We start from the raw sequence: 56,310 nt of genomic DNA on the forward strand, positions 1-56,310 counted from the left end.
TGCGAACGCCGACCGGGACAGCGGCACCGCGAGAAGCAACTCCATGGCACCCTCCTCCTCGGGGCGGGCGATCGTGCGTGCGGCCAGCAGGACACCGCACATGATCAGCAGTAGCGGGCCGATGAGGCTGTAGACGGTCGCTTCCAGGTAGCCGGCGGGCGTGGTCATGTTCTGGATGCCGACGAAATCGGCGAAGCCCTGGGGCAGGGCGTCGTCCTTGACCGCGGCGGTGCCTTGGAACTGGGGATAGAAGCCGACGTAGATGGTGACGAAGGCGGCCACCCCGACCGCCCAGCCCAGCAGCGAGCGACGGTCGTCGCGCCAGGTCTTACGCACCAGTGCGTACTGCATCACCGGCTCCTTCGGCGTGGTAGTAGTAGCTCAGGAACGTTTCCTCCAGGTCCGGCTCGGCGGAGAGCAGGTCCACGACCTCGTGCCGGGCGGCCGCCTTGACGAGCGGGCTGAGCCGACCGTCCACCGTGCACCGCAGGACGGGTCCCTCGACGACGACGTCGCTGACACCGGGAAGGCCGGTGAACTCGTCGACCGTGACCGGGTCGTCGAAGTGGATCTCCACCACCCGCACGGCTCGCCGCCCGAGTGACTCCACGCGCTCGACCGCCGCCAGCCGCCCGTCGCGGACGATCGCGACCCGGTCCGCGACCTGCTGCACCTCGGCCAGCACGTGCGAAGACATGAACACGGTCTGACCGGCCGCGCGCGCCTCGCGGACCATCGCCAGGAACTCCTGCTGCATCAGGGGGTCGAGGCCGCTGGTGGGCTCGTCCAGCACGAGCAGGGCGGGCTCGTGCATGAAAGCCTGCACCAGGCCGACCTTCTGCTTGTTGCCCTTGGACATGGCCCGCACCGGTCGCGAAAGATCCAGTTCGAGCCGCTCCGCGAGGGCCGTCACCCGCGCCCAGCCCACGCCACCACGGGCGGCGGCGAAGAAGCGCAGCAGGTCGGCGGCCGACTCACGGCCCGGGAAGCTCAACTCGCCGGGCAGGTAGCCGATCCGCTGGTGCAGCAGTTCCTTGTCGCGTCTGGGATTCATGCCCAGCACCGTCGCGCGGCCCCTCGTCGGCCGCAGGAAGTCGAGCAGGAGCCGGATCGTGGTGGTCTTGCCGGCGCCGTTCGGCCCGAGGAAGCCCATCACCTCCCCGCTGCGTACCTCCAGATCCAGTCCTTCGATGCCTCGGCGAGAGCCGTAGAACTTCGTCAGCTCTTCGGCCCGGACCGCTACGTCCGTGTCCATGCCATACAGGATCGAGCCCCGGCGGCAGCTCGTTCCAGAGCTGAGCTCGGCCGACAACCCGGCCGAGACACTTCCGGACCCCGGCAACACGTGGCCGCCTAGACGCGCGCCGCGGAGTCCGGGACGCCGTCGGCGTCCCAGTCCTGCTCCTCTTCGGCGCAGAGGCGCCGGTAGTGGCGGTTGCGTGCGCGGAGCACCACCGAGGCGAGGACGGCCGCGATCAGCGAGCCGACCAGGACGCCGACCTTCGCGTGGTCGTCGCGCGGAGTCCCGGCGCCGAACGCGAGCTCGCCGATCAGCAGGGAGACCGTGAATCCCACGCCGCCGAGCATCGCCAGGCCGGCGACGTCCCACCAGGACAGTCCGTCGGCCAGCTCGGCCCGGGTGAACCGCTGGACCAGCCACGTGGAGCTGGTGATGCCGACGACCTTGCCGACGACGAGGCCGAGCACGACGCCCACCGCGACCGGATCGCGGAGACTGCCCGCGAGGCCGCCCGCGCCGGAGAGCGAGACGCCCGCGGCGAAGAACGCGAACAGGGGCACGGCAAGTCCGGCCGACAGCGGGCGCCAGCGGTGTTCGAAATGCTCGGCGAGGCCGGGCCCGTCGCCGGGCGACCGTCGGATGACCGGGACGGTGAAGGCGAGCAGCACGCCGGCGACGGTGGCGTGGACCCCGGAGGCGTGGACGAGGATCCAGGCGGCCGCGGCCAGTGGCAGCAGCAGCCACCAGGATCGGACCCGGCGCTGCACCAGCAGGGCGAAGCCGGCCAGCGGCACCAGGGCGAGCAGCAGTGGGCCCCAGGCCAGCGCGCTCGTGTAGAAGATCGCGATGATCGTGATCGCGATCAGGTCGTCGACGACGGCGAGGGTGAGCAGGAAGGTGCGCAGGGCTGCCGGGAGGTGGGTGCTGATCAGCCCGAGGACGGCGAGCGCGAACGCGATGTCGGTCGCGGTCGGCACCGCCCAGCCGACCGGCGCGCCGGTGCCGCCGGCGACGTTGACGGCGACGTAGATGGCTGCGGGCACGGCGACGCCGCCCACCGCGGCGGCGACCGGCAATGCGGCCCGGCGCGGGTCGCGCAGGTCGCCCGCGACGAACTCGCGTTTGAGCTCGAGCCCGGCGACGAAGAAGAAGATGGCGAGAAGCCCGTCGGCCGCCCACTGCGCCAGCGTCAGGTCGAGGTGCCAGGACGCCGGGCCGAGCTCGACCGCCGACAGCGACCGATAGCCCTCCGACCACGGTGAGTTGGCCCATACCAGTGCCGTGACCGCGGCCACGAGCAGCAGGACGCCGCCGGCGGTTTCGGTGCGAAGGATGTCGGCGATGCGGCGGGCCTCGACCCGGCTGCCCCGGCCGAACAGCCGGTTTTGCGGCGATTTTGGCATGAAACGGAAGCCCTCCGGGTCGACGACAGACGATGCCGACCAGGCTTCCCGGCGCTCCGCACGCCAGCTTACGGCATGAGAGGGCTCATCGATCGATGGCAGTGGATGCCGGCTGCCCCGAGGACGGCGGCAACGCCGATGGCGAACAGATAGGCCAGCCACTCTCGCCGTCGGTCACCCGGGTCAGGCGAACGCGAAATAGCGCAGCCAGAGGTACGGGACGCAGAGCGCCACCGTGATCGCGGTGACGACCAGCCCATACTTCGTGAACTGCCAGAACGAGATCGGCCGTCCCGCGCGTTCGGCCATGCCCAGCACGACGACGTTCGCCGACGCGCCGATCGCCGTGGCGTTGCCGCCCAGGTCCGCGCCCAGCGCGAGCGCCCACCACAGCACCTGCGGGTCCTGACCGCCGTAGTCGGCCCGGACCAACTCGGCCACGACCGGGGTCATCGTCGCCACGTAGGGGATGTTGTCGACGACCGCGGACAAGGCCGCCGACCCCCACAGCAGCGCCATCGACGCGAGCCAGAGCCGCCCTTCGACGGCGTCCGACGCCGCCTGGGCGACCTGGTCGACGACACCGGTGGAGACCAGCGAGCCGACCATGACGAAGAGACCGGCGAAGAAGACCAGCGTCGGCCACTCCACGTCCCTGGCCACCTCGCCGGCGTCGAGGCGGGACAGGGCGAGCAGCACGAGCCCGCCCACGATCGCGACCACGGACGGCTCGAGGTGCAGCACCGTGTGCAGCACGAACGCGGCCGTCACCAGCGCGAGCACGATCAGCGAGACGACGAGCAGCCGGACGTCGCGGATCGCGTCGCGCTCCCGCAGGGCCAGGACGGACGCGGCGCGCGCCGGGTCATACCGGAACGAGTCCCGGAACAGCCACCGGCACACCGCCATGAACGCGATCACGAGCAGCACGACGATCGGCGCGAGGTGCACGATGAAGTCGTTGTAGGACAGGCCCGCGCGGCTGCCGATGATGATGTTCGGCGGATCACCGACCAATGTGGACGTGCCGCCGATGTTCGACGCCAGCGCCTCGGCGATCAGGAACGGGGCGACCGGCACGGCCAGGCGGTCGCAGACCAGGAACGTCACGGGCGCCACGAGCAGCACGGTGGTCACGTTGTCGAGGAACGCGGACGCGATCGCGGTGACCGCGACCAGGATGACCATCAGCCGGTACGGCCGCCCGCCCGCCCGTTTCGCGGCCCAGATCGCGACGAACTCGAAAACGCCGGTGCGGCGCAGGACCGCGACGATGAGCATCATGCCGAGCAGCAGGAAGATGACGTTCCAGTCGATGCCGGTGTCCTCGGCGAAGAACGCGTGCTCCGCGTCGGTGGCACCGATGATCAGCATCAGTGCGGCGCCGCCCAGTGCGGCGGCCACGCGGTGGACCTTCTCGGTGGCGATCAGCGTGTACGCGGTGGCGAAGACGCCGACGGCGAGCCAGGCGGTCGTGGTCACGCGGCGACCAGCCGGTCCAGGAGCGCGTCGAGGGTGATCGCGCCCAGCAACCCCTCCTTCCGGTCGACGACGGCGACGAGCGGGCTGCGCGACCGGGCCATCAGCGCGGCGACCTCCAGGACCGTCGCGTCGGGATCGACGACGGGCAGCTCGCGCTGCCGCTCGGGGAGGCAGTCCGCAACGGTCCGGTCGCCCAGTTCCCGCAGGAACAGGTCGGCGGCCGCCTCGTCGATCACCCGGGCCAGCGCCGGGTCGTCCTGGCAGTAGGACGGGATGGCCATCCGCAGCACCTGGGTGCCCGGCAGGATCGTCGACGGGCGGCCCGATCCGTCGACGACGATCAGACCCGGCAGGTCCTGACCGGCGAGCAACCGCGCCGCTTCGATCGCCGGGGTGCCGAACTCGACCGTCGGGAACGGTGCGGCAAGGTCACGAGCTCGCATGGTCTGCCTCCGGGCGCGGTCGTATTCATCGCCGACCAGACTTCCCGGCACACCTGCGGGAACGATACCCGTCGCTGGGCCGCGGCGCCTCAGGCAATGTCAGACAGCGGGGAGCCGGACCAGGAAGCGGCAGCCGTCGGCGGTGTTCTCCACCTTGACCGTGCCGCCGTGTGCCTCGACCAGGCCGTGCACGATGGCGAGGCCGAGGCCGCCGGAGGCGGAGTCGTCGACCGGTGGCGTGCGCGCCGGCTCGCCGCGGAACGCGACGTCGAACACGTGCGGCAGGTCCGCCGGTGGGATGCCGCCGCAGGTGTCGACGACGGACAGCCAGGCGCTGTCGTCCTCCCGGCCGCCGTCGACGCGCACGGTGCCGTCGCGGGGGGTGTACCGGATCGCGTTGAGCACCAGGTTGGCGATCACGCGGGACAGCTCGGGCTCGCTGGCGGTGACCGTCGGCCAGCCCTGTTGTCCCGCCTCGAGGCGGATCCGCCGGGCCGCCGCGAGCGGTGCGGCGGTGGCCAGCGCGTCGGACACCACGTCACCGAGGGGCACCGAGGACAGCGACAGCCGCAGCGCGCCGGCGTTGATCCGGGACAGCTCGAACAGGTCGTCGACGAGCCGGGCCATCCGGTCCGACTCGATCCGGATCCGCTGGTGGTAGTCCTTGACGGTCGCGGCGTCGTCGACCACGCCGTCCTCGAGCGCCTCCGCCATCGCGCGCAGGCCGGCCAGCGGGGTGCGCAGGTCGTGCGAGACCCAGGCGACCAGGTCGCGGCGGCCCTTCTCCAGGCGCCGCTCCCGCGCCCGGGCATGGTCGGCCCAGACGGCCGCCGCCGCCAGCCGGCGCCCGAACACCACGCCGATCGCCAGGCTCACGACGGCCGCGGCGGCCACGGTGATGACGATGACCTCGAGGTCGTGCGCGGAGAGGAACATCGCCTCGGCGACGGCGGTCACCGCCGACACCACCGCGAGGACCGCGATGCCGAGCAGCACGATGACGTGCACCGTGATCGAGGAGCGCCGGAGCAGGCGCAGCGCGACCGCGCCCAGCGCACCGACGACCAGGGCCGCGCCGAACGCGAGCGCGAGGATCACCAACAGGTCAGCCACGCGCGGCTCCACCCGGCTCGTAGCGGTAGCCGACGCCCCACACCGTCACGATCCGCCGCGGCTCGGCCGGGTCCGGTTCGATCTTCTCGCGGAGCCGCCGCACGTGCACCGTCACGGTGGACTGGTCGCCGATGCTCCAGTTCCAGACCTGTTCGAGCAGTTCCGCGCGGGTGAACGCGCGCGCCGGGTGGCGCAGGAAATGCGCCAGCAGGTCGAACTCGCGCAGCGTCAGGGACAGGTCGGCGCCCGCGCGGGTCGCGGTCCGCGGACCGGTGGCGAGGACGAGGTCACCGTCGCGGAGGAGCTCCGGTTGGTCCGGCACGGGCGCCGCGTGCGCGCGGCGCAGCACGGACTGCACCCGCAGCACCAGCTCGCGCGGCGAGAACGGCTTGGTCAGGTAGTCGTCGGCGCCGAGCTGCAGGCCGACCAGCCGATCCTGTTCGGTGCCCAGCGCGCTGAGCATCACGATCGGGACCCCGTCGGGCCGGGCGCGCAGGCGCCGGCAGACCTGCAGCCCGTCGAGGCCGGGCAGCATCAGGTCGAGCACCACCAGGTGGGGCGCCTGTTCGGCCACGGCGGCGAGGGCGGAGTCACCGTCAGCGACGTGGCTGACCTGGTAGCCGGCGTGCGACAGGTATCGGCAGACGACGTCGCTGACCGTCTGGTCGTCGTCGACGACCAGCACGCGCTGCGTCATCATGTCGGCAAGGGTAGCCACCTGGCCAGCGCAGCCGGCCGCCCGAAACCTTGTGGCTTTCTTACCGGGTCGGCGCGGTGCCGGCCGCCGCGGTCCGGCGGTTCTAACGTTCCCGGCATGCGGATCCTCGTGACCGGCGCCGCCGGGTTCATCGGCTCACACGTCGCCGACCTGCTCGCAGACGACGGGCACGAGGTGGTGGCGCTCGACGCGCTGCTGCCGCAGGCGCACGGCGGCGAGCTGCCGGCCTGGTCCGCGCGTCATGACCCGGTCGTCGGCGACGTCCGCGACCAGGCACTGCTGGCACGACTGCTGCCCGGGGTCGACGCGGTCTGCCACCAGGCGGCGATGGTCGGGCACGGCGTCGATCCGGCCGACGCGCCCAGCTACGCGGCGCACAACGACCTGGCGACCGCCACCCTGCTGGCGGCGATGCACACGGCCCGGGTGCACCGGCTGGTGCTGGCCAGCTCGATGGTCGTCTACGGGGAGGGCCGCTACCGCTGCGGCCGCGACGGCGTGGTCCGGCCCGCCGGGCGGCGGCAGGAGGATCTCGCCGCGCGTCGGTACGAGCCCCGGTGCCCTCGCTGTGGCGGGTGGCTGCGCCCGGAGCTCGTGCCGGAGGACGCGCCCCTGGAGCCGCGCAGCACGTACGCGGCGACCAAGCTGGCACAGGAGCATCTCGCCGCCGCCTGGGCCCGGCAGACCGGCGGGGGAGTGTGGGCGCTGCGCTACCACAACGTGTACGGGGCTCGGATGCCGCGCGACACCCCGTACGCGGGAGTCGCTTCGATCTTCCGCTCTGCCCTGGCGGCAGGACGGCCGCCGCAGGTGTTCGAGGACGGCGACCAGCGTCGCGATTTCGTCGACGTCGGCGATGTCGCGCGCGCGAACCTGCTGGCGCTGCTCGCCGACCCGCCCGTCGGTGACCTGGTGCCGGTCAACGTCTGCTCCGGCGAGCCGCACACGGTCGGCGAGCTTGCCCACGCCCTGTCCGCCGCGATGGCCGGGCCCGATCCCGTCGTCTGCCATGGCGGTCGAGCCGCTGACGTGCGCCATGTGGTCGCCGATCCGGCTCGCGCGCGAGAGCTGCTCGGGTTCCGCGCGCACGTCGACTTCACCACGGGTGTCACGCGGTTCGCGTCGGCACCGCTGCGGGAGCCGGCGGCCGTCAGGACACCGTCCAGAGCAGGTGGTTGACCAGCAGGGCCGTCAGCGCCTGGAGGGCCAGGCAGGTCCGGTGCCAGCGCGGCGGCAACCAGGCCACGGAGACCAGCAGCCACACCGCGAACGGGAGCCAGATGCGCTCGACCTCGGCCTTGCTGAGGCCGGACAGGTCGGCCAGACACACCGCGGCCAGGGCCGCGAGCGGTAGCCAGGCGACCGAGGGCACCCGCACCCGCCCCCCGGCGCGAAGCAGGGCCGGACCGATCACCGGCCCGGCCGAGAGCAACAGCGCCCCGAAGTTGGCCCAGACCCAGTAGGCGTACGGCCGCTCGCCACCCCAGCCCTGGTAGTAGCGCTCGACCACCAACCGGTAGCCCTCCCACCAGGCGAAACCGGCCGCGGTGAAGGTCGCGACCACGCCCGCGACGCCGACGATCCCCGCGCCCAGGGCGGCCGCCCGCCTGGTCGGGCGCAGCGCCACGACGGCCAGTGCCAGCAGCCCGACCAGCGTGAAACCGTAGGACAGGTAGAGGGCGAAGCCCAAGAGCAGACCGCCGACCAGCGGCCACCACCTTCGGGCGGCGAGCAATGCGAGGCCCGCCGCGACCGTCCCGGCGAAGATGCCGTCCGCTGACGTGCCGACCCAGACGGCTCCGGGAAAGACCGCCAGATAGGGGAGCACGGCGCGGGCGGCGGGCTCGGCGCCGAGGGACCTCAGCGCGCACGGCACCGAGACGGCGACGCTGGCGCCGACCGCCACGCAGGCGAGCGCGGCCCAGGTCGGCCCGCCGAGGCCGACCCGGTCGAGCGCGACGAAGAGCAGCAGCGCGCCCGGCGGGTGCCCGGCGGTGTGCGTCGACCAGGATCCGGGCTGGAAGTCGAGGATGCGGCCGGCGAACCCGGCAAGCATGGCGCGCACGTCGACGACGCCGGCGACCTCGTGCAGATACTCGGCTTGCGGCGTCAGCCGGTCACCCAACCCCGCGGGCCAGCCGTCGACCAGAGCGAGCGCGAGCGTCCACCCGAGCGCGGTCGCGTAGCCGGCGACGAGCAGCCGACCCCAGGCGAGCCGGGCGGCCAGGGCCGGACCCCACGCCGCGGTGGCGACGGCGAGCAGCACCGCGGCCGGCGTTCCCCAACCGACGTGCGGTTGCCAGGTCGCGTACACCGGTGCGGCGTCGGCGTAGAGGCCCGCGCCGCGCCCGTTGAGGATCCAGCCGGCGACGACCGCCGCGGTCAGGACGAGCGTCTCGATGATGATCACGACAAGGTCGCTGAGGCGGATCCGCACGAGGCCCGACGGTACGGCCGGACCTGCCGGGCGGCAGAACGCGCGGCCACGACGTCACCGTCTCGTAAGAAACCGTTGCGGCGTAAGGCTTCCGTAAGCGCGCCTAGCCGGCCGGACGCCGCCCGGATGGTTAACGTCCCCAGCATGGATCCCACGATCGACGTCGTGCTGCCGTGCCTCGACGAGGCCGCGGCCCTGCCCGGCGTGCTCGCCGCGCTGCCACCGGGTTTCCGTCCACTGGTCGTCGACAACGGGTCGGTGGACGGGTCCGCCGACGTCGCTCGCCGGCTCGGTGCCCGGGTCGCCGAGGAACCCCGGCGGGGCTACGGCGCGGCTGTGCACACCGGACTGTCGCTGTCGGACGCCGAGGTCGTCTGCCAGGTCGACGCCGACGGATCGTTCGACACCGCCGATCTGCCCAGGCTGGTGGCGCCGCTGCTGGACGGCCGGGCCGACCTGGTCGTCGGTCGCCGCTGCCCGACGACCGCCACCGCCTGGCCGTGGCACGCCCGCGCCGGCAACGCCGTCGTCGCCGCGCTGTTGCGGCGCCGTGGCGTGCCGGTGCGGGACGTCAGCCCGATCCGTGCCGCGCGGCGGGCCGCGTTGGTCGAGCTCGGCGTGGCGGACCGGGCCTTCGGCTACCCGCTGGAGCTGCTGCTGCGCGCCGCGGCCGCGGGCTGGCGGATCGTCGAACTGGACGTGGCGTACGCGCCGCGGGCCGCCGGCACGCGGTCGAAGGTCTCCGGCTCCGTGCGCGGAACCCTGCGCGCGACCCGGGACTTCGGCCGGCTCCTGCACGCGGGCGTGCCGCGATGACCGCCGTGCTGGTGGTGGCCAAAGCACCGGTGCCGGGGCTGGCCAAGACCAGGTTGTGCCCGCCGGCCACGCCGCGCCAGGCCGCCGAGGTCGCCCACGCCGCGCTGGTGGGGACGGCGAACACCGTCCGCGCGGTCGCGGCGACGCCCGTTCTGGCACACACCGGCCGCTTCGCGGACGCCGTCGGCGCCCGCGCCCTCCGGCGCGCCTTCACCGGCTGGCGCCGCCTGCCACAGCGCGGCGCGGGCCTGGCCGAGCGGCTCGCCAACGCGCACGCCGACCTCGCCGCGGCGCTGCCCGGCCACGCGGTCGTGCAGATCGGCATGGACACACCTCAGGTGACCGCCGCGCTGCTCGACGAGGCGCTGCGCCGGCTCGACGACGCCGACGCGGTGCTGGGACCGGCGGCGGACGGCGGATGGTGGGCGATCGGCTTTCGCGACCCGCGCCACGCGGCGGCGTTGCGCGCCGTGCCGATGTCGACCGCCGCCACCGCCGACCACACCCGGGCCGCTCTCGTGTCGCGCGGCCTACGGATCGCGGAACTGCCGGTGCTGACGGACGTCGACGACTGGCCGGCCGCCCGCGCCGTCGCCGCGCTCATCCCGGCGAGCCGGTTCGCCCGCGTCGTCAACGAAGTCGCCGCATGACAGCGGTGGCGTTCGAGCCGGCACTGCGCCGCCGCACCGGCCATTGGCTGGTGCATGGCGACGGCCGGCGTCGCCGCCTGCCCGTCGGCCGCTGGCACGGCGACCTGGAACCCGCACTCGTCCCGGTGTTGGCCCGGTGCGCCGGCCCGACGATCGACCTGGGCTGCGGCCCGGGCCGGGTGGCGGCGGCCCTCGCCCGCCGCGGCGTGGCCACGCTCGGCGTCGACATCTCCGCGCACGCCGTCCGCCTGACTCGGTCTCGCGGAGTGGCGGCGGTGCGGGGCGACGTCCTCGACCCGCTGCCCGGTGAAGGAAACTGGGCGCACGCACTGCTGCTCGACGGCAACGTCGGCATCGGCGGCGACCCGGCAGCATTGCTGCGCCGCTGTGGCCGGCTCGTCCGCGGCGGCGGAACCGTCATCGTCGAGTGCGAGCCGCCGGGCGCCGGCGTCTGGCGCGGCGAGGCACGACTGCTGCGCGGGAAGCGGTCCGGCCCGGCATTCCGCTGGGCGCGGGTCGGCGTCGATGCCACGGCCGCGCTCGCCGCGGACGCCGGCCTGCACACCGGGCGGCCCTTGGCGGCAGGACGGCGCTGGTTCGTCGAAATGCGGCGGCCATGAGAGCGCCGGCACCGCATGCCGCGAGCCGCCTCGGACTCTGGCTGGCGGTGGCGTTCGGCGTCTGTTTCGTCACCGGCCTGCTCAGCCACGCGATCCAGCATCCGCCGGCGTGGTTCTGGTGGCCGAGCCGACCGGTCCAGCTCTATCGCGTCAACCAGGGCCTGCACGTGCTGTCCGGTGTGGCCGCCGTTCCCCTGCTGCTGGCCAAGCTGTGGACCGTCTACCCGCGACTGTTCCTCCGCCCGCCGCGCGCGTTCGGCCCGCTCGTCCGCCACGCCGCCGAGCGGGTCGCCACGCTGGTCCTCGTCTGCTCCGCGTTCTTCGAGCTGGTCACCGGGCTCTTCAACGTGGCGCAGTCGTACCCCTGGCGGTTCTTCTTCCCGGCCGCGCACTACGCCGTGGCCTGGCTGGCGGTCGGCGCCATCGGCGTTCATGTCGCCATCAAGCTTCCGGTCGCCCGGTCGGCACGCCCGGATCCGGAGCGCCGCGCGTTCCTGCGCTCGGCCGGCGTGACGGCCGCGGCGGCGCTGGTCGCCACCGCCGGTGTCACCGTGCCGTGGCTGCGGTCGGTCTCACCGCTGGCCTGGCGCGCCGGCCCCGGCCCGCAGGGCGTGCCGGTCAACCGCACGGCCGCCGCCGCGCACATCACCGTCCCCGACGACTGGCACCTCGACGTCCGCTGGGCGGGCGGCAGCGCCACGATGTCGCTGGCGACACTGCACGCGCTCCGCCAACGGACGGCCCGGTTGCCGATCGCCTGCGTCGAGGGGTGGAGCGCCGACGCCGACTGGACCGGCGTACCCCTGCGCGACCTGTTGGGCGCGGTCGGCGCGCCCACCGACCGGCCCGTCCGGGTCTCCTCTTTGGAGAAGGCCGGCCTGTACGCGAGCAGCGTCCTGCCCCGCCCGCACGCCCGTGACCCGCTCACGCTGCTCGCGCTGCGGCTCAACGGCGAGACCCTCAGCCCCGACCACGGCTTTCCCTGCCGGATCATCGCGCCGAACCGGCCCGGGGTCCTCCAGACGAAATGGGTCACGCTCATCGAGGTGCTGCCGTGATCCGGCTTGCGTTCCTGGTGGCCGGCGTCGGCGCGCTGGGCTACGGCTGCTGGCTGCTCGTGCCCCAGCTCACGACCACGGTGCCGTGGCTGATCGCCGGGCCAATCGTCCACGACCTCGTGGTGGCGCCGCTCCTCGCCGGCGTCGGACTGATCCTCACCCGCGCGCGGGTCGGCGCGGCCGTCCGGACGGCGCTCATGGTCACCGCGACCCTCGCGCTGATCGCCGTGCCGCTGGTGTGGCGCCCGTCAGCGGCGCCGGACAACCCCGGCCTGCAGAACCGCGACTACCCGCGCGACCTCGCGCTCTGGCTCACCGCTCTCTGGGCCGCGCTCGCCGTGTCCTGGCTGCTGCGACGGAGACGCCGTGTGGGACCTCCGACGGCGGGTACGCGCAACGAGTAGCCGTCATTCAGGGGAGATCGGACATGCGTAGCGATTCAGCACCAAAGGCCGTGTACGTCCAGAGCAACGAGCAGGCAGGCAACCAACTCCTGGCGTTCCGATGCGGGCCCGACGGTGCGCTGTCGAGCACCGACTCCGTGCCCACGGGTGGGTCGGGTGACGGCACCGCCCATCTCCCGTCACAAGGCTCCTTGACGGTGACCGGTGACGGGCGCGCCGTGTTGGTCACCAACGCCGGCAGCGGAGACGTGTCTGCTTTCGCCGTCGACGGCCACCGGCTGGGAACGACGGCGAGCGGGTCGATTCCCAGGAGTGTCACCGAGCACGACGGCCTCGTGTACGTGCTCAACACCGGTGACCCGTCGGTCTGCGGTTTCCGGCTGGGTGCCGGCGGCCTGGAGCCGATCGCGGGGTCGACCCGGGCGCTGGACGAGGGATCCGATCCGGCGCAGGTCGGCTTCAGCCCGGACGGGTCGGCGCTGGTCGTCACCGAGCGGATGGCGAACGCGATCGTCAGCTACCCGGTGGGCGCCGACGGGCAGCTTGGCGAGCCGCACAGCCGGTCGTCGTCCGGGCAGACGCCGTACGGGTTCGCGTTCACCGACGACGGCACGCTGATGGTCGTCGAGGCGTTCGGTGCCGCGAAGGGCAAGGCCGCCACCTCGTCGTACGCCACCGCCGGTAGCGACGTCACCCCCGTCTCGGCGTCGGTGCCGAACGGTCGCAGCGAGATCTGCTGGGCGGTCGTGTCCGCCGACAACCGGTTCCTCTACACCACGAACTTCGCCGACAGCGGCGTTTCGCGGTACGCGATCGGCGACGACGGCAGCCTGACGCTCGACGACGCCGCGGCCGGGGTCGGCATCGACGGCCACACCGGCCTGCGGGACGAGGACCTGACCGCCGACGGCCATTTCCTGTACGCGTTGGACGCGGACTCCCACCAGGTCTTCGGCTGGTCGGTGGCCGACAACGGGTCGTTGTCGGCGATCGGATCGTGGGGCCGGCTGCCCGACACCGCGGCCGGACTCGCCGCGACCTGATCGCCGGCCGGCCGCACACCGGCCGCGTCAGCCCTGCCTGGCGCCGGCCACGACGATCGCGGGATAGCGGAGGTTGTACCAGCCGGCGGCGCGGAGCACGGCGTTCTTGAGCAGCGCCACCGGGCGGCCGGTGCGGACGGTCCCGCGCGGCCTGCCGTCGAGGTCGGTGGGTTGCAGGATGCCGTCGTGCCGGCCGAGACTGATGCACAGGGCATCGCCCTTGACCCGCAACGGTTTGGGGGTGCGGCCGGAAAGCCGCGCGGTGATCGCATGGAACGCGCACGCGGCGGCGAGGCCCCCAGGCCCGCAGCCCATCCGCAGCACCTGCCCGTCCTGGGTGTGCGCGGCCGCCGCGTCGCCGATGCCGTAGACGTCCGGGTGCGACTGCGAGCGCAGGGTTCCGTCGACCAGCATGCGCCCTCGCTGGTCCACCGCGAGCCCGGCCTCGCGCGCCAGGTCCGGGACGGTGAAGCCGGCGGTCCACGCGACCGCGTCAGCGGCGATCCGGTCGCCGCCGTCGAGGAGCAGGCCGTCGGCGTCGACCTTGGCGACCTTGGCGTGCTCCCGCACCTGGATGCCCAGGCGGTCCAGGGGCGCGGTGCAGGTGGTCCCGGCCGCGGTCGGACAGCGTTTCGCCGAGGGCTCCGCCGGTGACCAGCCGGACGGTCCGGTCGGGGTAGGTCTCGGCCAGCGCGGTGGCCGTCTCCAGGCCGGTGGGTCCGGCTCCGACGACGGCGACCGCGCCGGCGGTGCGCATCTTGTCGCGGAGCCGCGCCGCCTCCTCGGCCACGGCGACGGCGTACGCGTGCGCGGTCGCCCCGGGCACCCCACCGAGGTCGGCGTGGCTGCCCAGGGCGTACACCAGGAGGTCGTATCCGATCGGTTCGGCGTCCCGGGCGAGATCCACCTGCCGTTGCCAGGGGTCGACGCGGGTGACCTGGTCGACGACCAGCCGCACGCCGGTGCGGGCGAACAGTTCGCGCAGCGTCGTGTGGCGCGGCTCGTGCCCGGTGGCCACCTGGTGGTTGCGCATCCGTTCGACGAACCGGTCACGGTTGTTGACCACCGTCACGCTGGCGTCGGTGCGTTTGGCGAGCAGTTTGGCCGCCGCGACGCCGGTGTAGCCGGCGCCGAGGACCACGATGCGTGGTGTCGCTGTCATGATCACTCTCCCTCGGTCGTTCGTCGTCGATTGAACGGCGGAGGGACGCGATTCGTGACAGCGCGGGGATCACATCCTCTGCTTGGCGAGGAAGGCGAGCTTGTCCGGGTTGGCGATGGTGTGGATGGTGCTGATGCGGTCGCCGTCGAACTCGACGACGGTGACCCCTGACAGCGCGCCGTCGAGGTGCACCAGCAGTGCGGATGCGCCGTTGACCACGTCCGGCGTCATCCGGATCCGCGGCGCGTACCTGGTGAACGCGAGCAGGTGACGCAGGACGGCCGTGCGCCCGGCCACCGGGTGCCGGACCGCGGGCGCCTTGCCGCCACCGTCGGCCCAGGCGACCACGTCGTCGGCCAGCAGCCGCTCGAGCGCCGGCACGTCGCCGGTCAGCGTGGCGTCGAGAAATCGCTCGAGGAGCTGACGGTGCTGCTCGGGCGGCGCCGTGAAACGCTTGTGTGCCGCGGCGACATGCTGCCGCGACCGGCGGTACAGCTGCCGGACGTGTGGCTCGGTCACGTCCAGGATGTCCGCGATCTCGCGGTGGCTGTGTCCGAAGGCCTCCCGGAGCACGAACACCGCGCGTTCCGGTGGCGTGAGCCGCTCGAGCAGCACGAGCATGCCCAGGGACACCGACTCGCGCTGCTGCACGGTCTCCAGCGGGTCGAGCGCGCCGGCACCGGTCGCGACGGGCTCGGGCAGCCACGGCCCGACGTAGGCCTCCCGCCGCGCGCGGGCGGAGGTGAGCCGGTCCAGGCACAGGTTGGTGACCACTTTGGTCAGCCAGGCCTCCGGCGAGACCGCCCATTCGGCGCGTTCCCAGCGCAGGTAGGCGTCCTGGACGACGTCCTCGGCCTCGGACGCCTCGCCGAGCAACCGGTAGGCCACCGAGAACAGGCGCCGACGGTTGGCTTCGAACCGCTCCAGCCGTTCATCGGTCATTCCCACGACCAGCCCCCCGGGACTCGGATCGCCGACCAGCCTACGTGCCTCAGCCCGGACGGCACGCCCCGCAGAGCATGGCGACGATCGTCGTCGGCGTGCGGACGTCGGCGGCGAGTGCGCGGGTGACGTCGAGCCAGAACGGGTTGGCCGGTGGGCGGCCGCACAGGTCGCAGCTCATCCTGGTGACCGGGGCGAGTTGGCGTGCACAGGACCCGCAGTACAAGCCGCCCGGCAGCCAGGTCAGCCAGTAGCGGGCCGGCGGCGCCGGGTTGCCGAGGTGGATGCAGCGGGCGACCCGGCCGGTGGTGCTCCGCTCACGCCAGGCGTGCAGCAGCGCCGTGCGGGCATCGGCCGATGCCGGCGCGGGCGGTCGCCGCTCCGGTGGGCCGGCAGGCAGGCGTTCTGGCAGGTCACGGGTCATTGCGTCCTCACGCGACCGGCGAGTGCGGTCTCGTGAGAAAAACTACCGCTGTTAGTCGGTCCGCCGGCATCGGCCACCCGGCTTTCTACTCGTCCGGGTCCCACGCGATGAGTCGGTCGAGGTGCCGGCGGTCGCCGTCGACCTTCATGGACTCCACCGGCAACCGGCCGTAGAAGAAGAGGACCAACTCACTTGCCGTGCCCTGTGCCGAGGCGCCGGCGGTGGTGGCGGGCTCTGAGACGCGCGCGGTCCGGGCGCCGTCGGCGGAGAGCCACAGTCGCCACGAACGACCCTCGGCGTCGTGGTAGTCGACGGTGGCGGGCTCGTGCGGCCAGGGCGTCGTCGTGGCGACGCAGGTCGACAGGAACTCGTCGACGCCGTCGAGTGCCACCTCCTCCGGCAGCGGCTGCGGGTCGCCCAGCGTGACCTGGGCGTCGTAGGTGTGCACCGCGAGCTCCTGGAGTTGGTGCCGGGCGACGGCACCGGCGGTCTGCGGCGACTGCGACGTGTCCCACCACGTCCAGCAACCGCGATCCGGCCCGGCCGACCGCAGCGCGTCCAGGAGGTGCTGCGTCGCGGCCGCCAACCAGGCCAGCAGGGCCGCGCGCTCCTGGGGTGCGACCACCTCCGGCGCGGGCGGGGGAGCGGCGGCCGGCCCTGCGGCGACGATGCGGGCCCACTTGTGGCGCCCCTCGCCCAGGTGCCGCGCCAGGTCGAACAGCGTCCACTCGGGACAGGTCGGCACCCGCGCGTCGAGGCTGGGCGCGGCGGCCACGGCGGCGCGGAAGGCGGTCGACCGTTCGTCGATCAGTCGCAACAGCTCGGAGAAGTCCACGCGGCTGTCTACCACAGCGGCCCCATGGAGATCATTTCATTAATGCGCGAGCCTGTTGACCAGGGTGAGCATCGCCTCGATGACGCGTTCGGGGTCGTAGCAGGTGCCGGCGTCCAGCGCGCCGCTGCCGTTGCGCCGGGCGAACGCGGCGCGGCCGTAGCGGCTGCCGAGGAACAGGACCGTGCGTTCCTGTGCGAGGGGGTCGGCGGTGTCGAGGGGGATGCCACGGATGCGGCCGCCGAGATTCTCGGGCACGGCGGTGCCGAGGACGAAGACGTCGATGCCCCGGTTGGTCAGGTAGGTGTGGCGGATGCGTGCCTCGTCGTCGTACTCGCCGTCACCCACGTTGACCGCGAGGATCGCCGGGTCGCTGGTCTCGGTGGCCTGGTTCTCGATGTGCCCGGCCATCGACCCGAACAGCTCCTCCGATGTGGAGTGCACGTCGGAGGTCTCGGCGAGCAGTTCGAACGGCGTGGTCCGGGAGACGTGGCGGGGTCGCACCCGAGCCAGGTGGTGCTCCGACGGGCGGACGCCGTGCGGCAGCGGCCCGGGCCGGCCGAACAGCCACCCCTGGCCAAGGCTCGCACCCAACGAGCGGGCGACCGCGATCTGTTCGCGGGTCTCGATGCCCTCCGCGAGGATCTGCGCGCCCCGCCGGTGTGCCTCGTCGAGGACCGCGTTGACGACCTGGGAGACGGCCCAGGACGACGGCGACCGGCTCTGGATGATCGACCGGTCGATCTTGATGATGTCCGGGTTGATCAGCGGCATCGCCGCCAGGCTGCCGGGGTCGGCGCCGATGTCGTCGAGAGCGATCCGCGCGGTCCGGTTGCGGGCGTCGAGGACGGCGTCGAGCAGCCGCGCGGGCTGGCGCATCACCGACTGCTCGGTGATCTCGAGGACCACCTCCCGTTCCCGGGTGATCTCCAGGTACGCCTCGACGACGTTGTCCGGCGGATCGGTCGCCAGGGTGTCCGGGTTCAGGTTGACGAACAGGGCCATGCCGGGGACGTCGGCCTCCCGGAACCGCTCGCTGGCCGTGGCGGCGCACAGCCAGTCCAACTCCGCCGACCGTCCGGCTCGGGCCGCTGCCGCGAACAGGTCGGACGCCGTGTGGAAACGGCCCTTCGGGCCCCTGGCCAGCGCCTCGTAACCGACGGGCCGCTCGTCCGCCAGCGAGACGACAGGCTGGAACACCGGCTCGATCAACCGTCCCGTGAGAACCGCGTCGAAGTCGGCATCGGCCGCGTACCGGACATCCTCTCCCAAGGCCACCCCCGTCCCGTAGGACCAGCTTTCCATTTCCGCGCAGCACAAACGCCGCTCTTTCGTGATCGGTGAGGCGCGTGGGGCTGCCGGGTCAGCGGTGGTAGCGGGCGAGCAGGTCCTGGCGCCACCGCTCGGTCTCGGCGAGCTGGTTGAAGGTGAAGATGTGCAGGCCGGTCAGACTCACGTCGGGCGACCGCAGCGCCCGCACGACGTTGCGCAGCAGGGCTTCCGGCGCGTACCCGCCCGGCACCGCAAGGCGGGCGAACCAGGACGGGTGACGGGCGAGGAACCGGGTCGACTCGCCGACTCCGATCTTCGTGGCGACGGTGAGGAGCTTCGCCCGGTCGGCCGGGCCGGCGAGCCCGAGAAACAACGGCAGCGCCACCTGACGGCGGCGGACCCGGACCGCCCAGCGCGCGACGACGCGCGGATCGAAGCAGAGATTGCTCACGATGTACGTCGCGTGCCGGCGCTTGTCCCACATCGACTGGATGGTCACGTCGTCCTCGATCGACGGGTGGCTCTCCGGATAGCCGGTGATGCCGACCCGCGGGAACGGGTTGCCCAACTCGCTGAGCTGGGCGAGCACCGGCAGCGCGGCGTCGTACGGGCCGACCGGCGGATCGGCGTCGCCGGCCGGCACGAACACGTCCTCGACGCCGGCGCGGACCAGCCGTTCCACGACCCGCGCGAGCTCCGCCTCGCCCGCGATCAGCCGGGCGGCGACGTGCGGGACGACCCGGTACCCGGCGGCGGCGAGCCGCTCCGTCAGGTCCAGCGTCGGCTCGAGTCCCTTGACGGGCGAGGCGGTCACGGTCACCGTGACGTTCCGCGGCACCGACTCCAGGACCCGGTCCTCGACCGTCGCCGTCGGGATCACCTCGTAGCGGACGGTCGACAGGAGTCGCGTCAGCGTTTCCCGGTCATCGCGCATCCGCTGCCCGGCCCACAGGTCGATGCCGATAGAAGTCCGTCACCGACGGTGGCGCCGGCGTGGCGCCGAGGACGAGGTCGGCGCTCTTCTCCGCCAGCATCATCACCGGCGCGTAGATGTTGCCGTTCGTGACGTACCGCATGGCCGACGCGTCGACCACCCGCAGCCCGGTCAGGCCGTGCACCCTCATGCTGCCCGGGTCGACCACCGAGCCCTCGTCGGTGCCCATCCGGCACGTGCACGACGGGTGCAGGGCCGTCTCGGCGTCCCGGCCCACCCAGTCCAGGATCTGCTCGTCGGTCTCGACCGCGGGGCCCGGCGAGATCTCGCCGCCGGAGAACGGCGCGAACGCCGGCTGGCCGAGGATGTTCCGAGTGACCCGGATGGCCTCGACCCACTCGCGCCGGTCCTGCTCGGTCGACAGGTAGTTGAACCGCAGCGCGGGATGAACGCGCGGGTCCGTGCTCTTGATCTTCACCGAGCCGCGCGCGTCGGAGTACATCGGTCCGATGTGGACCTGGTAGCCGTGTCCGCCGGCGGGCGCCGACCCGTCGTACCGCACGGCGATCGGCAGGAAGTGGAACATCAGGTTCGGGTACGCGACGTCCTCGTTGCTGCGGACGAAACCACCGCCCTCGAAATGGTTCGTGGCGCCCGGTCCCGTCCGGCCGAACAGCCATTTGGCCCCGATCACCGGTCGGTGCCGCCACCGCAGGTACGGCTGCACCGACACCGGCTGGGTGCACGCGTGCTGCACGTACACCTCGAGATGGTCCTGCAGGTTCTCGCCGACGCCCGGCAGGTCCGCGACCACGTCGATGCCGAGGGCGGTCAGCTCGTCGGCGCGGCCGACGCCGGACAGCTGCAGCAGTTGGGGCGAGTTGATGGCGCCGCCGCAGAGGATCACCTCACCCGCGCGGACCTGACGGACCGGTCCCGAGCCGTGCCGGTACTCGACGCCGACCGCCCTCGTGCCCTCGAAGAGCACGCGGGTGACGAGCACGCGGGTGCGCACCGACAGGTTGCGCCGTCGCATCGCCGGCCGCAGGTAGGCACGCGCCGCCGAGAGCCGCCGTCCACGGTGGATGTTGCGGTCGAACGCGGCGAAGCCCTCCTGCCGGTAGCCGTTGACGTCGTCGGTCAGCGGATAGCCGGCCTCCTGGACCGCCGCGAAGAAGGCCTGGAAGAGCGGGCTGGTCGCCGGGCCGCGCTCCAGCACGAGCGGACCGCCGTGGCCACGGAACGCGTCGTCCGCCTCGGCCGCCAGACAGTCCTCCATGCGCCGGAAGTACGGCAGGCAGTGCGCGTAGTCCCACGCCGCCATGCCCGGGTCGGCCGCCCACCGCTCGTAGTCGAGCGGGTTCCCGCGCTGGAAGATCATCCCGTTGATGCTGCTGGACCCGCCGAGCACCTTCCCCCGTGCGTGGTAGATCCGCCGGTCGTTCAGGTGTGGCTCCGGCTCGGACGAGTAACCCCAGTCGTAGAACCGGCTCCCGATGGGAAACGTCAGGGCGGCCGGCATGTGGATGAACACGTCCCACGGATAGTCCGGCCGGCCCGCCTCCAGCACCAGCACCCGGTTGGCCGGGTCCGCCGACAGCCGGTTGGCCAGCACGCTGCCCGCGGACCCGCCGCCCACGATGACAAAATCCACGTCACTCATCGATCCGCCTCACGTATTCGACGGCCGCGTCCAACAGCCACCGGGCCAGGTAGTCGGCGTACGACGCGCGGACGAAGACCCGGTAGGTCGCGGTCGCGGTCTGGTGCAGGATCACCTGCGCCTTGGCCAGGTGCGTCTGTGCGCACGAGCCCGGCCCGAAGGCGCGCGGGTGCAGGTCGATCGCGCATCCGTGCGCCAGCACGTCGCGCGCGAACGGCCCGGTCAGCTCCAGCACGGTGCGCGCGGCGGAGACGTCCACGGCGGGCAGCCCGGCCATGGCCGACTCCAGCGTCGTGCCGGGTTCGTCGACGACCAGGTACCAGCCGGGTCCGCACCACAGCGCGTAGCGCGGCCCGGTGCCGACCGCGCGCCCGGCCGTCGGCCACGCGGCGGCCAGCAGCGGGCCGGCGAACAAGGCGGCACCGAGCCGGGCCATCGCCGGTTCGGCCGGATCCGCGCGGACCTCGTAGGAGCTCAGGTACGGCAGTTCCCGCATAAAGCCGGTTGCCGCCAACTCGCCGGCCAGGTGGGCCAACGGGCTGCGGCGCTGTGCGAGCAGGTCAGCCATCGCGGCGTGCTCCCTCGGCGTCGTAGAAGACCGGCTCGGTCACCACGACCGGGTGCGCCTGGCCGCCGTCGACCGCCTGCAACGTCTCGCCGCGGTGGGTCAGGCCCCCGGCGACCAGCGCGAGCGCGAACGACCGGCCCAGGGCCGCGCTGCGGTAGCTGGACGTGACGTGACCGAGCATCGGGACCGGTGTGGGGGCGTCGGCGTCCACTACCAGTTGCGCGCCCTCCGCGAGGACGACCGAGGGGTCCGCCGGCAGCAGGCCGACGAGCCGCTTGCGGTCATTGCGGGCGGTGTCGGGGCGCGCCAGCGACCGCCCGCCGATGAAAGGCTTGACGGTGGACACCGCCCAGCCCAGCCCGGCGTCGTGCGGCGTGACCGTGCCGTCGGTGTCCTGGCCCGCGACGATGAAGCCCTTCTCGGCCCGCAGGACGTGCATGGTCTCGGTGCCGTACGGCGTGATCCCGGCCGGCCGCCCGGCTTCGGCCACCGCGTCCCAGAGCGCCAGCCCGTACCAGGCCGGCACGTTGATCTCGTAGCTCAGCTCGCCGGTGAAGCTGATCCGGAACACCCGCGCCGGAATGCCGGCGACGGTCGCGTCCCGGACCGTCAGGAACGGGAACGCCTCGGCCGATACGTCCAGCGACGGCGCGAGCCGGCGCAGCACCTCGCGCGAGCCCGGTCCGACGACCGCGACCGCCGCCCACTGGTCGGTCACGGACGTGGCGGACACGCGCAGGTCCGGCCACTCCGTCTGCAGCCACTCGTCGAGCCAGTCCAGCACCGCCGCGGCGTTTCCGGTTGTCGTGGTCATGTGGTACCGGTCGGGCGCGAGGCGGGCGGTGACGCCGTCGTCGAAGACCATCCCGTCGGCGCGGCACATCACCCCGTAGCGGCACTGCCCGACCCGCAGCGTCGAGAACCTGTTGGTGTAGACGCGGTCGAGGAACTCGCCGACGTCCGGGCCGCGCAGGTCGATCTTGCCCAGGGTGGACACGTCCATCATCGCGACGCCCTCGCGGGCCGCCCGGCACTCGCGCAGCACGGCCTGGTCCAGGTCCTCGCCGGGCGCGGGGTAGTACCACGGCCGCTTCCACTGCCCGACGTTCTCGAAGACCGCGCCGTCGGCCTCGTGCCGCTCGTGCATCGGCGTCCGCCGCTCGGGGTCGAGCAGGCGGCCGCGGTCCCGGCCGGCGAGCAGGGCAAACGAGATCGGTGCGTACGGTGGCCGGTAGGTGGTCGTGCCGACCGCACCGACCGGCAGGCCGAGCAGCCCGGCCAGGACACCGACCGTGGTCACCCCGGTGGTCCGCCCCTGGTCCGCCGCCGTGCCCGCCGTGGTGAACCGCTTGACGTGCTCGCTCGCGCGCATCCCGGCGCCGACCGCGCGGCGCACGTCGCGCAGCGTCGCGTCGCGCTGCAGGTCGACGAAGATCGTCTCGGGTGGAGAGTCGGCGCGCGCGGTGATCCAGCAGGCCGCCGGCGCACCGGCACTGGCCACCGAGTCGGTGGCGGGCGGCAGCGGTTCCTCGCCGCCGCCGCCGTGGGTCGCGGCGGCCGCCTGCCAGCCGGCCTCCGCGCCCTCGGCCAGCGCGTCGGCCAGGTCGAAGGTCCCCGCGGCCGCTCCGACACACGCGACCGCCGGCAGGGGATCGCCGGGCACGAACGCCGCGTGGTCGTCCGACCAGCGGGGCCGACCGCCCGCCTGGCTGTAGAGGTGCACGGCCGGATTCCAGCCACCGGAGGTGGCCAGCAGGTCGCACGCGATCCGGCGGGCCTGTCCGTCCCCGTCGACCGGCGCCACCCACGCCGCCGTGAGCACACCGTCGGCGTCGGCGTCCGTGCCCACCACGCCGTGACCGGCCGCCACGACGACGCCTCGATCCCGCAGTGCGCGGTGGGCCTGGCCACCGGCGAGGTGCCGGGCGTCGAGCACCGCGGCCAGTTCCACGCCCGCGTCCACCAGGTCGACCGCCGCCCAGAGCGCGCCGTCGTGCGCGCCGGCCACGACCGCCCGCCGTCCCGGCAGCACGCCGTAGCGCCAGGCATACCCGGCCGCCGCCGCGGCCAGCATGACGCCCGGGCGGTCGTTGTCCGGGAACAGGATCGGCCGCTCGTGGGCGCCCGTGGCCAGCACGACCTGCCCGGCCCGGATGTGCCAGAGCCGTTGCCGGGCCACGTGCGCGGGGGCGGCGGGCCCGAGATGCTCGGTCCGGCGCTGCACGGCCACCAGGAAGTTGCCGTCGTACGCGCCGGTCACGGTCGTGCGGGGGAGCACCCGGACCTCCGGCAGGCCGGCCAACCGGGCGCGCAGGTCCGTGACCCAGTCCATGGCGGGGCGGCCGTCCAGGTGGGCACGGCCGCCGAGCAGGTCGCCACCGGGCTCCGGCCGCTCGTCCGCGAGGATCACCCGCGCGCCGGTGACCCCGGCGGCGTGCGCGGCGGCCAGCCCGGCCGGGCCGGCGCCGACCACGAGCACGTCGCAGTGCGCCCACGTCTTGTCGTAGCGGCTGTCGTCCGGTTCCTCGCCCAGCGAGCCCTTGCCGGCCAGCGACCGCGCGACCAGGCCGTCGTAGACCTCGAGTTGGGTGGCCCGCACCATCGGCTCGCCGGGCCCGGAGTCGACCTGGACGAACGCGTTGGGCTCCTCGGCGCCGATGCCGTACGTGCCGCGCGGGCGACCGGTGTACGGGCCGCGCGCGACGACCCGGACCCCGTTGGCGAGCAGCGCCGAGCTGAGCGTGTCGCCGGGATGCGCCTCGTACGCCCGGCCCTCGAAGTGGAACGTGAGGGTCCGGCTCCGGTCGATCCGGCCGCCGGCCGCGCGGCGGAAGGGCTGGCTCACGACGGAACTCCCGGCGGTTGCGTGAACGGTGCGTACACCGCCGCGAACTCGTAGGTCACGGTGTGCCGGACGGCGTTGAACCACCGGCGGCAGCCCGCGGAATGGAACCAGCGCTCGGCGAACCAGCCTTTCGGGTTGTCCCGCATGAACAGGTATCCCGCCCACTCGGCGTCCGAGCACGCCGCCGGGTCCGCCGGGTAGGCCACGTGCGCCTGCCCGCCGTACCGGAACTCGGTCTCGTCGCGCGGACCGCACCAGGGGCACGGAACACTCAGCATCGCGACCTCCCTCCCCTCAGTGCGCGACCGCGGCCGCGCCGTGCTCGTCGACGAGCGCACCGGTCGTGAAGCGGTCCAATGTGAACGGTGCGGCCAGCGGATGCGGGCGGCCGTGCGCGATGGTGTCCGCGTAGACCCAGCCCGCGCCGGGGGTGGCTTTGAAGCCGCCCGTGCCCCAACCGCAGTTGACGAACACGTTCTCGACCGGCGTCAGGCCGAGCACCGGCGACGCGTCCGGCGAGACGTCGACGATCCCGGCCCAGGTGCGCAGCACGTGCGCTCTGGCGAAGATGGGGAACAGCTCCACGGCCGCGGCCAACTGGCTCTCGATGACGTGGAACGAGCCACGTTGCCCGTACCCGTTGTACGCGTCGATCCCGGCACCCATCACCAGCTCGCCTTTGTGCGCCTGGCTGACGTAGACGTGGACCGCGTTGGACATGACGACCGTGTCCAGCACCTGCTCCAGCAGCTCGGAGACCAGCGCCTGGAGCGGATGGCTGGCCAGCGGCAGCCGGAACCCCAGCTCCTGGGCCAGCACCGACGTGTGACCGGCCGCGCAGAGCGCCACGCGACCCGCCTCGATGGCGCCGCGGCTCGTCTCCACCGCGGTGACCCGGTCGCCGGCACGGCGGAAGCCCGTGACCTCGCAGTTCTGGATCAGGTGGACGCCGAGGTCGTGCGCGGCGCGGGCGTAGGCCCAGGCGACGTGGTCGTGCTTGGCGATACCGGCGCGCGGCTGGAAGGTGGCACCCAGGACGGGATACCGCAGCTCCTGGGACGTGTTGATGATCGGCACGAGCTTCTTCACCTCCGCCGGGGTGAGCCACTCGGCGTCCACGCCGTTGAGGCGGTTGGCGTTCACCCGGCGGACGCTCTCCCGCACGTCGGGCAGGCTGTGCGCGAGGTTCAGCACGCCGCGCTGGCTGAACAGGATGTCGTAGTCCAGCTCGTCGGAGAGCCCCTCCCACAGCTTGAGCGAGTGCTCGTAGATGGCCGCGCTCTCGTCCCACAGGTAGTTGGACCGGATGATCGTGGTGTTGCGGGCCATGTTGCCGCCGGCCAGCCACCCGCGCTCGAGCACGGCCACGTCGGTGATCCCGTGGTTGCGCGCCAGGTAGTAGGCGGTGGCCAGGCCGTGCCCGCCGGCGCCGATCACGACGACGTCATATCCACGCTTGGGCTCGGGGTCGGCCCAGAGGAAGTCCGGATGCGTCACGCGCGCAGCCGTTCCATGCGTGGGTCGAACAGCGGATCGGCGGCGACGGTGGCCGGGACGCGCCGGTCGAAGTAGCCGATGTCCACGGTCTGGCCGGGTGTGGCCAGCTCCGCCGGCAGCCAGGCGTAGGCGATCCCGGTGCCGACGGTGTAGCCGTAGGCCGCGCTCGTGACGTGCCCGACGCAGTCGGCGCCGGCGTACACGGGTTCCTTGCCCATGACGACCTCGGGCAGCGTCAGGCAGGTCAGCCGGCGCGCCGGCGCGGTGCGCCCGAGCAGCGCCTCCCGGCCGAGGAAGTCGCCCTTGTCGAGCTTCACCGCGAAACCCAGGCCGGCCTCGTACGGGTCGTGTTCGTAGGTCATGTCCGTGCCGAACAAGCGGTACCCCTTCTCCAGTCGCAGGCTGGTGAACGCACCGCGCCCGCCGGCGACGACGCCGAGCGACTGCCCGGCCGACCACAGCGTGTCCCAGAGCTTGAGGCCGAGATCGGCCGTGGTGTAGAGCTCGTAGCCGAGTTCTCCCACATAGGACAGCCGCAGCGCGGTGACCGGCACGACACCGACGTGTGCCCGCCGGGCCCGGAAGTAGCGGAAGCCCTCGTTGGAGAAGTCGTCGGTGGTCAGCGACTGCACCAGGTCGCGGGCCCGCGGCCCCCAGACGCCGACGCAGCACGTGCCGGCGGTCGTGTCCCGGACGGCGACCGACCCGTCGGCGGGCAGGTGCCGCACGAACCAGTCCACGTCGAGCGGGCCGTTGATGCCGACCTGGAACTCCCGCTCTCCGAGCCGGGCCACCGTGACGTCGCTGCGGATCCCGCCGTCCACGTCGAGCAGCAGGCAGTAGGTGACCGTGCCGACCGGCCGGTCCACGTTCCCGGTCGTGAGCCACCTCAGATAGGCCTCGGCTCCCGGTCCCGTCACCGAGACGCGCTTGAGCGGGGTCATGTCGTACAGGGCCACCGCTTCCCGGGTCGCGATTGCCTCGGCGCCCACGATCGGCGACCAGTACCGCGCCGCCCACGGATTCGGCGCCGGGATGTCGCGACCGGCCAGGAGCGCGGCGTTGCGCCCGAACCACTGTGGCCGTTCCCAGCCCGCGTACTCGAGGAAGTAGGCGTCCAGCTCCCGCTGCCGCGCGTAGAACGGGGTCGTCCGCATCGGCCGGGGCTCTTCCATCGGCTGCAGCGGGTGGATGACGTCGTACACCTCGACGTAGTTCTGGCAGTCCCGGGCGAGCACGTAGTCGGGTGCGAGCTGATGGTCCTCGAACCGGTTGAGGTCACACTCGTGCAGGTCGAACGACGAGCAGTGGCCGTCGACGAGCCACTCGGCGACGGCCCGCGCCACGCCCGCCGAGTGCGTGACCCAGACCGCCTCCGCGAACCAGAAGCCGTCCACCTCGGGGGACGGCCCCAGCAGCGGCATGTTGTCGGTGGTGAACGAGAAAAGCCCGTTCATGCCCTCCTCGACCTTGGCCTCCCGGAGCGCCGGCAGCAGGTCCTGCGCGGCGGCCCAGCCCGGCTCGAAGTCGTCGGCGGTGAACGGCAGCACGGACGGCATCGGGTCGGCGACGGCGACCGGTGCGATGTCGTCGACCGCCACCGGCATCGGCCGGTGGCCGTAGTAGCCGACGCCGATGCGGTCGAACCGCTCGCGCAGGTAGAGGTCGGCGTCCTGGTGCCGCAGGATCGGCCGGCCCGCCTCCGCCGGCGCTCCGGCGAGCGCCCGCAGCGAACCGGTCCAACCGAGCTGGTGGGCCAGCGGCGTCAGCGGCAGGCTCAGGCCCACCATCCGGGCTATCCGTGGCCCCCAGATCCCGGCGCAGCAGACGACGATGTCGGCGGGCAGCTCGCCGTGATCGGTGACGACACCGCTGACCCGGCCGCCCGTCACCCGGATGTCCACCACCTCGTGGCGATCCAGGATCCGGACGCCTCGCTCCCGGGCGCGGGCCAGCTGTGCCTCGACCGCGCCGACCGCGTCGGCGAACCCGTCGCCCGGCACGTGGAGGCCGCCGAGGACGGTGTCCGGATCGAGCAGGGAGTGCCGGCGCACGCACTCGGCGGGGTCGAGCACCCGCCCGTCGCCGCCCCACGCCGTCAACCAGCCGTGCCGGCGGTGCAGGTCGGCCAGGCGCGCCTCGCTCGTCGCGACCTCGAGGCTGCCGACCGTCGAGAAGTGACCCAGGCTGGTCAGCTTGTCGATGGTGTAGCGGGCGAACCTCGTCATCACCTTCGCGGAGTTGGTCTGGAACACCAGGCCGGGCGCGTGCGAGCTCGACCCGCCCGGCCTGGGCAGGGCACCCTGCTCGACCACCGTGACGTCGGTCCAGCCGAGGGCCGACAGCTCGTCGGCGAGCGCGGCACCGACCACGCCGGCGCCGATGATGACGACCCGCGGCTTCGCCATGGACCCTCCCTCAGTTCTTGAGCCAGGCCTGCCAGACGTCGCGGTTGGCGTCGACCCACTTCTTGGCCGCGTCGTCGTCGGAGAGCTTGTTGACGGCGATGTCCAGGGCCACCGAGTTCTGGTGGTCGTTCGTCCACTGGAAGTTCTTCACCAGTGCGGCCGCGGGGCTGCCCGAGTCGGCGAACTTCTTGCTCACGATCTTGTCGAGGTCGTAGGGGGCGTAGTCACAGGCCACCTTCGCCGGATCCGCGTCACAACCCGCCGTGTACGGGGGCAGGTTGACGTGGACCAGCTTCACCTCGTTGAGGAACCACTGCGGCTCGTAGAAGTAGCCGATCATCCACTGCTTCTGCTGCTCGGCCGTGCGGAACGCCTGGATCAGCGCGGTCTCGCTGCCGGCGTACACCACTTTGAAGTCGAGCTTGAGGTTTTTGACCAGCGCCTCGTCGTTCGTGACGAACGAGGGGTCGCCGAGGAGCAGCTGGCCCTTTCCGCCGGACTCCGAGGTCTTGAACTTGTCCGCGTACTTGTTGAGGTTGTTCCAGTCGGTGATGTCCGGGTACTCCTGCGCCAGCCACGGCGGCACGTACCAGCCGATGATGCCCTTGTTGCCGGTCGACCCGTACTCGACGGCCACGCCCTGCTGTTCGATGTAGGTCTTCTTGAGGTCGTCGTGACCCCAGTTCTCCAGGACCACGTCCACCGCACCGGTGCCGAAGCCCTGCCACGACACCTCTTCGGTGAGGTTCTTCTTGTTGACCGTGCAGCCCAGCTCGTTGGTGGCGAGGTAGGCGATGACGGCCGCGTCGGCCTGGTAGCCGACCCACGGGTTGACCGCGATGTTCACCGTGCCGCAGGCCGCGCGGCTGGTCGTACCCGACGGGGTGTCTTCGATCTTGGAACCGCAGGCGGTCAACGCGAGTGCGCCGACCGTCAGAACCGCTACGAACCTGCCTATGACGACATTGCTCACGAATCCTTCCCCTTTCTCAGCCCTCGATGTGCCGCGCCGGCGTCGAGCCGCCGGGCGGCTGCCTGAGTGGTGCGGTCGAGCAGCACGCCGAGCAGCACGACCGCCAGGCCGGCCGCCAGGCCCTTGCCGTAGAGGTCGGACTGGGAGAACCCGGCGACGACGAGATAGCCGAGCGCGCCGGCGCCGACGAGGCCGCCGACCACCACCATCGACAGGACGTAGATCAGGCCCTGGTTGGCGGCGAGGGTCACCGACTGGCGTGCCAGCGGAAGCTGGACCTTGGTGATGACCTGCCAGGCGCTCGAACCGGACGAGACGGCCGCCTCCACGACCGTGGCCGGCACACCCCGGATCCCGTCCGCGACGAGCTTGATGGCGACGGGCGCGGCGAACACGACGGCCGCCACGATGGCGGTGAACCGGCTGGCGCCGAACAGGCCGAGGAACGGCACGAGGTAGACGAACGCCGGCATCACCTGTGCGGCGTCGAGGGTCGGGCGGATCAGCCCGTCCGCCCGGTCGCTGCGGCCCATCCAGACGCCGACCACGACGCCCAGCGCCATCACGATGACGGTGGCGACCAGGGTGGCGGCCAGCGTGACCATGGCCTCCTGCCACAGGCCGCTGCCGACGAGCAGGCCCAGGCACACCGCGGCGGTCGGCACGATCCGGGGGCCGGCGACGATCCAGGCGATGGCCAGCACCACGGCCGACACGAGGTACCAGGGCGAGTCCGCGATGAGGGACTGCAGCGGGTTCAGCAGCCCGTAGCTGATCGCGTTGCGGACGGCGTCGGTGACCGCGCCGAGATTGAGCTGCACCCAGTCGCTGGCCCGGGTCACCCCGTCGGCGACCTCGCCGCCGACGGCACCGCCGCGCTCCGGACCGGGGAAGAACGCGGCCCAGACATAGGTGTACGAGAGATAGAGCGCGACCGCGGTCAGCACGCCGAGCCCGGCCAGCACCACGCGGCGCCGGCCGCGGGCCCGCGGACCCATGCGGTACTGCGTCTCCACCCGGTCCCGCGCGGCGGTGGTGACCCGGTCGAGGACGATCGCCATGATGACGATCGCCAGGCCGGCGCTGAACGCGGTGCCGACGTCGAGGGTCTGCAGCGCGCGCAGGACGACCTGCCCGAGCCCGGGCGCGTCGATGAGGGCGGCGATCGTGACCATCGACAGGGCGCACATGACCGTCTGGTTGATGCCCAGCACGATCGTGCGCTTGGCCAGCGGCACGCGGACCGACCGCAGCAGTTGCCACCTCGTCGCGCCCAGCGAGGTGCCCGCCTCGACCGACGAGGGTGCCACGCTGCGGATGCCGTGCGCGGTGATGCGGATGACCGGCGGCATCGCGTAGATGAGCGTCGCGATCACACCGGAGGCGGGGCCGATCAGGAAGAACAGGGTCAGCGGTGCGAGGTAGACGAACGTCGGCATCGTCTGCATGAAGTCCAGGACCGGCGTGAGCACGCGGTTCAACCGGTCGGACAGGCCCGCCCAGATCCCGAGCGGGATCCCGATCGCGAGGCAGATGAGCACCGCGGCCAGCGTCAACGCGAGCGTGTCCATGCTCTGTTGCCAGAAGCCGAGCAGGCCGAACGACGTGAACCCGGCCGCGGTCAGCGCGGCGACGCGCAGGTTGCCCACGGCGTACGCGCCGAACGTGGCCACCGCGACGACGCCCAGCCAGCCGATCAGCGGCACCGGCCGGCCGTACGCCGGTTGGCTGATCAGCGACTGCAGGAACACGGTCAGCGCGTCGACGGACTCGCGGATCACGTCGAAGAACGCGCTGAACACCGGGCTGCTGCCCCGGGTGTTGTTGATGGCGTCGCGCAGGTCGTTGAGCCGCTCGTGCAGCGGACTCAGCTCCGATGTGGACAGCGCCAGCGTGTCCCGCCCGCGCAGCGGGATCCACAACAGCACCCAGACCGCGACCACGCCGCCGACCAGCCAGCCGCGGGTCAGCCCGCCGGCACGGCGGCGAACCGAGGCGGCGGTCCCAGCCAGGGCGGTCATTGTTCCTCGGCCACGATCACGCGCAGGATGGCTTCGTCGTCGACCATGCCGACCAGTTCGCCGTCGTGGACGACCTTGACCGGCGCACTCGACGACAGGACCGCCCGGACGGCGTCCCGGACGACGACGTCGGCGCCCAGCTCCGGCCCGTCGAGCGGGTCGTCGTCGCGGACCGGACGCATCACCCAGCGGATGGTCAGCACGTGCGACTTGGGCACGTCGGCGACGAAGTCCCGCACGTAGTCGTCGGCGGGGGCGCCGACCACCTCGTCCGGTCGCCCGATCTGGACGGCCGCGCCGTCGCGCATGATCAGGATGCGGTCGCCCAGGCGCAGCGCCTCGTGCAGGTCGTGGGTAATGAAGATCATCGTCTTGCCGACCTCGTGGTGCAGGCGCAGCACCTCGTTCTGCATGTCCCGGCGGATCAGCGGGTCGAGCGCGGAGAACGGCTCGTCGAAGAACAGGATCCGCGGGTCGACGGCGAGCGCCCGGCCCAGGCCCACCCGCTGCTGCATGCCGCCGGAGAGCTGGTCGGGAAAGTGGTCGGCGTGCCCGGTCAGGCCGACCAGGTCGAGCACCTCGCCGGCGCGCCGGTAGCGCTCGGTCCTGGACACACCGCGGATCTCCAGCCCGTACGCGATGTTGTCGAGCACCCGCCGGTGCGGCAGCAACCCGAAGTGCTGGAACACCATGGCGAACCGGTGCCGGCGCAGGTCGCGCAGCCGCTTCGCGTCGGCGCCGCGGAGATCCTCACCCTCGACCAGCACGGTCCCGGAGGTCGGCTCGACGAGCCGGGTCAGGCACCGCACGAGGGTCGACTTGCCGGAGCCGGACAGGCCCATCACCACGAACACCTCGGTGGGCGCCACCGTGAACGAGATGTCGCGGACGGCCGCCACGCAACCGGTCTGCGCCATCAGGTCGGCGCGCGACAGATCGGCGAGGGGAGTGCCGACGACCCGGTCGGCCCGCGGCCCGAACACCTTCCACAGGTCGGTGACAGCGAGCGCCGGCTCGCCGACCCCGGCGGGCACCCGTTCGGCGCTGATCAAGGGCTCTGGCATGGGTGCCTCGATGTCTGCCGCAGTCCGGTGTGGTCTGTCCTTGCTGCTGAGTCCTGATATTTCGCGACAGTATCCGCACGGGCGTCGACGCCCGTCAAGGTTCAGTCGCCGAGCTCCTTGCGCCGCCGGACGACGTACTCGTCGAGTTCCGCACGGATCGCGTCGTCCAGCGGTGGCTGCTCGTAGTCGTCGAGCTGCTTGCGATAGATCTCGCCCGCCCTGGCCGCCGCGTCCTGGCCGCCGGTGCGCATCCACCGCTCGTAGTTGGCCGACGACGAGAGCAGCGGGCGGTAGAAGCAGGTGCGGAACCGCTCCATCGTGTGTGCCGCCCCGAGGAAGTGACCGCCGTGCCCCACCTCCTCGTGCGCGTCGAACGCCAGCGAGGCCTCGTCGATCTCCAACGGCGTGAACTCCACCTGGAGCATGCGCAGGATCTCGACGTCGACCACGAACTTCTCGTAGCTGGCCACCAGGCCGCCCTCGAGCCAGCCCGCCGCGTGCATGACCCAGTTGGTGCCGGCGAGGAACGTCGGCAACATCGTCATCATCGCCTCGTAGGCCGACTGCGCATCGGCCGACTGGCTGGAGGTCAGGCCGCCGCCCGTCCGGAACGGGAGGCCGAAATGGCGCGCGATCTGACCCGTGCAGAGCAGACCCACCGCCGACTCCGGCGTGCCGAAGCAGGGTGAGCCGGACTGCATGTCGATGTTGGACAGGAACGAGCCGAAGATGACCGGCGACCCGGCCCGGACGAGCTGCGACAGCGCGATCCCGGTCAGTGCCTCGGCCATCTGCTGCACGAGCGTCGCCGGCACCGACACCGGCGACATCGCGCCCATGAGCAGGAACGGCGTGATCACGACGGCCTGGTTGGCGGCGCTGTATTCGAGCTGGGCGTCGAGCATCCGGTCGTCCCAGCGCAGCGGTGAGTTGCAGTTGATGAGCGAGATCGTCGCGGGCGTACGCTCGATCGCCTCCCGCCCGCCGAACAGGATCTCGGTCATCGCGATGGTGTCGCGGGCGTTGCCCCCGGACACGACGTTGCCCATGTAGATCTTGTCGGTCAGGGTCTGCAAGGCGTGCACCATGTCGAGGTGGCGCGAGTCGAGCGGCGCGTCGTTGGGCTCGCAGATCACCCCACCCGCCGAGTCGAGCTGCGGGAACCGCTGCGCGAGCATGGTGAACCGCCGGAAGTCGTCCATCGTCGCGTCCCGGCGCACCTGACCGTCGCGGACGAACGGCGGACCGTAGACCGCCCCGAAGGCCATGTGGTCGCCGCCGATGTGCACGGAGTTGGCGGGGTTGCGCGCCTGCACGTCGAACTCGCGGGGCGCCTTGGCCACCTGCTCCAGGACGAAGTCGGGATCGAACCGGACCAGGTTGCCCTCGACGGTCTGCCCGGCGGCCCGGAACAGGTCGAGGGCCCGGTCGGAGACGAACTCCACGCCGATCTCGCTGACCAGCCGCCGCCAGCCCTTGTCCAGCACGGCCATCGCGTCCGCGGACAGGATCTCGTATCGCGGCATCGTGTTGACGAACATCCAGCCTCCCTTGACGCGATGGTCGCCAAGATTTTACTCTCGTCAATTGAAACTGGAGTTCTACGATGTGGAACTCCCGAGGGAGTCCATCGTGGTCAACCAGCAGACCGGCACGCAGGCGGTCGATCGGGCCGCCGAGCTGCTGACGCATGTGGTCGAGGCGGCCGGGCCGCGCACGTTCACCTCGCTCGTCGAGGAGACCGGCCTGGCGAAGTCGACCGTGTCCCGGCTCCTGCAGGCGCTCGAACGCCACCGCCTCGTCCAGCGGGACCGCAGCGGCGTGTTCCGTCCGGGCGCGGTGTTCGCCGTGTACGCGGCCCGGCAGGGCGTCGGCAGCGACCTCGTCGAGCTGAGCACGCCGACCCTGCAACGGATCGGCGCGCGCACCGGCGAGACCGTCAACCTCGCGGTGCCCCGCGGCGACGCGGTCGTCCAGGTCGCGCAGGTCGACAGCGTGCACCTGCTCGGCACCACCAACTGGGTCGGTCTGAGCGTGCCCGCGCACTGCTCGGCGCTCGGCAAGGTCTTCTACGCCTTCCGGACCCTTCCCCTCCCGACCGGCACGCTGGAACGCCGCACGCCGAGCACGATCACCAGCCGCACGGAGCTGGAGCGCGATCTCGCGACGGTGGTCCGGCGTGGATACGCGGTCGCCCGCGAGGAGCTGGAGCCCGGTCTGGTGGCCGTGGCCAGCCCGGTCCGCGCGCGGGACGGCAGCGTGGTCGCGGCGATCTCCGTCTCCGGCCCCACCGCCCGCATCACCGACCGCCGGGCGGAGCAGATCGGCACGCTGCTCGCCACCGAGGCGGCGTCGCTGTCATCGATCCTCGGCCACACCGCTCGAACGGAGGGCGCCGCATGACTCCCGAGGAGATCCTCAAGGGCCTGTACGACCAGACCCTGGTGGGCAACGCGCCAGCGGTCCTCGACCTCACCAACGCCGGTCTCGACGCCGGGATGACCCCGGAGACCCTGCTCTTCGACGCGCTCATCCCGTCGCTGGAGGAGGTCGGCGCGCGGTTCGAGCGTGGTGACTTCTTCGTGCCCGAGATGCTCATCGCGGGCCGGGCCATGGCCGGCGCCCTGGAACGGCTGCGCCCGCTGCTCGCCGAAACCGGGGTGGCGACGCTCGGCACGTTCGTCATGGGCACCGTCAAGGGCGACGTCCACGACATCGGCAAGAACCTGGTCAACATCATGTTGGAGGGCGCCGGGTTCCACGTGATCGACCTCGGCGTCCAGGTCTCGCCGGAGAAGTTCGTCGACGCGATCCGGGAGCACAAGCCCGACATCGTGGGCTTCTCGGCGTTCCTCACCACCACGATGCCGATGTTCAAGGCCAACATCAACGCGCTGGTCAAGGCCGGCCTCCGCGACCAGGTGATCGTCATGGTCGGCGGCGCACCGGTCACACAGGAGTACGCCGACGCGGTCGGCGCCGACGGATACGCCGCCGACGCGTCCACCGCCGTCAAGAAGGCCAAGGACCTGATGCAACGCCGGCGGGTCATGGCCGGGACATAAGGAGGGGCACCGTGCACACCGTCCTTCGGTCCGCGTCGAAGACCGTGGTTATCGGCTCCGACCAGCCGTTCTGCGTCATCGGCGAACGGATCAACCCCACCGGGCGCCGGATCTTCCAGGATCAGTTGCGGGCCGGCGACCTCTCCCGGATCGAGGTGGACGTCGCCGAGCAGGTGGCTGGGGGAGCCATGGTGCTCGACGTCAACATGGGTGTCCCGCTGGTCGACGAGGCCGATCTGCTCGCGCGGGCGGTCCGCCTGGTGCAGGGCATGACCGATCTGCCGCTGTGCATCGACTCGTCGGTCGTCGAGGCGCTGGACGCCGGCCTGGCCGCCTACGAGGGCAAGGCCCTGGTCAACTCGGTGACCGCGGAGGACGAACGGCTCCAGGCGATCCTGCCCCTGGTCAAGCGCTACGGCGCCGCGGTCGTCGCACTGCCCAACGACGAGGAGGAGATCCCGGAGGACCCGGCCCGCCGGCTGGAACTTGCCCGCAAGGTCGTCGACGTGGCGACCGGCCGCTACGGCATCGCGATCGAGGACATCGTCATCGACCCGCTCGCCATGCCGGTCGGCGCCGACACCTCGCTCGTCATGAAGACGCTCGAGACCATCGCGCTGATCAAGGACGAGCTCGGTGTGAACATGACGCTGGGCGCGTCCAACGTGTCCTTCGGCATGCCGCAGCGGCACGCGTTGGGCGCCGCGTTCCTGCCCATGGCGATGAGCGCCGGGCTCACGAGCGCGATCATGGATGCGCGTACGCCCCAGATCGTGGACGCCGTCAAGGCGGCCGACCTGCTGCTCGGCAACGACGAGTGGGGCGCGAGCTGGATCTCGATGTTCCGGGCCAGGCAAGGCCCATGACTGATCTGGTCAGCCACGACGGTCACGGCCGGGTGCGGGTGCACTTCACCCCCGCGGCCCGGGACATCCGCGTGCCGCCCGGCGTGACCGTCTTCGACGCCGCGAGCTGGAACGGCATCGCCATCGACTCCACCTGCGGCGGCCACGGCACGTGCCGCAAGTGTCTGGTGCGCGTGGACGACGGCACGATCCCGGTGTCCACGTTGGACGTCCGTGCCTTCGGTGCCGACCAGCTCCGGGAGGGCTGGCGACTCGCCTGCCGGGCGCACGTCACCGAGAACCTGCGGGTCGAGGTGCCACCGCTGGTCACCCGCCCGAAGGCCGCGACAGTCGGGGTGGGACGGCAGGTGATCCTCCGGCCGGCCATCCAGAAGCGATACCTGGAGCTGACCGAGCCGACGCTCGCCGACCAGACGCCCGACCTGCAGCGGGTGCTCGGCGCGATCGACGATCTCGAGCCGCGGGCGGACCTGGCGGTGCTGCGCGGCCTCGGCGCGACCCTGCGGTCCAGCGACTACAAGGTGACGGCGGTGATCGTCGACGAGGTGCTCGTCGCCGTCGAGGCCGGCGACACCACGAGCCGGTGCTTCGGCATCGCGTACGACCTGGGCACCACCACCGTGGTCGCGAACCTGCTCGACGTCAGCACCGGGACCCCCGTGGCCGTGCGCTCGGCGCTCAACGCCCAGCAGCCGTTCGGCGGCGACGTGATCACCCGGATCAGCGCGACGATGCTCGACCCCGCGGCACTGGACCGGCTGCGCGCGCTGGCACACGAGACGCTCGACGAGCTCACCCGCGAGGTGTGCGCCGACGCCGGGGTCGAGCCGCACGAGATCTACGAGGTGGCACTGGCCGGCAACGCCACCATGGTGCACATCGCGCTGGGCATCGACCCGGAGCCGCTCGGCGTGGCGCCGTTCGTCATGTCGACCCGGGCGTTCCCCGAGATCATGGCCACCGACCTGGGGGTACGGGTGCACCCGCGGGCCAGGGCGGTGGTGTTTCCGTCGCTCGGCGCCTACGTCGGCGGTGACATCGTCGCCGGGCTGCTCGCCTCCGGCATGGACCGCGACCGGCGGATGCGGCTGTTCATCGACATCGGCACCAACTGCGAGATCGTGCTGGGCGACGCCGACCGGCTCGTGGCGACCGCGGCGCCGGCCGGTCCGGCGTTCGAAGGCGCGTCGATCCGGTGCGGCATGCGCGCCGCCGACGGCGCGATCGAGGTGGTCCGCATCCGCGACGGCGCGCTCGAGCTCGGGGTGATCGGCGACGCGGAGCCGGCCGGGCTGTGCGGTTCCGGCCTCGTCGACGCCGTCGCGGCGCTCGTCGACGCCGGGCTCATCGACCCGTCCGGCCGGTTCGTCTCCCCGGACGAGGCCGCCCGGGTCGCGCCGGCGCTCGCGTCGCGGTTCGCCACGTGGGACGGCGAGCGGGTCTTCGCGCTGCACGAGGACGTCGTGCTGTCCCAGCGCGACGTGCGGGCGCTGCAGTTCGCGAAGGCGGCGATCGCCACCGGATGGCAACTGTTGCTGGCGGAGCTGGGTGTCGAGCGCGGCGACATCCAGCAGGTGCTGCTGGCCGGCTCGTTCGGCAGCTACCTGTCGCCGGCGAGCGCGATCCGCATCGGGCTGGTCCCGAAGCTGCCCGTGCTGCGCGTCGTCAGCGCCGGGAACGTGGCCGGCGAGGGAGCCAAGATGGCGCTGCTGAGCCTGCGCGAGCGGGCCGGCGCCGCGACGTTGCTGGAGGAGGTCGAATACGTTGAGCTCTCCGACCGGGCCGACTTCAACGATCGCTTCGTCGATCTGCTCGCCTTCCCCTGAGGCCCGCGCGGCGGTCATCGCCTGCGGCGCCCTCGCCGCGGACGTCGAGCGGGTCGCCACGGCCCGCGGGTGGCCGGTGGACGTGCATCCGCTGCCGCCGCTGCTGCACAACCGGCCGTCGCACATCGCGCCGGCGGTGGAGACGCTCGCCGCGACGCTGCGCGGCCGCTACGCCACGGTGGCGGTCGCGTACGCCGACTGCGGCACCTACGGCGCCCTCGACGAGGTCTGCGGCCGGCTCGGGCTGCGCCGGCTGGGCGGCGCGCACTGCTACGACGTGCTTGCCGGCGCGGGCCGCATGCGTTCGTTGCTGAGTCGCGAGCCGGGCACCTACGTGCTGACCGACTTCCTGGTGCGCTCGTTCGAGCGGACCGTCGTCGCGGAGTTGGGGCTCGACCGCTGGCCGGAGCTTCGCGACGACTACTTCGGACACTACCGGCGCGTGGTCTGGCTGGCTCAACGGCCGACCGCGCGCTTGTCGGCGCTGGCCGAGGCCGCCGCCGACCGGCTCGGCCTGCCCCTGTCGGTCCTCCGCGTCGGCGACGCGGGCCTGGAGCGCGAGTTGGCGGCCCTGCTCTCTTGAATTCCACTTTGTCAGAGGAGGATTCCGTGCGAATCACGATTACCCGCAGTGGGGCCCTGGCGGCGTTGTCCGCCGTCGTGCTGGCCCTTTCCGCCTGCTCCCCACCGTCGAGCAACAACGAGGCCGCGGCGAGTGACGCCGCGAAGGCCACGAGCGCCGCGGACGTGGGTGGGATGGACAAGCTCGTCGAGGCCGCCAAGAAGGAGGGTGAGCTCAACGTCATCGCGTTGCCCCCGGACTGGGCCAACTACGGCGAGATCATCAAGGCCTTCAGCGACAAGTACGGCATCAAGGTCAACTCGGCGCAGCCCGACGCGTCCAGCCAGGACGAGATCAACGCCGCCAAGCAGTTGAAGGGTCAGGGCGGCGCACCGGACGTGTTCGACCTCGGCACGGCCGTCGCGCTGGCCAACACGTCGATGTTCGCGCCGTACAAGGTCGCCACCTGGGACGACATCCCGGCGGCGCTGAAAGAGGCCAACGGCACGTGGGTCAACGACTACGGCGGCTACATGTCGATCGGGTACGACGCAGCGAAGGTGCCGGCGCCCGCCGCCGTCGCCGACCTGCTCGGCCCCGCGTTCAAGGGGAAGGTGGCCCTCAACGGTGACCCGACGCAGGCCGGTGCCGCGTTCAACGGCGTCGTCGCGGCCGCGCTGGGCAACGGCGGTTCCGCGGACGACATCGCGAAGGGCGTCGACTTCTTCGGTTCGTTGAAGAAGGCCGGCAACTTCCTGCCGGTCGACCCGACCCCGGCGACGGTCGAGTCCGGCCAGACCCCCGTGGTCTTCGACTGGGACTACCTCAACGTGGCACAGGGCGCGAAGCTGAAGGGCAAGGTCGACTGGAAGACCGTCGTACCCGCGAACGCCGTTGTCGGCTCCTACTACGTCCAGGCCATCAGCGTCGACGCGCCGCACCCGGCCGCGGCCCGCCTGTGGCAGGAGTTCCTTTACAGCGACGAGGGTCAGAACCTGTGGCTCAAGGGCGGCGCCCGGCCGGTCCGGGCCGACGCCATGAAGACCGCGGGCACGCTCGACACCGCCGCCTTCAGCGCGCTGCCCCAGGTCACCGGCACCCCGGTCTTCCTGACCGAGGCGCAGACCAAGGCGGCCAACGACTACCTCGCCGCCAACTGGGCCAAAGTAGTCGGCTGAGCACCGATGAGCAGGCGTCGTGACCTCCTCGGGGTGGTCCCGTTCCTGGTCTTCGTGGGCATCTTCCTGATCATCCCCACCCTGGTGGTGGCGATCGGTGCCTTCCTCGACGACCAGAATCGGGTGACCCTGGACAACGTGACGGCACTGGCCGACGGCTACATCGTCCAGGCGTTCGTCCGCAGCATCGTGCTGTCCGCGGTGACCGCGGTCCTGGGTGCGGTGATCGGCGCCCTGCTCGGCTATGCCCTGGTGACCGCCCGACCGGACAGCGTCGTCCGGCGGGTGGTCACCTCGGCGTGCGGCGTGCTGGCCCAGTTCGGCGGCGTCACGCTGGCGTTCGCGTTCATGGCGACGATCGGCCTGAGCGGCTTCGTCACGCTGTTCCTGCGCGACTCGCTCGGCATCGACATCTTCGCGGGCGGCGTCTGGCTCTACGACCTGCCCGGCCTGGTGCTGGTCTACACGTACTTCCAGATTCCGTTGATGGTCATCGTGTTCCTGCCCGCGCTCGACGGCATCCGTCCACAGTGGCGGGAGGCGACGGAGAGCCTCGGCGGGTCGACGTGGCACTACTGGCGGCGGGTGGCCGGGCCGCTGCTCGCGCCGGCCTTCATCGGCTCGACGCTGTTGCTGTTCGCCAACGCGTTCTCGGCGTACGCGACGGCGGCCGCGCTGGTCAGCCAGGGCAGCCCGATCGTGCCGCTGCAGATCCGCTCCGCGCTGACCAGCGAGGTGCTGCTCGGTCGCGAGAACCTGGGCAAGGCGATGGCGCTCGGCATGGTCGTGGTCGTCGCGGTCGTCATGGCGCTCTACGCCACCCTGCAGCGGAGGACGTCGAGATGGCTGGACTAGTGCGTCGCAGGGCCCGCCGGCAGCGGGTGCTGCGCTGGGTCATCGTCACCGTCCTGTCGATCGTCTTCCTGCTGCCGCTGGTGGCGCTGCTCGAGTTCACCACCCGCGGCCCCGGCGGGACGCTGACGTGGGACACCTGGCGCGAGCTGTTCGACTTCCAGCAGCTCAGCGAGACGTACCCGGTGCTGTGGACGGGCATGAAAGCGTCCTTCTGGCTCGTGCTGCTCTCCGTGGCGCTGACGCTGGTGCTGCTCGTGCCGACCGTGGTCTGGGTGCGCCTGCGGCTCCCGCGGCTGCGCCGGCTGGTGGAGTTCGTCTGCCTCCTGCCGTTGACGATTCCGGCGATCGTCCTCGTGGTCGGCCTGGCACCGGTGTACGCCTGGGTCGTCTACTTCGTCGGCGGGTCGTCGCTGACGCTCACGTTCGCGTACACCATCCTCGCCCTGCCGTTCGCCTACCGGGCGATCGACACCGGACTGTCGGCCATCGACGTGCGGACCCTCGCCGAGGCCGCCCGCAGCCTCGGCGCCGGCTGGGCCACGGTGATGTGGCGGGTCGTGCTGCCGAACATCCGCTCCGCCGTGCTCTCCGCCGCCTTCCTCACGGTGGCGCTGGTGCTCGGCGAGTTCACCATCGCGTCGCTGCTCAACCGCGACAACGTGCAGGTCGCCATCAACCAGCTCGGCAAGAGCAGCGCCACGATCTCGTTCGCGGTGTCCCTGGCGGCGCTGGTGCTCGCCTTCGTGCTGCTGTTCCTGCTCTCCTTCGCCGGTGGCAAGCGGCGTCGATCCCGTCGGGAAAGGACCACCTCGTGACGACGACAACAGCCGTGTCCACCGGCGTGGCGGTGCGCCTGGAGAACGTCAGCCGCCGGTTCGGGGACCTGCAGGCGCTCGACGGCCTCGACCTCGACATGAGCCCGGGGGAGTTGGTCGCGTTGCTCGGGCCGTCCGGGTGCGGGAAGACGACCGCGCTGCGCATCCTGGCCGGTCTGGAGGACGCGGACTCGGGCCGGATCCTGGTCGGCGGCAAGGACATCGCCAACGTCCCGGTCAACCGCCGCGACATGGGCATGGTGTTCCAGGCGTACAGCCTGTTCCCGCACCTGACCGCGGTGGAGAACGTCGAGTTCGGGCTGCGCCTGCGCCGCCAGTCGGCGGCCGCGCGGCGCCGGCGGGCGCGCGACATGCTCGACCTCGTCGGGATCGGCACGCACGCCGACCACTATCCGCAGCAGCTCTCGGGCGGCCAGCAACAGCGGGTGGCGCTGGCGCGGGCGCTCGCGATCCAGCCGCAGGTGCTGCTCCTCGACGAGCCACTGTCGGCGCTCGACGCGAAGGTTCGCATCCAGTTGCGCGACGAGATCCGGCGCATCCAGCTGGAGGTCGGCACCACGACCCTGTTCGTCACCCACGACCAGGAGGAGGCACTCGCCCTGGCCGACCGCGTCGGGGTGATGCGCGCGGGTCGCCTGGAGCAGATCGGTTCACCGGAGGACATCTACCGCAGCCCGGCCACCGGGTTCGTCGCCGAGTTCGTGGGGCTGAGCAACCGGTTCGCGGGCCACGTCAAGGACGGCGGCGTCGAGGTGCTGGACACCCGGCTGCCACTGATGAACCCCGGCGCGGTCAGCAGCGGTCCGGCCACGGCGCTGGTGCGCCCGGAGTCGGTCGAGGTGACCGCGGACCCGGCCGGAGCGGGTCGGGTGGTCGCGGTGAGCTTCCTCGGCCCGCTCTCCCGGGTGACGGTGACGCTGCCCGACGACACGCTCGTCGTCGCCCAGGTATCCAGCGCCCGGCTGGCGGACCTGCCGCCCGGCACGGCCGTCCGGGTCACCCTCCTCCCGGTCCCGGTCGTCGTCTCGGCCGCCTAGTGGAGGAGCCGCGGCTTCAGTGGGCCGTTGCCTCGGCTGCCTTCGGTTGGGGTTCCGGGCGTACCAGTGAGCCCGGGCCCTTGCCTGCCAGGAGGCGGAAGCTCAGGCCTGCCACGACGCAGCCCGCGCCCTGCACCGTGAGCAGGGTGAGCACGTCGATGCGGTCGCCCAGGGCGCCGGCTATTCCGGCCCCGACCACGGAGGCGATCGACGCGCCCAGCCAGATCGCCGAGAACGCCCGGCCGCGCAGCCGGTCCGGGGTCTCGATCTGGAAGAGGGTCCAGATGGCGCCGACGTGGATGCCCACCGGGATGCCGACCACCACGAACAGGGCGAGGACCGGCCAGAACGTCGTGTCCCAGCGCGGGTAGTTGAAGATGATCACGTCGACCACCCCGAAGAAGGTCCAACAGGTGGTGATCAGCGGGACCGGGCGGAAGCGCGCGGTGATCCGGGTGGCCGCCAGGCTGCCGATGATGCCGCCGACCGCCTGCGCCGACATCAGCCAGCCCAGCTCCCGGCCGCCGGCGTGCAGCGCCTTCGTGACGTACACCGCGAACAGCGTGCCCATCATGCCCTCGCCCACCGACGAGACCGCGATGATGACGAAGATCGCCCGGACGATCCGGTTGTGCGCCACGGCGCGCAAGCCCTCCAGCAACTCGCGGCGGAGGTCGCGGTTGTCCGACGCCTCGGCCCGGTGGCGGCCGCGGATCAGCCCGCAGAGCACCGCCGCGACCGCGAACGTCGCGGCGTCGAGCACCGCCGCGCCGGCCAGCCCACCCGCCACCGCGATCACGCCGCCGAGCGCCGGGCCGACCAGCCGGGCCACGTTGTTGTTCAGCGCGTTCAGCGCGTTGGCGGCCGGCAGCCGGGTGGCGTCCACGAGTTGGGGCAGCAACGCGTTCTCCGCCGGTTGGAAGAACTGGGCCAGCGCCTGAGTCGCGAACGCGACCACCACCACGATCCACACGTCGTCGGCGGTACGCACCAGCAGCAGCGGCAACAGCGCGACCACCTGCAGGACATTGACCGTCACGACGACCCGGCGCCGGTCCCACCGGTCCACGTAGACCCCGGCGACCGCGCCCGCCGAGATCGTGCCGAGCAGCGAGGCGACGACGACGACGGAGACGGCGGCGGGTGAGCCGGTCAACCCCAGGACCGCCAGCGGCAGTGCCACGCTGAGGACCCAGTTGCCGGTGAGCGAGATCAGCCCGGCGGTGAAGAGGAGTGCGAAATCGCGCTCGCGTAGCGGGGCGAGGTCCATCGGCTGACTATTCCAGCCGCGGGACGACGGCAGTAGTACACGAGAGCCGGCGGCAGGTTGGCCCACTCCGTCCGCCCGACGACGACCTCGTCGAACAGGGCGGCGATGGATCGGCGCAACCGCAGCGCGGGTGGCGCCCACCGGGTGTGCACGTACGCGAACGTGGTGAACACTCCGTCGGGCGGCAGAACGGCGGCCACGGCGGACAGCACCCCGCGCTGGCGGCTCTCGGCGAACGCCGCCCACGGTAGGCCGCTGACCACGACGTCGGCCTGGCTGAGCCCGCGTCCGGCGAGCACCGCCGCCAGGTCGGTCGCGTCCGCGTTGACGACCTCGACCCCCGGATGCGACCCGGCCAACTGCAGCGCGAACCGTGGGTTGCGCTCGACCGCGATGTGCCGGCCGCGTCCACCGAGGCGCTCCTGAATCGCACCGGTGAAGGCGCCGGTGCCCGGGCCTAGCTCGACGACGACCGGGGCACCGGTCCGCGGCACCACGGCCGTCGCGGCACGCGCCAACGCCGGGCTGCTCGGGGCGACGGCACCGACACCCAACGGATCGCGTACGAACTCCAGCAGAAACGACACGGCTCAGCGCTTGGCGGTCTTCGCGATGGACGCCTTGGCCCACCAGTAGTGGATGATCAACCAGACGGCCCAGCCCAGAATCGACCACAGCGGCCAGAAGAACTGGTCCGGGGTGTAGTACCACCACACGATCACCTGGATGACGTTGGACACGAGATAACACAGGACGTGTATGCGCAGACCCCAGATCTGGGCCGTGGCGCTCGGCGTTGTTGTCATGCCCGCAAACTAGGTCGACGCGTTTGACAACCCCGGAATGGACAACCCTCGATGGGTTGACTTCCGTTCAGTAGTCGTCAAGCGGCGGTTCCTACGGTGGCCCGATGCATCAGCGCGCCTACGAGGGCCAGTGTGCGGCCGAAGCGGAACGGCACACGTCGGCGACGTCGCCCATCAGACATCCGAGGCTCACGGTGTTCGCGCTCGCGCTCGGCACCTTCGCGATCGGCACCGGCGAGTTCGGCAGCAATGGCATCATCCAACTGTTCGCGTCGGACCTTGACGTGTCGATCGCGGGAGCGACACACGCGATCACCGCGTACGCCTTCGGGGTGATCATCGGCTCGCCACTGATCACCGTGCTGGCGGCGCGGGTCAACCGGCGTGCTCTGCTCCTCGGCCTGATCGTGCTGTTCCTGGCCGGCAACGGGCTCTCGGCGGTGGCGCCGGACCTCGCCTCGCTGGTCGCCTTCCGGTTCGTCGCCGGCAGCGTGCAGGGTGCGTTCTTCGGCGCGGGCGCGGTCGTCGCGGCCTACGCGTACGGCCCGGGCCAGGGCGGCAAGGCATTCGCGACGGTGATGGGCGGACTCACCGTCGCCACCATCTTCGGGTCGCCGCTGGGCACCTTCATCGGGCAGCACGCCGGCTGGCGCGCCATGTACTGGACCGTCGTCGCCCTCGGGCTGGCCGCCGGCGTCGCTCTGGTGGCCTGGCTGCCCCGCACCGACGACCTGCGCGGCAGTTCCGTCACGAGCGAGTTGGCCGCCCTGCGGCGGTGGAACGTCTGGGTGATGGTCGCCGTCGCCGCGCTCGGTATCTCCAGCATCTTCGCCGTCTACACGTTCATCGGCCCGTTCGTCACCGACGCCGCGGTGCGGGACGCGTCGCTCATCCCGATCGCGCTGGCGGTGTTCGGCCTGGGCATGGCGGTCGGCAACTACCTGGGCGGACGCGTCGCGGACCGGTCCGAGCACCAGGGCCTGATCTGGGGGTACGGCGGCGTCCTGGTCCTGCTGGCACTGATCGGCGCGGCGGGCAACAACCTGACCGTTCTGCTGCCGTGCCTCTTCGGCGTCGGCGCGACCATGATGTTCGCGATCCCCACCATCCAGGTCCGGCTCACCGCCTTCGCGCCCGACGCACCGACCCTGATGGGCACCCTCAACCTGGCGGCTCTCAACCTGGCCAACTCACTGGGCGCGATCGGCGGCGCGCTCACCCTGAACGCGGGCTGGGGCACCCTATCGACCGTCTGGGCGGGCTTCGTCCTCACCACGGCGGGCCTGCTGCTCTACGTGCTCACCGTGGCACGCCCTTCCGTCGCGGCCTATCGTCCGGCGCACGCCGGGACGGCGGGAGGCCGCTCATAACCGATGACGTGCTTGGCTGGCGGCGTTCTTGACGAGCGGTGCCGCTTGGGTCAGGGCGATCAGCCAGCCGAGGAGGAGCAGCCAGAGGTACGGGTCCTGGAGTTCGATGCGGCTGTTGGCCAGGTTGTCGGCCGGGGTCAGGGCGGCCGGGGCCAGGTCCGGGATGAGGCCGGCCGGGCCCCACGTGGACAGCGCAAGCACGGCGTGCAGCGTCAGGAGGGCGCCGACCGTGCCGGCGCAGGACGCGGCGAGCAGCGCCGCCCGGTGGCCGGCGATCGTTGCGGCAACCCCTGCGCCGAGAGCGATCGTGAGCACCGCGAGGGCCGGGCCGGGCGGGATCGGTGGGAAGGCGAAGACCATGGCGGTCCAGGCCGCGGCAGCCCCGACACCCGCGAGTGCGCCCGCGACCAGTGTGCGGCTGCTCGCGGTGGACCGGCGGGCGGTCAGTGCGAGGAAACCGAGCAGGTAGCCCGCGAACATCACCGTGAGCACCGGCACGCCGGTGACGTCACGGCTGTCCTTGTGGGCCAGGGAGACGACGGTTTCGGCGGCCAGCGCGCCGATGAGCAGGAGGCCGCCGGCACGCACGGCCCGCGCGGCCGCATGATCGCCGACCGGGCCCAGTGGCCGCAACCGGCCGAGGCACGCGATCACCACCAGCGTGCAGACCAGGCCGACCAGACCCCACCGCAGCGGTTCGTAACCGACGTCGGCGGTGAACCACACCGTCGCGGCGACGACGCCGAGAAGCAGGGTCGGCCCCGCGGCGCGCCGCCAGACCGCCGGCAGCGTCGCGACGGCCCGCACACAGCCCAGCGTGAAACGCCAACGGTCGCCACGCAGGCTCGCGAGTTCTGCCCGCATCGCGGTGCCCCACTCCCGGCGGCCCGGCGGAAGCAGGCGCACCGCGGCGGCCAGCACGCGGTCCGGCGCGTTCACCACGCACTCCGCGGCTCGCCGGGGTGCCACACCGCACCGGCCGGGGAGGCGACCGCCAGGGCCACACCCGCCGAGGTCACCCGGTAGAGGTGCCGGGCCGGCCGGCCCGGCGGTGGGTCCGGCTCCCAGCGCGACTCCACCAGACCCCGGTCCGACAATCGCATCAGGATCGGGTAGAGGGACCCGGCCTTCAGGTCGACCTCCTGGCCCAGTTCATAGCCGTAGCGCCACTGCGACGGGTCGGCGGCAAGGGCCATGAGCACCGCCAACGTCTGCGGGGACGGGCGTCGACTGCGAGTCACCGCGTAACTCTATCCATATAGAGATTGGCCGGCAACGGGTACGGTGGCCGGCATGCGCGCTGACGAGATGGTTCCGCTCGGGCGGACCGGGCTGCGGGTCAGCCGGCTCGGTCTCGGCCTCGCCTCCATCGGCGGTCTCTTCACGCCCGTCAGCGACGCCGACGCCGCGGCCACCATCGAGCAGGCGTGGGACCTCGGCGTCCGGCTCTTCGACACGGCGCCGGTCTACGGGTACGGCCGCTCGGAAACCCGGGCCGGCCACGCCCTGCACGACCGCGACCGCGACGGCTACGTGCTCGCGACCAAGGTGGGCCGGCTGATCGAGCCCGGCGGCCCGGACACCCAACCGATCTGGGCCGATCCGCCCCCGGGCGTCGGTCCGCGGCTGGACTACACGCGCCCGGCCGTGCGCCGTTCCCTCGCCGAAAGCTTGGACAGAATGGACCTGCCGCGCGCCCACGTGCTGCACGTCCACGACCCTGACCTGGACGCCGCCACGGCGCTCGCCGAGGCGTACCCGGAGCTGGTCGCTCTGCGCGACAGCGGCGTCATCGACGCGGTCTCGATCGGCAGCAACCACGCCGACGCCGCCGCCGCGTTCGTGCGCGCCGCGCCCGCGCTCGACTGTGTGCTGATCGCCGGCCGATACACGTTGCTCGACCAGTCCGCGCTCCACGAACTGCTGCCCCTGTGCGCGGCGCGGGGCATCGCGGTGCTCGCCGCGGGCGTGTTCCAGGGCGGCCTGCTCACCGCGCCAGGAGAGCGCAGCGCGGCCCTGCGGGCGGTCTGCGCCCGCCATGACGTGCCGCTCCTGGCGGCGGCGATCCAATTCCCGTTCGGCCACCCCGCGGTGACGTCGGTGCTGGTCGGCGCCCGCTCACCGGCGGAGGTGCGGGAGAGCGTCGCGCTCCTGCGCCATCCCGTGCCGCCCGCGCTCTGGGCCGACCTCAAGGAGTCCGGGCTCGTCGCGGCGCCCTGACTCGCCTATTCGGTGGCGGCCAGACCGCACTCGTAGCCGAGGATGACCGCCTGGACCCGGTCGCGGAGGTCCAGCTTGGCCAGGACGCGGCCGAGGTGCGTCTTGACGGTGCTCTCGGACAGCACCAGGGCCACGGCGATCTCGGCGTTGGACATGCCCCGGGTGACCAGGGTGAGCACTTCGCGCTCGCGGGCGGTGAGGGCGGCGAGCCGCTCCTCGGAGACCGGCCGGGCGGGTGCCCGGGTCACGTAGTGCGCGATCAGGCGGCGCGTGACGCTCGGCGCCGCCACCGACTCGCCCGCGGCCACGACCCGGACCGCGGAGATCAGGTCGGCGGCGAGGGCGTCCTTGAGCAGGAAGCCGCTGGCACCGGCGCGCAGGCCCGCGAGCACGTACTCGTCGAGGTCGAAGGTGGTCAGGATGATGACCTTGGCGGGGTGCTGGCCCGACCGGATGCGCCGCGTGGTCTCGATGCCGTCGAGGCCTGGCATGCGTACGTCCATCAAGACCACGTCGGGCCGGGTGAGCGCCACCGCGTCGAGCGCCCGCGGGCCGTCGGCCGCCTCGCCCACCACCTCGATGTCGTCGGTCTCGTCGAGCACGAGCCGGAAGCCCGTGCGTACCAACGTCTGGTCGTCGACCAGCACCACCCGGATGGTCATCGCCGGAGCTCGACCGGGAGCGTCGCGTCGAGCAGGAAGCCGCGGTCGGGTGCGTCTCCGGTCTCCAACGTGCCGCCGAGCATGGCGACGCGTTCGGCGATGCCGCGCAGGCCGTTGCCACACCCGTCCACGCCCTCGGCCAGCCCTTTCCCGTCGTCGGTCACCTCCACCCGGAGGAACTCCGGGTCGAACTCCAGCCGCACCCACGCACCCGCGTCCGGGCCCGCGTGCTTGAGCGTGTTGGTCAGGGCTTCCTGCACGATCCGGTACGCGGACAGGTCGACCGCCGCCGGCATGACCGCGGGCGCACCCTCGATCCGCAGGTCGATCCGCATGCCCGTCGACCGCAGCTGATCGACCAGTCCGGGGATCGCGTCGATGCCCGGCAGCGGCGCGAGCCGGGCGTCCTCGGCCGACTCGGTGCGGCCGGCGGCGAGGAGCCGGCGCATCTCGGCCAGCGACGACCGCCCGACCTCGATCACGTGCTGCAAGGCCGTGGCCGTGCGATCCGGATGCCGGTCGAGCGCCGCGGCGGCGCCCTGCGCCTGCACGACCATCACCGACATGCCGTGCGCCACCACGTCGTGCAGTTCCCGCGTGATGCGGGCCCGCTCGGCCGCGACCGCGAGCGCCGTCGACTGGCGTTCCTGCCGGGCCAGGTCGGCGGTGCGCTGCTCGACGGCGAGCAGGTGAGCGCGCCGGGTCCGCATGCCGTCGCCGACGGCGTACGCCGCGACCAGCAGAAGCCACATCTCCAGGACGGCCTGGCCCGTGTCGACCAGCGCCTCGACGGGGATGTTCGCGATCGTGTCGGTCACCGTCGGCGTGCCCTCGCGTGCCACCGGCTGGGCCTTCACGCCGTTCAACTCTGCCCGTTTCTCCGCCACTGCGGCCTTCTGGACGTGCATGACGTCGAGCCGGCTGCCCAACATCGCGAAGTAGGCCAGGATCATGGTCAGCGCCAGGGCGCCGACCACGTAACGCCGCCTGCGGCTCACGCTGGCCACCGTGTACATCACCAGCGGGAGGGCCAGGTCGAGCAACTGGAACTTGGTCTGCAGGAGAAGGTGACCGAGGGTCCCCGTCGCCGTGAGGACGAGCGCCACGGCGGCGTTCTGCCGCCTGATCACCACGCCCGCGAGCGCCAGCCCGGTGCACACCCACCAGACCTGGTCCGCCGGAATGCCCGTACGCGTCAGGAATCCGGTCGGGTCGCCGGGCTTCGTCGGGGAGAGCAGTCCGGTCACGAGACCCGGCCCCAGGGTCGCGGCCAGCAGCGCCAGCGCGAGGGCGGCGTCCGTCAGCAACTGGCGTGGCACGGGCCTGGACACAGCTCTCATCGTAGGAACGGCGGGCGCCGATGCCGTCAGACCCAGGTACTACATCGGCCGCACTACCCGCGATCGAAGCCGGGACCGCGGTCCGACGAGATCATCCGCGGCCGGCGACCACCCTGTGGGCATGACGCGATCCAGGTCCATCGTGCTCTTCGTGCTGTTGCTCGCGGCCGGCCTCGCCGGCTGCCAGCCCGGTCCGGCGTCCGGATCGGCGGCGCCGTCCGCCTCGCCGTCGGCGAACCGGCAGCAGTTGCTCGCCCTCGGCCAGGAGTGGGTCCAGTGCATGCGCGACAAGGGCTTGACGCGCATGCCCGACGCCCAGGTCACCGAGGACGGCTACCTCAGTTTCCCGCCCGAGGACGGCTACAACTGGAAGGAGGACGCCAGCAAACACGAGGACATCATCGAGGCGTGCAAGGCGATCGAGGACAGATACCCGCCGAACGCGTTCCGTCCCAAGCAGGCGCTCACCGCCGACGACCTGCGCAAGCTGGGGGAGTACGCCGAGTGCCTGCGCACCAACGGCATACCGGCCTGGCCGGACCCCAGCGCTGACGGCTCGTTCGACCTGCGCGGCACCACGCTGGCCAACGGCGTGCCCGGTGCTGTGATGGACAAGGCGGCCGACGCCTGCCGCAGCATCTGGAGCGGCAATGTCGCCGTCCAGGACGGCCGCAATGGTGGAGGCAAGAAATGAGCCGGCGCCGCCGCCGTGCCGGTTCGGTCCTCGCGATCGCGGTGGCCGCTCCGCTCGCCGCCGGCGTGGTCTACGCAGCGCGGTCCGAGCCGACCTCCGGCATCACGCCGACCGCCGGGATCGCGACGGGGACCGCCACGGTGACGCGGGGCACCCTGACCCAGAGCATCCAGATCGACGGCACACTCGCCTACACGGGTACGTACGCCGTGACCTACCAGGGCTTCCCCGGCGTGCTCACCGCCGTGTCCCAACCGGGCGCGACGATCGGCCGCGGCGGCATCCTTTTCCGCGTGTCGGACGCGCCGGTGCGCCTGCTGATCGGCGCGGTGCCCGTCTACCGGGACTTCGGCTCCGGCATGACCGACGGCCCCGACGTGCGCCAACTCGAGGCGAACCTGGTCGCGATGGGCTTCGACCCGAACCATCGGATCACGGTGGACCGGCACTTCAGCCCGGCCACCGCCGCGGCGATCAGGCGCTGGGAAGGATCCTGGGGACGGAAGTCGTACGAGCGGACCGGTCGGCTGAGCCAGGGACAGGTCGTCTTCCTGCCCGCGCCGCTGCGGGTCACGGACCTCCAGGTCCAGGTCGGCGCCGCGATGGAGCCGGGAGCGACTGTGGTCACCGGCACCTCGACGAACCGGGCGGTCATCGCCAACCTGGGCACGGACGCCCGCGGCAAGGTGGCCGTCGGCGACCAGGTGCGGGTCGCTCTGCCGGACAGCGACCCGGTCGAGGGGCGGGTGACCGCGATCGGCCAGGTCGCCACGGCCCCCGGCGAAGAGGGCGACGGTCCCGCGCCATCAGGCCCCGGCCCAGCCACCGTCCAGGTCACCATCACCCTCCGACTCCCACGCGGATTCACGCTCGAGGAGACACCGGTGACGGTCGACGTCACCACGGGCGCCGACAGTGACGTGCTGCTCCTGCCGATCGCGGCACTGCTCGCGCGCCCGGGCGGCGGCTACCAGGTCCGGCTGGCCGGTGGCGGCGCGGTGACGGTCGAGCCGGGCCGCTTCGACGAGCTCAGCGGGCAGGTGGAGATCGTCGGCGGCCTCACCGAGGGTCAGTCCGTGGAGGTGCCGGCCTCATGACCGCGGTCCTCGAACTCGTCGACGTGTGGAAGGTCTACCCGGGCCCGCCGCCGGTCGAGTCACTGCGCGGCGTCACGTTCACCGTGCGCGGCGGCGAACTGGTCGCCGTCCTCGGGCCGTCCGGCTCCGGCAAGACCACCCTGCTGAACCTCGCCGCGGGGTTGGACCGGCCGTCGGACGGTTCGGTGCGGATCGCCGGCAGCCCCGTCGAGAAGCTGCGCGACCGGCAGCTCTCGGGGGTCCGCGCCCACCGGCTCGGCGTGGTCTTCCAACAGTTCGTCCTGCTGGACCGGCTCACCGCCATGGAGAACGTGGCGACCGGGCTGCTCTACCGGGGCGTGCCGGGTCGCGAGCGGCGCGCGGCGGCGCGGGCCGCGCTCGAACGGGTCGGGCTGGCCCACCGTGCCGATTTCCTGGCCGCGCGGCTGTCCGGTGGGGAGCGGCAGCGGGTGGCGATCGCCCGCGCGCTGGTCGGCCGGCCGGCCGTGGTGCTGGCGGACGAGCCCACCGGCAACCTGGACTCGGTCACCGGCGACGGCGTGATCGGGCTGCTGCGGGAGCTCAACGCCGACGGCACCACCATCGTGGTGATCACGCACGACGAGCGGATCGCCGCGGCCATGGACCGCCGCGTCGAGCTGCGCGACGGCCTGGTCGTCCTGGACTCGGGGAGCGCGTCGTGAGGTCCCGCCTGCGGTTGGCCGACCTGCTGCCGGTGAGCACGGTGGGCCTGCGGTCACGGCCGGGCCGGGCCGCGCTCTCGGTCCTCGGCGTCGCCATCGGCATCGCCGCGATGGTCGCGGTGCTCGGCGTGACGCAGTCGAGCCAGGCCGACGTGCTCGCCGAGATCGACCGCGTCGGCACCAACCTGCTCACCGTCGCCACCGGCAAGACCACCGGCGGCGACGAGGCCGAGCTGCCGCCGACCGCCGGGCCGGGGGTGGCGCGTACCGACGGGGTGCTCTCCGCCGCCGCGACCGCCACGCTGCCGGTGCGGGTCTACCGCAACGACCGTATCCCCAGTGGACGCACGGGCGGCCTGTCCGTGCGGGTCGCCGACCCGACCCTGCTCACGACCCTCGACGGCCGGCTGCTGCACGGCCGCTTCCTGGATTCGGCCGTGAGCGGCTACCCAGCTGTGGTGCTCGGCAACTACGCGGCGACCGTGCTCGGCATTCCCGACGTCGCCGAGCGCCCACAGGTCTACCTCGGCGGTCGCTGGTTCACCGTGATCGGGGTGCTGGCGCCGGTCGACCTGGCACCGGAGCTCGACACCGCGGCGTTCATCGGCGCGTCCGTGGCGGCGACCGAGTTCGGCTACGAGGGGAGTCCCACGCGCATCTTCGTGCGCGCGCAGACCGACCGCACCGACGAGGTGGCCGGTCTGCTGGCCCGTGCCGCGAACCCGGCGCATCCGGAGGAGGTCGCGGTGAGCCGGCCGTCCGAGGCGCTCACCGCCCGCCTGGCGGTCACCGGCGGCACCACCGTCCTCCTGCTCGGTCTCGGCGCGGTCGCGCTGCTGGTCGGTGGCATCGGCATCGCCAACGTGCTGGTCATCTCCGTGCTGGAACGGCGTGGCGAGATCGGTCTGCGCCGCGCCCTCGGCGCCACCCGCGGCCATGTCGGCGCGCAGTTCCTGGTGGAGTCCCTGCTGCTGGGCGCGGCCGGGGGCATCGCGGGGATCATGTTGGGCACGGCGGTCACGTTCGCGATGGCGGCCGCGCGGGGATGGCAGACCCTGGTGCCCGCGTACGCGGTCGGTGCCGGGCTCGTCGCAGCGCTGTTGATCGGCGGGTGTGCGGGGCTGTATCCGGCCCTGCGCGCGGCCCGCCTGTCGCCCACCGAGGCGTTGCGGACAGTGTGACGGTGTGCGCTCAGCGCAGGGCGGCGATGGCGTCGTCGAGCCATCGCGCGTACGCGTCGTGCGACCAGCCGGCCCGCAGCACCAGCTGTTCGTAGCCCTCGGGTGAGAGCAGGAACGAGAGGACGTCGGCGGCGCGCCGAGGATCGGCGATCGGCGCGCCCCGCTCGACCAGACCGGCGACGGCGGCCGCGATGTCGTTGCCACGCCGGGCGTACATGTCGTCGAGGGCGGCCATCACCTCGGGGTCGCTGTCGGCCGCCGAGACGTACGCGCGCCAGAGCGCCGCCGTGCGCTCGTTGGCGGCCACCACGAACCCGATGATGCCGGCGCGCATCGCGGCCAGGTCGGGTGTGGCGAGGATCTGTCGGCCGACCTCGCGCTCGGCGATCTGGTGCGAGCCCTCGTCACCCGTGAACGCGCGCTCGAAGGCCGCCACGAGCAGCGCCCGCTTGGGCCCGTTGGCCTGGACGGTCTCCACGGACACGCCGGCCCGGTCGGCGATGGCGGCGAGCGTCGTGCGGCCGTAGCCGTCGGCCGCGAAGCTGGCACCGGCGGCGTCCAGGATCCGGTCGCGGGTCTCGGCGGCCTGCCGGCTGCGCAGCGGCGAACGGTAGGCGCGCGGCTGTCGGGTTTCGGCGCTCAATTGACTCCAGTCGGACCGTAGTTAATCCTTCATGACACCAGCGAATCTTAGCGGAGGAGAACGTCCATGTCTTCGGTCCTGCTCTGCAGCAGCCCCGTGCACGGGCATGTGGCACCTCTGCTCGGCGTGGCGAGCCACCTCGTCGCCACCGGCCACCGGGTGCGCTTCCTGACGGGAGCCCGCTACCGCGACGCCGTCGCCGGCACCGGCGCCGACTTCCTGTCACTGCCGGCGGCGGCCGACTTCGACGACACCGCGCTCGACCGCGAGTTCCCGGCCCGGAACGACTACACCGGCCTGGACCGGCTGCGGTACGACCTCCGCGAGGTGTTCCTGCGGCCCATGCCCGAGCAGGTCGCCGCCGTCGACGCGGCCCTCGCGGCCGAGTCGACCGACGCGGTCCTGGCCGAGATGCTGTTCTTCGGCGCCGCCGCCCTGACACAGCGCCCACGGACGAGCCGGCCCACGGTGGTCAGCCTCGGCATCGTGCCGCTGAGCCTTCGTAGCCGCCACACCGCGCCGTTCGGGCTCGGCCTGCATCCCATGCCGGGGCCGGTCGGCCGGCTGCGCAACGGGTTGCTCAACGTCGCGATGGAGAAGGTCGTGTTCGGGAGCGTCCATCGGTACGCGCAGCGGGTGCACCAGGCCGCGACGGGGAGGCGCCTGTCGGGGTTCGTGCTCGACTGGCCATCGTGGACGGACGCGGTGGTGCAGTTCACGGTGCCGGGCTTCGAGTACCCGCGCCCGGACCGCGACCACCACGTGCACTTCGTCGGGCCCGTCAGCCGCGGCGGCTTCGACCAGCCGCTGCCGTCATGGTGGGGGGACCTGTCCGCCGGCCGCCCGGTCGTGCACGTCACCCAGGGGACCATCGCCAACCAGGACTACTCAGCGCTGATCCGCCCGACGATCGACGCGCTGGCCGACGACGACGTGCTCGTGGTGGTCAGCACGGGCGGCCGGCCGGTGGAGACGCTCGACGGCCCGCTGCCGGCCAACGTGCGGGTGGCCTCCTACCTGCCGTACGACCTCCTCCTGCCCTTGACCGACGTGATGGTGACCAACGGCGGCTACGGCGGGGTGCAGTTCGCGCTCCGGCACGGTGTGCCGCTGGTCGTGGCCGGCACGACCGAGGACAAGGTGGAGGTCAGCGCCCGCGTGGCCTGGTCGGGCGTGGGCGTCAACCTCAAGACCGACAACCCGACCTCGGCAGCGGTCGGCGCGGCGGTCCGGACGGTCCTGACCCACCCGGACTACCGCAAGTCGGCGGAGCGCATCGGTGCGGAGATCCTCGCGGCTCCGGGCCTCGCCGGTCTGGAGGCGGTCATCGCCACCCCGCGGTGATCAGCCGGGTTGTCAGCGCGGCGTCGCCGTCCGGTGCACGGGACGGCCCGCCCGGGCAATTGTCTTCTCCGGAGTCGGCGGGCTTGAATGCGCCTGAAGGCTCCTACGAGGACGGACGGCGGGCTGATGAAACGCCTGAAACCGGTGTTCGCCGACAAGAAATCCACGCTTCTCGCCACGGCCGGCATCTCGGTTCTCATCGCCGTGGTCGCCGAGCTGCTGCGCAACATCTTCAGCCCGGCGGCGTCCCGCTACATCTCACTGATCAACATCCTGTTGCTGGTCGTGGCGGCGATGATCCTGTTTCTCCTGCTCGAACTGCGCGAGCAGGTCGAGCGCGTCCAGGACAAGACCGGTGAGATCGCGACGACCGACGACGTCGAGGTGCTGCGCGCCAGCATCGAGCGGCTCAACAAGCACATCGGCTTCGCCATCGAGTACTACCGGTGCGGTGGGCGCGGCTCGGACGCGATCGAGAAGTTCCGCAAGCTCCACGACGCCGCCGGTGCGGTCATCCGCGAAGCGCCGGAACGCGCGCAGATCTTCGCCGTCAACTCCTATGTCGAGGTGTTCGCGGAGTCGAACACCGAGGAGGGCGAGCAGATCCAGCGCGACTACCTCAAGGAGTTCATCAACCGGACGGACTGTCGCTACCACCGCCTGCTCCAGCTCAAGAACGGGCGGTTGCCCGGCAGCCCGCGGACTCCGCTGTCACGGCTGATCACGCCGGCCTACCTCGACCA

General features: G+C 72.2%; 56 protein-coding genes and 1 pseudogene (2 of these 57 cut by a window edge). 24 read left to right on the plus strand and 33 right to left on the minus strand.

Features of this window, described 5'->3' with window-relative positions; translation table 11 throughout:
• The 7 genes from Air01nite_RS14350 to Air01nite_RS14380 form a co-directional block, all read right to left on the minus strand.
• A protein-coding gene (locus Air01nite_RS14350; RefSeq protein WP_203702702.1) for an efflux permease Rv1217c-related protein crosses the window boundary here: on the minus strand, positions 1-351 show its beginning. 438 nt of this gene lie to the left of the window's left edge; only the first 351 of its 789 coding nucleotides appear in the window; it begins with the start codon at positions 349-351; its stop codon lies beyond the left edge, outside the window.
• Positions 329-1,255, minus strand: a complete 927-nt coding sequence (locus tag Air01nite_RS14355; protein ID WP_203702703.1) for an ABC transporter ATP-binding protein — start codon at positions 1,253-1,255, stop codon at positions 329-331. Before Air01nite_RS14355 ends, Air01nite_RS14350 begins: the two co-directional genes overlap by 23 nt.
• A 98-nt stretch (positions 1,256-1,353) precedes the next feature.
• A complete protein-coding gene (gene nhaA / locus Air01nite_RS14360) occupies positions 1,354-2,643 on the minus strand; it encodes a Na+/H+ antiporter NhaA (RefSeq protein ID WP_203702704.1) in 1,290 nt (429 codons plus the stop codon).
• A 183-nt stretch (positions 2,644-2,826) separates the two neighbouring features.
• Positions 2,827-4,125: an ArsB/NhaD family transporter gene (locus Air01nite_RS14365; protein WP_203702705.1), complete on the minus strand. Its 1,299-nt coding sequence runs from the start codon at positions 4,123-4,125 to the stop codon at positions 2,827-2,829.
• A complete protein-coding gene (locus Air01nite_RS14370; protein WP_203702706.1) occupies positions 4,122-4,568 on the minus strand; it encodes a CBS domain-containing protein in 447 nt (148 codons plus the stop codon). Before Air01nite_RS14370 ends, Air01nite_RS14365 begins: the two co-directional genes overlap by 4 nt.
• A gap of 99 nt (positions 4,569-4,667) precedes the next feature.
• Complete coding sequence (locus Air01nite_RS14375) at positions 4,668-5,681, minus strand: sensor histidine kinase (protein WP_203702707.1); 1,014 nt, start codon at positions 5,679-5,681, stop codon at positions 4,668-4,670.
• Entirely contained in the window at positions 5,674-6,378 is a 705-nt protein-coding gene (locus Air01nite_RS14380) for a response regulator transcription factor (RefSeq protein WP_203702809.1), read from the minus strand. Before Air01nite_RS14380 ends, Air01nite_RS14375 begins: the two co-directional genes overlap by 8 nt.
• Positions 6,379-6,495: 117 nt before the next feature.
• Between Air01nite_RS14380 and Air01nite_RS14385 the strand changes: the two genes are divergently transcribed.
• Positions 6,496-7,578, plus strand: a complete 1,083-nt coding sequence (locus tag Air01nite_RS14385; protein ID WP_203702708.1) for an NAD-dependent epimerase/dehydratase family protein — start codon at positions 6,496-6,498, stop codon at positions 7,576-7,578.
• On the opposite strand, the gene Air01nite_RS14390 is transcribed toward Air01nite_RS14385, so the two are convergent.
• Positions 7,550-8,836, minus strand: coding sequence for a hypothetical protein (locus Air01nite_RS14390; RefSeq protein ID WP_203702709.1), 1,287 nt, complete (start codon positions 8,834-8,836; stop codon positions 7,550-7,552). The genes Air01nite_RS14385 and Air01nite_RS14390 overlap by 29 nt on opposite strands.
• Positions 8,837-8,980: 144 nt before the next feature.
• Between Air01nite_RS14390 and Air01nite_RS14395 the strand changes: the two genes are divergently transcribed.
• The 6 genes from Air01nite_RS14395 to Air01nite_RS14420 are packed head-to-tail and all read left to right on the plus strand — an operon-like array spanning position 8,981 to position 13,427.
• A complete protein-coding gene (locus Air01nite_RS14395; RefSeq protein WP_203702711.1) occupies positions 8,981-9,652 on the plus strand; it encodes a glycosyltransferase family 2 protein in 672 nt (223 codons plus the stop codon).
• Positions 9,649-10,302: a TIGR04282 family arsenosugar biosynthesis glycosyltransferase gene (locus Air01nite_RS14400; protein ID WP_203702712.1), complete on the plus strand. Its 654-nt coding sequence runs from the start codon at positions 9,649-9,651 to the stop codon at positions 10,300-10,302. The genes Air01nite_RS14395 and Air01nite_RS14400 overlap by 4 nt, the downstream gene beginning before the upstream one ends.
• A complete protein-coding gene (locus Air01nite_RS14405) occupies positions 10,299-10,922 on the plus strand; it encodes a class I SAM-dependent methyltransferase (protein ID WP_203702714.1) in 624 nt (207 codons plus the stop codon). The genes Air01nite_RS14400 and Air01nite_RS14405 overlap by 4 nt, the downstream gene beginning before the upstream one ends.
• On the plus strand, positions 10,919-11,980 hold the full coding sequence (locus Air01nite_RS14410; RefSeq protein ID WP_203702715.1) for a molybdopterin-dependent oxidoreductase: 1,062 nt from the start codon (positions 10,919-10,921) through the stop codon (positions 11,978-11,980). The genes Air01nite_RS14405 and Air01nite_RS14410 overlap by 4 nt, the downstream gene beginning before the upstream one ends.
• Positions 11,977-12,384: a hypothetical protein gene (locus Air01nite_RS14415; RefSeq protein WP_203702716.1), complete on the plus strand. Its 408-nt coding sequence runs from the start codon at positions 11,977-11,979 to the stop codon at positions 12,382-12,384. Before Air01nite_RS14410 ends, Air01nite_RS14415 begins: the two co-directional genes overlap by 4 nt.
• 23 nt (positions 12,385-12,407) lie before the next feature.
• Positions 12,408-13,427: a lactonase family protein gene (locus Air01nite_RS14420; protein ID WP_203702718.1), complete on the plus strand. Its 1,020-nt coding sequence runs from the start codon at positions 12,408-12,410 to the stop codon at positions 13,425-13,427.
• 27 nt (positions 13,428-13,454) lie between these two features.
• On the opposite strand, the gene Air01nite_RS41565 is transcribed toward Air01nite_RS14420, so the two are convergent.
• From Air01nite_RS41565 to Air01nite_RS14505, 17 genes and pseudogenes are all read right to left on the minus strand, one after another.
• On the minus strand, positions 13,455-13,997 hold the full coding sequence (locus Air01nite_RS41565) for an FAD-dependent oxidoreductase (RefSeq protein ID WP_203702814.1): 543 nt from the start codon (positions 13,995-13,997) through the stop codon (positions 13,455-13,457).
• Positions 13,921-14,607: pseudogene (locus Air01nite_RS41570) on the minus strand (FAD-dependent oxidoreductase); the annotation flags it as partial. The pseudogene Air01nite_RS41570 and the gene Air01nite_RS41565, both read right to left, overlap by 77 nt.
• Before the next feature lie 51 nt (positions 14,608-14,658).
• Positions 14,659-15,531 carry an RNA polymerase sigma-70 factor gene (locus Air01nite_RS14435; protein ID WP_203702721.1) on the minus strand — a complete coding sequence of 291 codons (873 nt, stop codon included), beginning with the start codon at positions 15,529-15,531 and terminating at the stop codon, positions 14,659-14,661.
• A 49-nt stretch (positions 15,532-15,580) separates the two neighbouring features.
• On the minus strand, positions 15,581-15,955 hold the full coding sequence (locus tag Air01nite_RS14440; protein WP_203702722.1) for a hypothetical protein: 375 nt from the start codon (positions 15,953-15,955) through the stop codon (positions 15,581-15,583).
• Between the two features lie 85 nt (positions 15,956-16,040).
• Positions 16,041-16,805 (minus strand): maleylpyruvate isomerase family mycothiol-dependent enzyme, encoded by a 765-nt coding sequence (locus Air01nite_RS14445; protein WP_239090715.1) that lies wholly within the window; start codon positions 16,803-16,805, stop codon positions 16,041-16,043.
• A 24-nt stretch (positions 16,806-16,829) separates the two neighbouring features.
• Positions 16,830-18,059 carry an EAL domain-containing protein gene (locus tag Air01nite_RS14450; protein WP_203702724.1) on the minus strand — a complete coding sequence of 410 codons (1,230 nt, stop codon included), beginning with the start codon at positions 18,057-18,059 and terminating at the stop codon, positions 16,830-16,832.
• 91 nt (positions 18,060-18,150) lie between these two features.
• The gene (locus Air01nite_RS14455) at positions 18,151-18,993 is read right to left on the minus strand and encodes a methylenetetrahydrofolate reductase (protein WP_203702725.1); all 843 of its coding nucleotides are present in this window, start codon (positions 18,991-18,993) and stop codon (positions 18,151-18,153) included.
• Positions 18,983-20,656 carry a choline dehydrogenase gene (betA, locus tag Air01nite_RS14460; protein ID WP_203702726.1) on the minus strand — a complete coding sequence of 558 codons (1,674 nt, stop codon included), beginning with the start codon at positions 20,654-20,656 and terminating at the stop codon, positions 18,983-18,985. Before betA ends, Air01nite_RS14455 begins: the two co-directional genes overlap by 11 nt.
• Complete coding sequence (locus Air01nite_RS14465; RefSeq protein ID WP_203702727.1) at positions 20,649-21,224, minus strand: sarcosine oxidase subunit gamma; 576 nt, start codon at positions 21,222-21,224, stop codon at positions 20,649-20,651. Before Air01nite_RS14465 ends, betA begins: the two co-directional genes overlap by 8 nt.
• Positions 21,217-24,069 (minus strand): 2Fe-2S iron-sulfur cluster-binding protein, encoded by a 2,853-nt coding sequence (locus Air01nite_RS14470; RefSeq protein ID WP_203702728.1) that lies wholly within the window; start codon positions 24,067-24,069, stop codon positions 21,217-21,219. The genes Air01nite_RS14465 and Air01nite_RS14470 overlap by 8 nt, the downstream gene beginning before the upstream one ends.
• The gene (locus Air01nite_RS14475; protein ID WP_203702729.1) at positions 24,066-24,347 is read right to left on the minus strand and encodes a sarcosine oxidase subunit delta; all 282 of its coding nucleotides are present in this window, start codon (positions 24,345-24,347) and stop codon (positions 24,066-24,068) included. Before Air01nite_RS14475 ends, Air01nite_RS14470 begins: the two co-directional genes overlap by 4 nt.
• Positions 24,348-24,363: 16 nt before the next feature.
• Entirely contained in the window at positions 24,364-25,566 is a 1,203-nt protein-coding gene (locus Air01nite_RS14480) for a sarcosine oxidase subunit beta family protein (RefSeq protein WP_203702730.1), read from the minus strand.
• Positions 25,563-27,974, minus strand: coding sequence for a GcvT family protein (locus Air01nite_RS14485; protein WP_203702732.1), 2,412 nt, complete (start codon positions 27,972-27,974; stop codon positions 25,563-25,565). Before Air01nite_RS14485 ends, Air01nite_RS14480 begins: the two co-directional genes overlap by 4 nt.
• A gap of 10 nt (positions 27,975-27,984) precedes the next feature.
• Complete coding sequence (locus tag Air01nite_RS14490; RefSeq protein ID WP_203702733.1) at positions 27,985-28,947, minus strand: ABC transporter substrate-binding protein; 963 nt, start codon at positions 28,945-28,947, stop codon at positions 27,985-27,987.
• Positions 28,944-30,968 carry an ABC transporter permease gene (locus Air01nite_RS14495; RefSeq protein ID WP_203702734.1) on the minus strand — a complete coding sequence of 675 codons (2,025 nt, stop codon included), beginning with the start codon at positions 30,966-30,968 and terminating at the stop codon, positions 28,944-28,946. The genes Air01nite_RS14490 and Air01nite_RS14495 overlap by 4 nt, the downstream gene beginning before the upstream one ends.
• Positions 30,965-32,032 carry a quaternary amine ABC transporter ATP-binding protein gene (locus Air01nite_RS14500; RefSeq protein ID WP_203702735.1) on the minus strand — a complete coding sequence of 356 codons (1,068 nt, stop codon included), beginning with the start codon at positions 32,030-32,032 and terminating at the stop codon, positions 30,965-30,967. Before Air01nite_RS14500 ends, Air01nite_RS14495 begins: the two co-directional genes overlap by 4 nt.
• A gap of 101 nt (positions 32,033-32,133) precedes the next feature.
• Complete coding sequence (locus tag Air01nite_RS14505) at positions 32,134-33,573, minus strand: trimethylamine methyltransferase family protein (protein ID WP_203702736.1); 1,440 nt, start codon at positions 33,571-33,573, stop codon at positions 32,134-32,136.
• A 46-nt stretch (positions 33,574-33,619) separates the two neighbouring features.
• On the opposite strand from Air01nite_RS14505, the gene Air01nite_RS14510 reads away from it, so the two are divergent.
• From Air01nite_RS14510 to Air01nite_RS14550, 9 genes are read left to right on the plus strand one after another with little or no spacing between them, the layout of a single operon-like run.
• On the plus strand, positions 33,620-34,435 hold the full coding sequence (locus Air01nite_RS14510) for an IclR family transcriptional regulator (RefSeq protein WP_203702737.1): 816 nt from the start codon (positions 33,620-33,622) through the stop codon (positions 34,433-34,435).
• On the plus strand, positions 34,432-35,097 hold the full coding sequence (locus tag Air01nite_RS14515; protein WP_203702738.1) for a cobalamin B12-binding domain-containing protein: 666 nt from the start codon (positions 34,432-34,434) through the stop codon (positions 35,095-35,097). The genes Air01nite_RS14510 and Air01nite_RS14515 overlap by 4 nt, the downstream gene beginning before the upstream one ends.
• An 11-nt stretch (positions 35,098-35,108) precedes the next feature.
• Entirely contained in the window at positions 35,109-35,963 is an 855-nt protein-coding gene (locus Air01nite_RS14520; protein WP_203702740.1) for a dihydropteroate synthase, read from the plus strand.
• On the plus strand, positions 35,960-37,789 hold the full coding sequence (locus Air01nite_RS14525) for an ASKHA domain-containing protein (RefSeq protein ID WP_203702742.1): 1,830 nt from the start codon (positions 35,960-35,962) through the stop codon (positions 37,787-37,789). Before Air01nite_RS14520 ends, Air01nite_RS14525 begins: the two co-directional genes overlap by 4 nt.
• The gene (locus Air01nite_RS14530; RefSeq protein WP_203702743.1) at positions 37,728-38,372 is read left to right on the plus strand and encodes a DUF1638 domain-containing protein; all 645 of its coding nucleotides are present in this window, start codon (positions 37,728-37,730) and stop codon (positions 38,370-38,372) included. Before Air01nite_RS14525 ends, Air01nite_RS14530 begins: the two co-directional genes overlap by 62 nt.
• A 26-nt stretch (positions 38,373-38,398) precedes the next feature.
• Positions 38,399-39,529 (plus strand): ABC transporter substrate-binding protein, encoded by a 1,131-nt coding sequence (locus Air01nite_RS14535; protein WP_239090716.1) that lies wholly within the window; start codon positions 38,399-38,401, stop codon positions 39,527-39,529.
• Positions 39,530-39,535: 6 nt separating this feature from the next.
• Positions 39,536-40,384: an ABC transporter permease gene (locus Air01nite_RS14540; protein WP_203702745.1), complete on the plus strand. Its 849-nt coding sequence runs from the start codon at positions 39,536-39,538 to the stop codon at positions 40,382-40,384.
• Positions 40,372-41,199: an ABC transporter permease gene (locus Air01nite_RS14545; RefSeq protein ID WP_203702747.1), complete on the plus strand. Its 828-nt coding sequence runs from the start codon at positions 40,372-40,374 to the stop codon at positions 41,197-41,199. The genes Air01nite_RS14540 and Air01nite_RS14545 overlap by 13 nt, the downstream gene beginning before the upstream one ends.
• On the plus strand, positions 41,196-42,257 hold the full coding sequence (locus Air01nite_RS14550; protein ID WP_239090717.1) for an ABC transporter ATP-binding protein: 1,062 nt from the start codon (positions 41,196-41,198) through the stop codon (positions 42,255-42,257). Before Air01nite_RS14545 ends, Air01nite_RS14550 begins: the two co-directional genes overlap by 4 nt.
• A 16-nt stretch (positions 42,258-42,273) precedes the next feature.
• Here Air01nite_RS14550 and Air01nite_RS14555 read toward each other — a convergent pair whose 3' ends face one another.
• The 3 genes from Air01nite_RS14555 to Air01nite_RS14565 are packed head-to-tail and all read right to left on the minus strand — an operon-like array spanning position 42,274 to position 44,333.
• Positions 42,274-43,527 (minus strand): MFS transporter, encoded by a 1,254-nt coding sequence (locus Air01nite_RS14555; RefSeq protein WP_203702749.1) that lies wholly within the window; start codon positions 43,525-43,527, stop codon positions 42,274-42,276.
• Positions 43,470-44,114, minus strand: a complete 645-nt coding sequence (locus Air01nite_RS14560; protein ID WP_203702751.1) for a class I SAM-dependent methyltransferase — start codon at positions 44,112-44,114, stop codon at positions 43,470-43,472. Before Air01nite_RS14560 ends, Air01nite_RS14555 begins: the two co-directional genes overlap by 58 nt.
• Positions 44,115-44,117: 3 nt before the next feature.
• A complete protein-coding gene (locus Air01nite_RS14565) occupies positions 44,118-44,333 on the minus strand; it encodes a 2TM domain-containing protein (RefSeq protein ID WP_203702753.1) in 216 nt (71 codons plus the stop codon).
• 104 nt (positions 44,334-44,437) lie between these two features.
• On the opposite strand from Air01nite_RS14565, the gene Air01nite_RS14570 reads away from it, so the two are divergent.
• The gene (locus tag Air01nite_RS14570) at positions 44,438-45,703 is read left to right on the plus strand and encodes an MFS transporter (RefSeq protein WP_203702755.1); all 1,266 of its coding nucleotides are present in this window, start codon (positions 44,438-44,440) and stop codon (positions 45,701-45,703) included.
• Here Air01nite_RS14570 and Air01nite_RS41575 read toward each other — a convergent pair.
• Together Air01nite_RS41575 and Air01nite_RS41580 are read right to left on the minus strand one after the other, a co-directional pair.
• Positions 45,698-46,642: a hypothetical protein gene (locus Air01nite_RS41575; RefSeq protein WP_203702757.1), complete on the minus strand. Its 945-nt coding sequence runs from the start codon at positions 46,640-46,642 to the stop codon at positions 45,698-45,700. The two genes, Air01nite_RS14570 and Air01nite_RS41575, sit on opposite strands and share 6 nt — an antisense overlap.
• Entirely contained in the window at positions 46,639-46,944 is a 306-nt protein-coding gene (locus Air01nite_RS41580) for a PadR family transcriptional regulator (RefSeq protein ID WP_275408201.1), read from the minus strand. Before Air01nite_RS41580 ends, Air01nite_RS41575 begins: the two co-directional genes overlap by 4 nt.
• 52 nt (positions 46,945-46,996) lie before the next feature.
• On the opposite strand from Air01nite_RS41580, the gene Air01nite_RS14585 reads away from it, so the two are divergent.
• The gene (locus Air01nite_RS14585; RefSeq protein WP_203702759.1) at positions 46,997-47,923 is read left to right on the plus strand and encodes an aldo/keto reductase; all 927 of its coding nucleotides are present in this window, start codon (positions 46,997-46,999) and stop codon (positions 47,921-47,923) included.
• A gap of 5 nt (positions 47,924-47,928) precedes the next feature.
• On the opposite strand, the gene Air01nite_RS14590 is transcribed toward Air01nite_RS14585, so the two are convergent.
• Both Air01nite_RS14590 and Air01nite_RS14595 read right to left on the minus strand, forming a co-directional pair.
• On the minus strand, positions 47,929-48,585 hold the full coding sequence (locus Air01nite_RS14590; protein WP_203702760.1) for a response regulator: 657 nt from the start codon (positions 48,583-48,585) through the stop codon (positions 47,929-47,931).
• Entirely contained in the window at positions 48,582-49,916 is a 1,335-nt protein-coding gene (locus Air01nite_RS14595) for a sensor histidine kinase (RefSeq protein ID WP_203702762.1), read from the minus strand. The genes Air01nite_RS14590 and Air01nite_RS14595 overlap by 4 nt, the downstream gene beginning before the upstream one ends.
• Before the next feature lie 130 nt (positions 49,917-50,046).
• Here Air01nite_RS14595 and Air01nite_RS14600 point away from each other — a divergent pair, with 130 nt between their 5' ends.
• The 4 genes from Air01nite_RS14600 to Air01nite_RS14615 are packed head-to-tail and all read left to right on the plus strand — an operon-like array spanning position 50,047 to position 53,580.
• A complete protein-coding gene (locus tag Air01nite_RS14600; protein ID WP_203702763.1) occupies positions 50,047-50,619 on the plus strand; it encodes a hypothetical protein in 573 nt (190 codons plus the stop codon).
• The gene (locus tag Air01nite_RS14605; RefSeq protein WP_203702764.1) at positions 50,616-51,716 is read left to right on the plus strand and encodes an efflux RND transporter periplasmic adaptor subunit; all 1,101 of its coding nucleotides are present in this window, start codon (positions 50,616-50,618) and stop codon (positions 51,714-51,716) included. The genes Air01nite_RS14600 and Air01nite_RS14605 overlap by 4 nt, the downstream gene beginning before the upstream one ends.
• Entirely contained in the window at positions 51,713-52,399 is a 687-nt protein-coding gene (locus Air01nite_RS14610) for an ABC transporter ATP-binding protein (protein ID WP_203702766.1), read from the plus strand. Before Air01nite_RS14605 ends, Air01nite_RS14610 begins: the two co-directional genes overlap by 4 nt.
• The gene (locus tag Air01nite_RS14615; protein WP_203702767.1) at positions 52,396-53,580 is read left to right on the plus strand and encodes an ABC transporter permease; all 1,185 of its coding nucleotides are present in this window, start codon (positions 52,396-52,398) and stop codon (positions 53,578-53,580) included. Before Air01nite_RS14610 ends, Air01nite_RS14615 begins: the two co-directional genes overlap by 4 nt.
• Positions 53,581-53,590: 10 nt before the next feature.
• Here the strand turns inward: Air01nite_RS14615 and Air01nite_RS14620 are convergent, their stop codons facing one another.
• Complete coding sequence (locus tag Air01nite_RS14620) at positions 53,591-54,223, minus strand: TetR/AcrR family transcriptional regulator (RefSeq protein WP_203702768.1); 633 nt, start codon at positions 54,221-54,223, stop codon at positions 53,591-53,593.
• Positions 54,224-54,289: 66 nt separating this feature from the next.
• Here Air01nite_RS14620 and Air01nite_RS14625 point away from each other — a divergent pair, with 66 nt between their 5' ends.
• Positions 54,290-55,567 (plus strand): glycosyltransferase, encoded by a 1,278-nt coding sequence (locus Air01nite_RS14625; protein WP_203702769.1) that lies wholly within the window; start codon positions 54,290-54,292, stop codon positions 55,565-55,567.
• 126 nt (positions 55,568-55,693) lie between these two features.
• Positions 55,694-56,310 carry the 5' portion of a hypothetical protein gene (locus Air01nite_RS14630; RefSeq protein ID WP_203702770.1) on the plus strand. 301 nt of this gene lie beyond the right edge of the window, so 617 of the gene's 918 nt are visible here — the first part of the coding sequence; it begins with the start codon at positions 55,694-55,696; its stop codon lies off the right edge, out of view.

The sequence above is a fragment of the Asanoa iriomotensis genome (genome assembly GCF_016862515.1).
Taxonomy (GTDB): Bacteria; Actinomycetota; Actinomycetes; order Mycobacteriales; family Micromonosporaceae; genus Asanoa; species Asanoa iriomotensis.

Bases quoted from the DNA above. Each gene is read 5' to 3' on its own strand.
- Air01nite_RS14355 (WP_203702703.1), bottom strand. From the start codon at position 1,255: ATGGACACGGACGTAGCGGTCCGGGCCGAAGAGCTGACGAAGTTCTAC.
- nhaA (WP_203702704.1), bottom strand. From the start codon at position 2,643: ATGCCAAAATCGCCGCAAAACCGGCTGTTCGGCCGGGGCAGCCGGGTC.
- Air01nite_RS14370 (WP_203702706.1), bottom strand. From the start codon at position 4,568: ATGCGAGCTCGTGACCTTGCCGCACCGTTCCCGACGGTCGAGTTCGGC.
- Air01nite_RS14380 (WP_203702809.1), bottom strand. From the start codon at position 6,378: ATGACGCAGCGCGTGCTGGTCGTCGACGACGACCAGACGGTCAGCGAC.
- Air01nite_RS14385 (WP_203702708.1), top strand. From the start codon at position 6,496: ATGCGGATCCTCGTGACCGGCGCCGCCGGGTTCATCGGCTCACACGTC.
- Air01nite_RS14395 (WP_203702711.1), top strand. From the start codon at position 8,981: ATGGATCCCACGATCGACGTCGTGCTGCCGTGCCTCGACGAGGCCGCG.
- Air01nite_RS14400 (WP_203702712.1), top strand. From the start codon at position 9,649: ATGACCGCCGTGCTGGTGGTGGCCAAAGCACCGGTGCCGGGGCTGGCC.
- Air01nite_RS14405 (WP_203702714.1), top strand. From the start codon at position 10,299: ATGACAGCGGTGGCGTTCGAGCCGGCACTGCGCCGCCGCACCGGCCAT.
- Air01nite_RS14410 (WP_203702715.1), top strand. From the start codon at position 10,919: ATGAGAGCGCCGGCACCGCATGCCGCGAGCCGCCTCGGACTCTGGCTG.
- Air01nite_RS14420 (WP_203702718.1), top strand. From the start codon at position 12,408: ATGCGTAGCGATTCAGCACCAAAGGCCGTGTACGTCCAGAGCAACGAG.
- Air01nite_RS14435 (WP_203702721.1), bottom strand. From the start codon at position 15,531: ATGACCGATGAACGGCTGGAGCGGTTCGAAGCCAACCGTCGGCGCCTG.
- Air01nite_RS14440 (WP_203702722.1), bottom strand. From the start codon at position 15,955: ATGACCCGTGACCTGCCAGAACGCCTGCCTGCCGGCCCACCGGAGCGG.
- Air01nite_RS14455 (WP_203702725.1), bottom strand. From the start codon at position 18,993: ATGCGCGATGACCGGGAAACGCTGACGCGACTCCTGTCGACCGTCCGC.
- betA (WP_203702726.1), bottom strand. From the start codon at position 20,656: ATGAGTGACGTGGATTTTGTCATCGTGGGCGGCGGGTCCGCGGGCAGC.
- Air01nite_RS14465 (WP_203702727.1), bottom strand. From the start codon at position 21,224: ATGGCTGACCTGCTCGCACAGCGCCGCAGCCCGTTGGCCCACCTGGCC.
- Air01nite_RS14475 (WP_203702729.1), bottom strand. From the start codon at position 24,347: ATGCTGAGTGTTCCGTGCCCCTGGTGCGGTCCGCGCGACGAGACCGAG.
- Air01nite_RS14485 (WP_203702732.1), bottom strand. From the start codon at position 27,974: ATGGCGAAGCCGCGGGTCGTCATCATCGGCGCCGGCGTGGTCGGTGCC.
- Air01nite_RS14495 (WP_203702734.1), bottom strand. From the start codon at position 30,968: ATGACCGCCCTGGCTGGGACCGCCGCCTCGGTTCGCCGCCGTGCCGGC.
- Air01nite_RS14500 (WP_203702735.1), bottom strand. From the start codon at position 32,032: ATGCCAGAGCCCTTGATCAGCGCCGAACGGGTGCCCGCCGGGGTCGGC.
- Air01nite_RS14505 (WP_203702736.1), bottom strand. From the start codon at position 33,573: ATGTTCGTCAACACGATGCCGCGATACGAGATCCTGTCCGCGGACGCG.
- Air01nite_RS14515 (WP_203702738.1), top strand. From the start codon at position 34,432: ATGACTCCCGAGGAGATCCTCAAGGGCCTGTACGACCAGACCCTGGTG.
- Air01nite_RS14525 (WP_203702742.1), top strand. From the start codon at position 35,960: ATGACTGATCTGGTCAGCCACGACGGTCACGGCCGGGTGCGGGTGCAC.
- Air01nite_RS14540 (WP_203702745.1), top strand. From the start codon at position 39,536: ATGAGCAGGCGTCGTGACCTCCTCGGGGTGGTCCCGTTCCTGGTCTTC.
- Air01nite_RS14545 (WP_203702747.1), top strand. From the start codon at position 40,372: ATGGCTGGACTAGTGCGTCGCAGGGCCCGCCGGCAGCGGGTGCTGCGC.
- Air01nite_RS14555 (WP_203702749.1), bottom strand. From the start codon at position 43,527: ATGGACCTCGCCCCGCTACGCGAGCGCGATTTCGCACTCCTCTTCACC.
- Air01nite_RS14565 (WP_203702753.1), bottom strand. From the start codon at position 44,333: ATGACAACAACGCCGAGCGCCACGGCCCAGATCTGGGGTCTGCGCATA.
- Air01nite_RS14570 (WP_203702755.1), top strand. From the start codon at position 44,438: ATGCATCAGCGCGCCTACGAGGGCCAGTGTGCGGCCGAAGCGGAACGG.
- Air01nite_RS14585 (WP_203702759.1), top strand. From the start codon at position 46,997: ATGCGCGCTGACGAGATGGTTCCGCTCGGGCGGACCGGGCTGCGGGTC.
- Air01nite_RS14590 (WP_203702760.1), bottom strand. From the start codon at position 48,585: ATGACCATCCGGGTGGTGCTGGTCGACGACCAGACGTTGGTACGCACG.
- Air01nite_RS14600 (WP_203702763.1), top strand. From the start codon at position 50,047: ATGACGCGATCCAGGTCCATCGTGCTCTTCGTGCTGTTGCTCGCGGCC.
- Air01nite_RS14605 (WP_203702764.1), top strand. From the start codon at position 50,616: ATGAGCCGGCGCCGCCGCCGTGCCGGTTCGGTCCTCGCGATCGCGGTG.
- Air01nite_RS14610 (WP_203702766.1), top strand. From the start codon at position 51,713: ATGACCGCGGTCCTCGAACTCGTCGACGTGTGGAAGGTCTACCCGGGC.
- Air01nite_RS14625 (WP_203702769.1), top strand. From the start codon at position 54,290: ATGTCTTCGGTCCTGCTCTGCAGCAGCCCCGTGCACGGGCATGTGGCA.